General features: G+C 68.0%; 40 protein-coding genes and 1 other RNA gene. 27 read left to right on the top strand and 14 right to left on the bottom strand.

What is annotated here, in order from left to right:
- Positions 1 to 168: 168 nt before the first annotated feature.
- From ACFV15_RS34150 to ACFV15_RS34140, 3 genes are read right to left on the bottom strand one after another with little or no spacing between them, the layout of a single operon-like run.
- Positions 169 to 1,695, bottom strand: a complete 1,527-nt coding sequence (locus tag ACFV15_RS34150; protein WP_378355685.1) for a 3-hydroxyacyl-CoA dehydrogenase — start codon at positions 1,693 to 1,695, stop codon at positions 169 to 171.
- Positions 1,692 to 2,306, bottom strand: coding sequence for a dihydrofolate reductase family protein (locus ACFV15_RS34145; RefSeq protein WP_378355683.1), 615 nt, complete (start codon positions 2,304 to 2,306; stop codon positions 1,692 to 1,694). Before ACFV15_RS34145 ends, ACFV15_RS34150 begins: the two co-directional genes overlap by 4 nt.
- A gap of 60 nt (positions 2,307 to 2,366) precedes the next feature.
- Complete coding sequence (locus ACFV15_RS34140) at positions 2,367 to 3,506, bottom strand: epoxide hydrolase family protein (protein ID WP_378355681.1); 1,140 nt, start codon at positions 3,504 to 3,506, stop codon at positions 2,367 to 2,369.
- A 63-nt stretch (positions 3,507 to 3,569) separates the two neighbouring features.
- On the opposite strand from ACFV15_RS34140, the gene ACFV15_RS34135 reads away from it, so the two are divergent.
- Together ACFV15_RS34135 and ACFV15_RS34130 are read left to right on the top strand one after the other, a co-directional pair.
- A complete protein-coding gene (locus ACFV15_RS34135) occupies positions 3,570 to 4,526 on the top strand; it encodes a helix-turn-helix transcriptional regulator (RefSeq protein ID WP_378355679.1) in 957 nt (318 codons plus the stop codon).
- Between the two features lie 9 nt (positions 4,527 to 4,535).
- Positions 4,536 to 5,159 carry a TetR/AcrR family transcriptional regulator gene (locus ACFV15_RS34130; protein WP_378355677.1) on the top strand — a complete coding sequence of 208 codons (624 nt, stop codon included), beginning with the start codon at positions 4,536 to 4,538 and terminating at the stop codon, positions 5,157 to 5,159.
- Here the strand turns inward: ACFV15_RS34130 and ACFV15_RS34125 are convergent.
- Complete coding sequence (locus ACFV15_RS34125; protein WP_378355675.1) at positions 5,143 to 5,814, bottom strand: TetR/AcrR family transcriptional regulator; 672 nt, start codon at positions 5,812 to 5,814, stop codon at positions 5,143 to 5,145. The genes ACFV15_RS34130 and ACFV15_RS34125 overlap by 17 nt on opposite strands.
- A 129-nt stretch (positions 5,815 to 5,943) precedes the next feature.
- On the opposite strand from ACFV15_RS34125, the gene ACFV15_RS34120 reads away from it, so the two are divergent.
- Positions 5,944 to 6,387 (top strand): nitroreductase family deazaflavin-dependent oxidoreductase, encoded by a 444-nt coding sequence (locus ACFV15_RS34120; protein ID WP_378355673.1) that lies wholly within the window; start codon positions 5,944 to 5,946, stop codon positions 6,385 to 6,387.
- Here the strand turns inward: ACFV15_RS34120 and ACFV15_RS34115 are convergent.
- The 4 genes from ACFV15_RS34115 to ACFV15_RS34100 form a co-directional block, all read right to left on the bottom strand.
- Positions 6,374 to 6,568 carry a hypothetical protein gene (locus ACFV15_RS34115; RefSeq protein WP_378355672.1) on the bottom strand — a complete coding sequence of 65 codons (195 nt, stop codon included), beginning with the start codon at positions 6,566 to 6,568 and terminating at the stop codon, positions 6,374 to 6,376. The genes ACFV15_RS34120 and ACFV15_RS34115 overlap by 14 nt on opposite strands.
- Before the next feature lie 171 nt (positions 6,569 to 6,739).
- Positions 6,740 to 7,387 (bottom strand): response regulator, encoded by a 648-nt coding sequence (locus ACFV15_RS34110; protein ID WP_378355670.1) that lies wholly within the window; start codon positions 7,385 to 7,387, stop codon positions 6,740 to 6,742.
- Complete coding sequence (locus ACFV15_RS34105) at positions 7,384 to 8,559, bottom strand: histidine kinase (protein WP_378355669.1); 1,176 nt, start codon at positions 8,557 to 8,559, stop codon at positions 7,384 to 7,386. The genes ACFV15_RS34110 and ACFV15_RS34105 overlap by 4 nt, the downstream gene beginning before the upstream one ends.
- 82 nt (positions 8,560 to 8,641) lie before the next feature.
- Positions 8,642 to 9,205, bottom strand: coding sequence for a hypothetical protein (locus ACFV15_RS34100; RefSeq protein WP_378355668.1), 564 nt, complete (start codon positions 9,203 to 9,205; stop codon positions 8,642 to 8,644).
- A 163-nt stretch (positions 9,206 to 9,368) separates the two neighbouring features.
- Here ACFV15_RS34100 and ACFV15_RS34095 point away from each other — a divergent pair, with 163 nt between their 5' ends.
- Positions 9,369 to 10,103, top strand: a complete 735-nt coding sequence (locus ACFV15_RS34095; RefSeq protein ID WP_378355666.1) for a response regulator transcription factor — start codon at positions 9,369 to 9,371, stop codon at positions 10,101 to 10,103.
- Positions 10,081 to 11,568: a sensor histidine kinase gene (locus ACFV15_RS34090; protein WP_378355664.1), complete on the top strand. Its 1,488-nt coding sequence runs from the start codon at positions 10,081 to 10,083 to the stop codon at positions 11,566 to 11,568. Before ACFV15_RS34095 ends, ACFV15_RS34090 begins: the two co-directional genes overlap by 23 nt.
- Here the strand turns inward: ACFV15_RS34090 and ACFV15_RS34085 are convergent.
- Positions 11,543 to 12,448, bottom strand: a complete 906-nt coding sequence (locus ACFV15_RS34085) for a serine/threonine dehydratase (protein ID WP_378355662.1) — start codon at positions 12,446 to 12,448, stop codon at positions 11,543 to 11,545. The two genes, ACFV15_RS34090 and ACFV15_RS34085, sit on opposite strands and share 26 nt — an antisense overlap.
- A 43-nt stretch (positions 12,449 to 12,491) precedes the next feature.
- On the opposite strand from ACFV15_RS34085, the gene ffs reads away from it, so the two are divergent.
- The 3 genes from ffs (at position 12,492) to ACFV15_RS34070 (ending at position 16,236) form a co-directional block, all read left to right on the top strand.
- Positions 12,492 to 12,588: signal recognition particle sRNA small type (gene ffs / locus ACFV15_RS34080), an RNA gene on the top strand.
- 83 nt (positions 12,589 to 12,671) lie between these two features.
- A complete protein-coding gene (locus tag ACFV15_RS34075; protein ID WP_378355660.1) occupies positions 12,672 to 14,147 on the top strand; it encodes an ALF repeat-containing protein in 1,476 nt (491 codons plus the stop codon).
- 46 nt (positions 14,148 to 14,193) lie between these two features.
- Positions 14,194 to 16,236 carry a DNA polymerase III subunit gamma and tau gene (locus tag ACFV15_RS34070; RefSeq protein WP_378355658.1) on the top strand — a complete coding sequence of 681 codons (2,043 nt, stop codon included), beginning with the start codon at positions 14,194 to 14,196 and terminating at the stop codon, positions 16,234 to 16,236.
- Positions 16,237 to 16,374: 138 nt separating this feature from the next.
- Here ACFV15_RS34070 and ACFV15_RS34065 read toward each other — a convergent pair whose 3' ends face one another.
- The gene (locus tag ACFV15_RS34065) at positions 16,375 to 17,190 is read right to left on the bottom strand and encodes an N-acetylmuramoyl-L-alanine amidase (protein ID WP_378355656.1); all 816 of its coding nucleotides are present in this window, start codon (positions 17,188 to 17,190) and stop codon (positions 16,375 to 16,377) included.
- 97 nt (positions 17,191 to 17,287) lie between these two features.
- Between ACFV15_RS34065 and ACFV15_RS34060 the strand changes: the two genes are divergently transcribed.
- Both ACFV15_RS34060 and recR read left to right on the top strand, forming a co-directional pair.
- Entirely contained in the window at positions 17,288 to 17,641 is a 354-nt protein-coding gene (locus ACFV15_RS34060; RefSeq protein ID WP_378355654.1) for a YbaB/EbfC family nucleoid-associated protein, read from the top strand.
- Positions 17,642 to 17,645: 4 nt separating this feature from the next.
- On the top strand, positions 17,646 to 18,242 hold the full coding sequence (gene recR, locus ACFV15_RS34055; RefSeq protein WP_378355652.1) for a recombination mediator RecR: 597 nt from the start codon (positions 17,646 to 17,648) through the stop codon (positions 18,240 to 18,242).
- A gap of 102 nt (positions 18,243 to 18,344) precedes the next feature.
- On the opposite strand, the gene ACFV15_RS34050 is transcribed toward recR, so the two are convergent.
- The gene (locus ACFV15_RS34050) at positions 18,345 to 19,442 is read right to left on the bottom strand and encodes a UDP-N-acetylglucosamine 2-epimerase (RefSeq protein WP_378355650.1); all 1,098 of its coding nucleotides are present in this window, start codon (positions 19,440 to 19,442) and stop codon (positions 18,345 to 18,347) included.
- Between the two features lie 75 nt (positions 19,443 to 19,517).
- Between ACFV15_RS34050 and ACFV15_RS34045 the strand changes: the two genes are divergently transcribed.
- The 13 genes from ACFV15_RS34045 to ACFV15_RS33985 all read left to right on the top strand — a co-directional run bounded on the left by ACFV15_RS34045 (position 19,518) and on the right by ACFV15_RS33985 (position 33,487).
- Positions 19,518 to 20,534, top strand: coding sequence for a glycosyltransferase family 2 protein (locus ACFV15_RS34045; protein WP_378355648.1), 1,017 nt, complete (start codon positions 19,518 to 19,520; stop codon positions 20,532 to 20,534).
- Positions 20,531 to 21,793: a lipopolysaccharide biosynthesis protein gene (locus ACFV15_RS34040; protein WP_378355646.1), complete on the top strand. Its 1,263-nt coding sequence runs from the start codon at positions 20,531 to 20,533 to the stop codon at positions 21,791 to 21,793. Before ACFV15_RS34045 ends, ACFV15_RS34040 begins: the two co-directional genes overlap by 4 nt.
- 50 nt (positions 21,794 to 21,843) lie before the next feature.
- Entirely contained in the window at positions 21,844 to 23,805 is a 1,962-nt protein-coding gene (locus tag ACFV15_RS34035; RefSeq protein ID WP_378355644.1) for a DUF6541 family protein, read from the top strand.
- A 340-nt stretch (positions 23,806 to 24,145) separates the two neighbouring features.
- Positions 24,146 to 24,844: a DUF3800 domain-containing protein gene (locus ACFV15_RS34030; RefSeq protein ID WP_378355643.1), complete on the top strand. Its 699-nt coding sequence runs from the start codon at positions 24,146 to 24,148 to the stop codon at positions 24,842 to 24,844.
- 184 nt (positions 24,845 to 25,028) lie between these two features.
- On the top strand, positions 25,029 to 25,730 hold the full coding sequence (locus tag ACFV15_RS34025) for a glycosyltransferase family 2 protein (RefSeq protein ID WP_378355686.1): 702 nt from the start codon (positions 25,029 to 25,031) through the stop codon (positions 25,728 to 25,730).
- A gap of 8 nt (positions 25,731 to 25,738) precedes the next feature.
- Entirely contained in the window at positions 25,739 to 26,161 is a 423-nt protein-coding gene (locus tag ACFV15_RS34020; protein WP_378355641.1) for a DUF2304 domain-containing protein, read from the top strand.
- 158 nt (positions 26,162 to 26,319) lie between these two features.
- A complete protein-coding gene (locus tag ACFV15_RS34015; protein ID WP_378355639.1) occupies positions 26,320 to 26,730 on the top strand; it encodes a uridine kinase in 411 nt (136 codons plus the stop codon).
- Positions 26,731 to 26,896: 166 nt separating this feature from the next.
- Entirely contained in the window at positions 26,897 to 28,579 is a 1,683-nt protein-coding gene (locus tag ACFV15_RS34010) for an ABC transporter substrate-binding protein (RefSeq protein ID WP_378355637.1), read from the top strand.
- An 87-nt stretch (positions 28,580 to 28,666) separates the two neighbouring features.
- Complete coding sequence (locus ACFV15_RS34005) at positions 28,667 to 29,677, top strand: ABC transporter permease (RefSeq protein WP_378355635.1); 1,011 nt, start codon at positions 28,667 to 28,669, stop codon at positions 29,675 to 29,677.
- On the top strand, positions 29,674 to 30,609 hold the full coding sequence (locus ACFV15_RS34000) for an ABC transporter permease (protein WP_378355634.1): 936 nt from the start codon (positions 29,674 to 29,676) through the stop codon (positions 30,607 to 30,609). Before ACFV15_RS34005 ends, ACFV15_RS34000 begins: the two co-directional genes overlap by 4 nt.
- Before the next feature lie 6 nt (positions 30,610 to 30,615).
- On the top strand, positions 30,616 to 31,608 hold the full coding sequence (locus tag ACFV15_RS33995) for an ABC transporter ATP-binding protein (RefSeq protein WP_378355632.1): 993 nt from the start codon (positions 30,616 to 30,618) through the stop codon (positions 31,606 to 31,608).
- A complete protein-coding gene (locus ACFV15_RS33990) occupies positions 31,608 to 32,723 on the top strand; it encodes an ABC transporter ATP-binding protein (RefSeq protein ID WP_378355631.1) in 1,116 nt (371 codons plus the stop codon). Before ACFV15_RS33995 ends, ACFV15_RS33990 begins: the two co-directional genes overlap by 1 nt.
- Before the next feature lie 110 nt (positions 32,724 to 32,833).
- Positions 32,834 to 33,487, top strand: a complete 654-nt coding sequence (locus ACFV15_RS33985) for a DedA family protein (RefSeq protein ID WP_378355630.1) — start codon at positions 32,834 to 32,836, stop codon at positions 33,485 to 33,487.
- Here ACFV15_RS33985 and ACFV15_RS33980 read toward each other — a convergent pair.
- The gene (locus ACFV15_RS33980; RefSeq protein ID WP_378355628.1) at positions 33,427 to 34,347 is read right to left on the bottom strand and encodes an EamA family transporter; all 921 of its coding nucleotides are present in this window, start codon (positions 34,345 to 34,347) and stop codon (positions 33,427 to 33,429) included. The genes ACFV15_RS33985 and ACFV15_RS33980 overlap by 61 nt on opposite strands.
- 87 nt (positions 34,348 to 34,434) lie before the next feature.
- Between ACFV15_RS33980 and ACFV15_RS33975 the strand changes: the two genes are divergently transcribed.
- Positions 34,435 to 35,346, top strand: a complete 912-nt coding sequence (locus ACFV15_RS33975) for a LysR substrate-binding domain-containing protein (RefSeq protein ID WP_378355626.1) — start codon at positions 34,435 to 34,437, stop codon at positions 35,344 to 35,346.
- Between the two features lie 163 nt (positions 35,347 to 35,509).
- Here ACFV15_RS33975 and leuA read toward each other — a convergent pair whose 3' ends face one another.
- Positions 35,510 to 37,297, bottom strand: a complete 1,788-nt coding sequence (gene leuA / locus ACFV15_RS33970; RefSeq protein WP_378355625.1) for a 2-isopropylmalate synthase — start codon at positions 37,295 to 37,297, stop codon at positions 35,510 to 35,512.
- A 224-nt stretch (positions 37,298 to 37,521) separates the two neighbouring features.
- On the opposite strand from leuA, the gene ACFV15_RS33965 reads away from it, so the two are divergent.
- On the top strand, positions 37,522 to 37,869 hold the full coding sequence (locus ACFV15_RS33965; RefSeq protein ID WP_378355624.1) for a hypothetical protein: 348 nt from the start codon (positions 37,522 to 37,524) through the stop codon (positions 37,867 to 37,869).
- Here ACFV15_RS33965 and ACFV15_RS33960 read toward each other — a convergent pair.
- On the bottom strand, positions 37,866 to 38,453 hold the full coding sequence (locus ACFV15_RS33960; RefSeq protein WP_378355623.1) for a nitroreductase family protein: 588 nt from the start codon (positions 38,451 to 38,453) through the stop codon (positions 37,866 to 37,868). The genes ACFV15_RS33965 and ACFV15_RS33960 overlap by 4 nt on opposite strands.
- Positions 38,454 to 38,602: 149 nt before the next feature.
- Here ACFV15_RS33960 and ACFV15_RS33955 point away from each other — a divergent pair, with 149 nt between their 5' ends.
- Positions 38,603 to 39,868: an aspartate kinase gene (locus ACFV15_RS33955; protein ID WP_378355621.1), complete on the top strand. Its 1,266-nt coding sequence runs from the start codon at positions 38,603 to 38,605 to the stop codon at positions 39,866 to 39,868.
- On the top strand, positions 39,868 to 40,932 hold the full coding sequence (locus ACFV15_RS33950) for an aspartate-semialdehyde dehydrogenase (RefSeq protein ID WP_378355620.1): 1,065 nt from the start codon (positions 39,868 to 39,870) through the stop codon (positions 40,930 to 40,932). Before ACFV15_RS33955 ends, ACFV15_RS33950 begins: the two co-directional genes overlap by 1 nt.
- Positions 40,933 to 41,128: the final 196 nt, after the last annotated feature.

Genomic DNA, 41,128 nt, shown 5'->3' with positions numbered 1-41,128 from the left:
GCGCCTTTCGTCAGCTCTGAGCTGACGAACGCCACATTGGGGGTTCCAGGGCTGACGAACGCCACATTGGGGGTTCCAGGGCTGACGAACGCCACATTGGGGGTTCCAGGGCTGACGAACGCCACATTGGGGGTTCCACAGCTGACGAACGACGCATTGGGATTTTTTTCAGGGGAGGAGGTCGGCCGGGGTCGTGCCCAGCGAGGTCAGGGGGAGGCCGAGCAGGGCGCGTTCGGCGAGCCAGCGGCTGGGGCGGTAGCGGGGGTCGCCCGAGGCCTGGTGGAGCTCGTGCAGGATGCCGAGCAGTAGCGAGGCGCCGACGTCGGAACCCCAGGTCAGCGGGCCGCGGGGGTAGCCGAGGCCGAGGCGGACCGCGGTGTCGATGTCGTCGGGGGTGGCGAGGCGCTGGTCGGCGATCGAGCAGGCCGTGTTGACGATCGAGGCGAGCAGGCGCTGGGCGATCATCGCGGAGCCGTCGCGGACGATGGTCACCGGGAGGCCGGTCGACGCCAATGCCGCCCATGCCTCGCGGCCGACCGAAGCGTCGAGTCCGGGGTGGACGGTCAGGGTAAGCCGTCCGGTGAAGCCGCCCAAGGGATCCACGCCCAGTGTGCGCGAAGCGTCGGTGCCCGCGGCCAGCGCGGCGTCCAGAGTGGACTGACCGAATGGGGTCAGCAGCACGATCGCCTCGTCCGTCGGGAACTCGTAGTCCTCGACGAACACGCCGGCCGAGCGCAGCAGTGCGGACAGCTCCTCGCTGTCCGTCCACAACTTCGCGCCACCAGGCTTGGGCGCTTCCGGCTCGGGCGCGACCTGCTGCACGCCATCGGAATACACGTAAAAGCCTTCGCCGTTCTTGCGGCCGAAGAGTCCCGCCGCCACCCGAGGCCGGGTCAGCCACGAAGGCCGCAGTCGCGGTTCGCCGTGAAAGCCGCTCCAGATGCTTTCGAGGACGGCGTGTGAGACGTCGAGGCCGGTCAGGTCGAGCAGCTCGAACGGGCCGAGACGAAGGCCGAGCACGTCGCGGGCGATACGGTCCACATCGGACGGTGAGCACAAGCCTTCGCTGAGGATCTGCAACGCTTCCGTGCCAAGTCCGCGCCCGGCGTGATTGACAAGGAACCCTGGCGCGTCGGGGGCCAGCACCGGCTGGTGACCCCACGAGCGCACCAAAGCGGTCAGCGCCGAAGGAATCCAAGACTGTGTCCGAGCGCCAGGGATGACCTCGACCACGCGCATCAGGGGAACCGGGTTGAAGAAATGCAGACCGGCGAGCCGTGTCGGGTCACTCAGTGTCGCCGCGATCTCCGTCACCGACAGCGAGCTGGTGTTGGTCGCGAACACCGTCGTGGCCGGGCAAACGCGTTCGAGTTCCCCGAAAAGCGAGCCCTTGACCGCCAGGTCCTCGCGGACGGCCTCGATGACCAGATCGACGTCGTCCGCGGGAGCGAACGGCCCGTCCACCGGGCGCAGGCGTGACTTGGCCAGCGTGGCTTCGTCGGTGGTCAGCTTGCCCTTCGAGGCGAGTTTGTCGAACATCCCGCCGACGAATTCGACCGCCTTGGTCACTGCCTCTGGCTGTGCGTCCGCCAGTTCCACCGTGCAGCCGGCCGCCGCGGCCAGCTGCGCGATCCCGCGCCCCATCACCCCGGTGCCGATCACCCGGACCGTGCGGGCCTCCCACTGTTCGCTCATGGGGTGGAACGTACCCGGTACCTGAGATGGGTCACGTCGGCCGAGGCGATCACTCGGTCCGGCACCAGCCGCAGGTCTTCGAGGCCGTCGAACAGCCGGGTCCCCTTGCCCAGCGTGATCGGCGCGACGTGCAGCTGGATCTCGTCGACCAGCCCGGAACGCAACGCCTGCCGCACCATGTCCGCGCCGCCGTTGACCTGCACGTCCTTGCCGCCCGCCGCCGCCTTCGCCTGCTCGATCGCGTCTTCGACGGTCCCGGTGACGAAGTGGAACGTCGTGCCGCCCAGGCGCGGCCACGGGTCGCGCGGCGAGTGGGTGAGCACGAAGACCGGCGCGTGGAACGGCGCTTCAGCAGGCCAGTTCGCCTCTCCCTCGTCGAACATCCGGCGGCCCATCACGTTCGCGCCAGCCCGCCCCTTGATCTCGTTGACCACGTCGTTGTCCGGCCCGGTGTCGCCGCCGGGCAGACCCTGCGACGAACGCCAGGTCTCCAGGTTGAACACCCACTCGTGCAACCGGGTGCCGCCGTCGCCGAGCGGGTTGGCCGGGCCCGCGTCGGGGCCGCCGATGTAACCGTCGAGCGAGATGGACAGATCCACGAAAACCGTCATGACCGGCTCCTTCTTGTCAGGTACCCGGAAGTCGGAGCCGGTCATCGGTTCTCTACATCCTCAGCGAAATCGGCGGAAGAATTGCTGGAGATCCTGAATCAGCAGGTCGGGGGCATCCTGGGTGGCCCAGTGGCTGCCCCGCTCGAACTCGCTCCACGAGACGATGTTGCCGTGGTCGCGCTCGGCGAAGCGCCGCAGCGGCCGGAAGTCGTACGCGAAGCTCGCCAGTCCCATCGGCACGGTCGTCTGCCCCGCCGGGTCCCCGGCTTGCTTGTGCTCGTAGTAGAAGCGCGCTGACGAGGCCGCCGTGTTCGTCAGCCAGTAGATCGTCGCGTTGGTCAGCACGTGCTCGTCGGGTGTCGCGCTGAGCAGCTGAGCGCTCCACGCGAGCTGCCCGGCCGGCGAGTCGGCGAGCGCGTGCGCCAGGTTCTGCGGCTTGGTCGCCTGCAGCTGGGCGTACGCGGACATCTCCTCGTTGAACTTCTGCAGGAAGGCCAGCAGTCCCATGTCCTGCTCGCTCAAGCCCTCGAACTCGGCGGGGTCGCCGCTGGGGAACGAGAAGATCTGCGTGACGTGCACGCCGATCACGCGGTCCGGGTGCTGCCTGCCGACCTCGGGGCTCACGATCGACCCGGCGTCGTTGCCGTGCACGCCGAACCGCTCGTAACCCAGGCGGCCCATCAGCTCCGCCCACGCGTCCGCGACGCGGTACGGGCTCCAGCCCTTCTCCTTGGTCGGCCCGGAGAAGCCGAAGCCGGGGATCGACGGGATGACCAGGTGGAACGCCTCCGCCGGGTTTTCGGGGTTGGTCAGCGGCTCGATGAGGTCGAGGTACTCGAGGATCGAGTTCGGCCAGCCGTGCGTGAGCAGCAGCGGGGTGGCGTCCTCGTGCGGCGAGCGGACGTGCAGGAAGTGGATGTTCTGGCCGTCGATCTCGGTGGTGAACTGCGGGTACTCGTTGAGCTTCGCTTCCCACTTGCGCCAGTCGTAGGTGGTCCGCCACTGCTCGACCAGCCGCTGGACGTACCCGAGCGGCACGCCGCGCTCCCAGCCCGGCGGCACCGGACCGGTCTGCTCGGCTGCGGGGTCGGCGGGCAGTTCCTCGGTCCAGCGGGTGCGCTCGAGACGCAGGCGCAGGTCGTCGAGGTCGGCCTGCGGGATCTCGATGCGGAAGGGGCGGATTTCCGTGTTGTTTTCCATGACCAGGACTCTAAGCTGGCATTAGGAACACTTCGTTCCTAATGGAATGGCAGGCTTCGAAAAATGTTGGAGACCTCGGCGCGGCTGCTGCGACTGCTGTCCTTACTGCAGACCCCGCGTGACTGGACGGGCACGGAACTGGCTGAACGCCTCGAAGTGAGCACGCGGACGGTGCGCAATGACATCGAACGGCTGCGCGGCCTCGGCTATCCGGTCGATGCCACGCGCGGCTCGATCGGTGGCTATCGGCTCGGCGCCGGCGCCGAGCTGCCGCCGTTGCTGCTCGACGACGAGGAGGCCGTCGCCGTCGCGATCGGCCTGCGCACGGCGGCAGGCGGCACGATCACCGGCGTCGAGGAGACGTCACTGCGTGCGCTGGCCAAGCTCGAACAGGTGCTGCCGAACCGCTTGCGGCGCAGGGTGAACGCCCTGCAGAAGTTCACCGTCCCGGTGCCGCGTGACGAGCAAGGGCCTCGGGTCGACGCCAACCTGCTGAGCATGCTGGCCGCCGCGTGCCGAGACCATGAACGCCTGCGGTTCGAGTACCGCGCACATGACGGTTCCGCGACGCGGCGTCAGGTCGAGCCCTATCGGCTGGTCAACTGGGGACGCCGCTGGTACCTGGTGGCCTGGGACGTCGCCAAGGCGGATTGGCGGACCTTCCGGGTCGACCGGATCGACCCCAAACCGCCGTTCGGTCCCCGGTTCACGCCGCGCGAGCTGCCGGAGGACGTCACCGACCGCGTGCGGCGCGGGGTGTCCGCGGCGGCCTGGCGATACCGGGCGCGGGTCACCGTGCACGCGGCGGCCGAAGTGGTGACCGAGCGCATCAATCCGGCGGTCGGCACGGTCGAGGCGGTCGACGAGAACACTTGCGTCCTCGAAACCGGCGCCGACAGTCTCGACACGCTCGCCGTGCATCTCGGCATGCTCGGCGTCGGGTTCACCGTGTCCGAGCCGCCGGAGCTGGTCAGCCTGCTGCGCGAGCTGTCCGAGCGGTACCGCGACGCGACGCGTTAGGGTCACGCGGTGCCACCGAAGCGTCTTACCCGTGACGAGAGCCGGGCGCGGACCAGGGAGCGGCTGCTCGAAGCCGCCGCCGAGCTGTTCGCCGAGCGTGGGGTGAACGGCGCTTCGGTCGAGCAGATCGCCGAGCACGCCGGGTTCAGCCGCGGCGCGTTCTACGGGAACTTCGCGGACAAGCACGAGCTGGTCGTCGCGTTGCTGAAGCAGCGGACGCGGCACGAGATCGACGAAGTCGGCGCGCTGCGGGCGTCGTCGGCCGACGAGACGATGGACCGGCTGCGCGAGTGGAACGTCGAGCGGGCGCGGAATCTGGACGGATGGTTCGCACTGCGCACCGAGCTGGCGTTGTACGCGCTGCGCAATCCCGAGGCGCGCCCGATGGTCGGCGAAGGTGAGCGGCTCGCCCGCGAAGCCGTCGAAGACGGGGTACGCCATCAGTTCGCGGTGCTCGGCCTGGAACCGCCGGCCGATCCCGCGTTCATCGCGTTGATCGTCCACTCGCTGCAGGATGGGTTGCTGCTCCAGCGTTTCCTGGCTCCGGAGGGGACGAGCGACGGCGTTGTCGTCGACGCCGTGCAGCTGGTGATGCGGGCGCTGGCCGCGCTTTCGGCTACTTCAGGCCGATGAACTCGGCCATTTGTTCCGTGGTGTGCGCGAAAAAGGCGTCCGTCGGGTCGACGCTGCCGACGTACTGACCGAACAGCTCGAAGTTCAGCATCCCGAACAACTGCGTCCAGGCGATCAGCAGCCTGGTCACCGTGATCGGCTCGACCTCGCTTTCGAGACTCGCCATCAGCCGCTCGGCCTGCTCGCGCAACACCCCCGGCAACGGCACATGAACTTGCGGCGGCTCGATTTCCGCTTCCTTCACGATCCCGGCCAGCACGAGCGCGACCCTGGCCGCGGGCGCGATGGTGTCCTGCGGCGCTTGGTAGCCGGGGATGGGCGAGCCGTAGATCAGCGTGTACTCGTGCGGGTGCGCGAGTGCCCATTCGCGGACCGCGTGCCAGACGGCGGCCCAGCGTCCGCGCAGGTCGGCCTGCGGCTGGTCGGCGTCCTCGGCGGCCGCGCCGATGGCGTTGTACGCGTCGATGATGAGCTCGGTCAGCAGGTGATCCCGGCTGGGGAAGTAACGGTAGAGCGCCGAGGAGACCATCCCGAGTTCTCTCGCGACGGCGCGCAGTGACAGTCCTTGCGCGCCGACCTCGGCGAGCTGACGACGGGCCTCCATCTTGATGTCGCTGGTCATCAGTACTCGAGCGCGGTCACGGGCCGTTGGCATGCCCCGGATTCTGGCAGAACCGAGAGCGGTGCACAAATTAGAGAGCACTGCTCTTGACAGTGCGGCAGGCGCCGGTGTTCACTGTTCACAACAGAGAGCACTGCTCTCGCAAACTTGAAGGAGAAGACGATGACCGCTCGCTACATCGAGCCCAAGTCCGCGACGAACCTGTTCAACCAGGTCGTCGCCAAGCTGACCAAGCTGGGCTTCAGCGTCTGGGGCAGCAGGGTGCTCTCGGTCCGCGGCCGCAAGAGCGGCGAACTGCGCTCGGTCCCGGTCAACCTGCTGGAGCTCGACGGCGAGAAGTACCTGGTCGCGCCGCGTGGGGTGACCCAGTGGGTGCGGAACCTGCGTGCCGCCGGTGAGGGGCGGCTGCGGGTCGGCAAGCGCGTCGAGGAGTTCACCTTCGTCGAGCTGGAAGACGATGAGAAGCCCGCCATCCTGCGGCCGTACCTCAAGCGCTGGAAGTTCGAGGTCGGCGTGTTCTTCGACGGTGTCGACGCGAAGGCGAGCGACGAGAAGCTGCGCGAGATCGCGCCCGGCTACCCGATCTTCCGGATCACCGTCCGCTAGCGCGGCGCGCGGTGCCCGCGATGAGCAGGACCCCGCCGAGCAGCGCGACCAGCCCGATCAGGAACCACAGCTTCGACCCGGTCATGAAGCTGCCGCCGATCACCCCGACCCCTTGCAGCACCCAGACGGCGCCGATCAGCGCGAGCAGGACACCGAGCGCGAGCAGCACCCATCGCTTCATGGTCCTAACCTAGTCCGCGTCTGGTAAGTCTGCTCGCGGTCTTCGCGCCCAGGCGGCCCCTGGCGGCACGGGGGCTTCGCCCGAGTGCAACCCGGTACGAGGGCGAATCCCCCGCGCCGCCAGGAAACACCTGGATCACGAAGCCCATCGAGCAGCCTTACCAGACACGGCCTAGCCGACCAGTCCATGCTTATAGGCGTAAACGACCGCGTGCACCCGATCGCGCAGGCCGAGCTTCGCCAGCACCCTGGACACGTGCGTCTTCACCGTTTCCTCGCCGACATGCAGGCGCTCGGCGATCTCGGCGTTGCTGCACGCGTCGGCGATGAGCAGCAGCACCTCCTTCTCGCGCGAGGTCAGCTTGTCGATGCCGGGCGCGGTGGACGCGGGCTCGATGCTGGTCGCGAAGCTGGCGACCAGCCGCCGCGTCACCGAAGGATCGATCAGCGCGTCGCCTCTGGCCGCCACTCGCATGGCGGAGACCAGCTCTTCCGGCGGCAGGCTCTTCAGCAGGAAGCCGCTCGCGCCCGCCCGCAGCGCGCGGTAGACGTACTCGTCGGCGTCGTACGTGGTGAGCACGAGTACGCGGGTGTCGTTGCCAGGCGCGGAAAGGATGGCCTCGCAGGCCGCCATCCCGTCGAGCTTGGGCATGCGGACGTCGATCACCGCGACATCGGGGCGCAGGCGCGCGGTCTCGGTGACCGCGGCGTACCCGTCGCCGACCTCGCCGACGCATTCGAAGTCGGGCTGCGTTTCGAGCACGGCACGCATCCCGGAGCGGAACATCGCGTGGTCGTCGGCAAGCAGGACTCGGATCAAGACTGCTCCAGAGGGAAGATGACACGGACCTGCCAGCGGTTCTCGCCCGGCAGCGGACCGTAGGTGACCTGGCCGCCGAACAACGCGACCCGCTGGCGGATGCCGGCGAGCCCGCGATGCTGGAACTCGGTCGCGCCGCTGCGTGCCGCCGGCGTGGAATCGTTGGTGATACTCAGGATCACCTCGATCTGGCGGTACTCGATCGCGACGTCGACGGTGCCGCCGTCGCCATGGCGCAGCGCGTTCGTCAACGCCTCCTGGACGATGCGGTAGAGCGCGACGTCGAGCGAACTCGGCAGCTCACGAGGCTCGCCGATCGTGGTGAGCCTGGCCGGGAGGTTGGCCGCGCGGACACCGTCGAGCAGCTCGTCGAGGTTGTCGAGGCCCGGTTGCCGCTGACCGGACTCGGTCTCCTTGCGGTGCAACAGATCCAGCAGCCGACGCAGGTCGACCATGGCCGCGCGGCTGGACGATTCGACGGCCGAGAGCGAGCGCCGCACCGGGGAGTCGTCACCGGGCAGGCCGAGCCTGGCGGCGCCCGCGTGCACGCCGATCGCGCTGACATGGTGGGAGATGACGTCGTGCAGGTCGCGCGCGATGGCCGTGCGTTCCTCCGCGACGGCTCGCCGGACGGCCTCGGCCTCGTCCTGGCGGCGCTGCTCGGCCTTGCGTTCGAGTTCGGCGATGTAGGCGCGGCGCGCGGTCGTGTACCGGCCGACCAGCCAGGGCAGCACGCCGGAGGTCAGGATGCCGATGGAGACCATGCGCCATTCGTGTGACCATCGGCCGGTGCCTGCCAGCGAACCCACCAGCAGGCCACCGCACATCGCGGCGAGCGAGAACCATGCGGGCATGGTCGAAAGCCAAGCGCCCGCGCGATATCCGGCGATCAGGGTGCCCGCGTTGTTGCCGACCGTCTGACCCGAACACGAGCACAGCAGGATCGGCCCGAAGGCGACCAGCAGCGCGTGCCCGAGCGCGACCCAGCCGGACAGCCTGGCCGGGCCCGCGAGCGCGGCGTCGGCCACGATCGACCCGATCAGGATGACCCAGACCTGCCAGCCGCTGGTCAGCGCGGGGCCACGGATCAGGAACTGGCCGACGTCCGCGACCAGGCATACCGCGGCGACCAGCATCGATTGCCGCGCCAGCGCCCCGCTCTTGTCCCGCACGGGGCCCACTCTGCACTAATCCGGGGTGCTTGGTGCGGGCTTTATCCCGGGAGGGGCACCCGGGATAAAGCCCGCTCAGGGCTCAGTAGCCCTGGCGGCGCCCGCCGTTGCCGCCACGCGTCATCTGGCCTGGTGTGCCGATGGTGGTGGCGGTCGCGGTGGCGCCGTCGACCTTGGCCGTGACGGTGACCGTGTCACCGTTCTTCGGCTCGCTGGTCTTCTTGGTGGTGGCGTCGATCGTGTAGGTCTGCTTGTAGTTGTCCTTGCTGGTCAAGGTGATCGAAGTGGCGCTGAGTTCGGAGACGGTGCCGGTCTGCAGCCGCTCGGTGGTGTAGCCGCCGTTGGCGTCGGGGACCACGAAGTTGCCGCGCAGCGCGTCGCGGGGAATCCCGCCGCCGGTGCCGGGGCCACCAGGTCCGAAGATCATCCGCCCGCCGCCAGGCCCGCCCTGGCCTGCCGCGTTGTCGGCGTTCCCGCTGGTGCCGACCGCGATCGCGACCCCGCCGCCCGCGGCGATCACCACCGCGACGCCCACCGCGACCGCGGTCTTGCGGCCCGACCACTTCTTCTGCGCGGCCGGTGCGGGAGGCGGCGTGTCTCCCCAGCCCGCAGGCTCTGGCTGATCGGTCGGTTCGGTGCTCATCATGTCCTCCGCGTCGAGTGCCGAAACTTCTCGTCGCTGCCACGATCGCGACCGGGGCTGTGTTTGAGCTGTGCCTCCCGCAGGCGGTACCTGTGGAGTGAACCCTCACAGCGGACACACAGGAAGCACACAGCAACCGCCCACGCGCGCCCGTGAAGATGGCACCATGACCAGCATGAACGAGCCCAAGAACGACCTGCGCCGCGCGGATGGCTCGCCGGTGCGGGTGCTCGTGGTCGACGACGAGTCGACACTCGCGGAACTGGTGTCCATGGCGTTGCGGATGGAGGGCTGGGAGATCCGCAGCGCGGGCACCGGCACCGAAGCCGTCCGCGTCGCGCGGGAGTTCCGCCCCGACGCCGTCGTGCTCGACGTCATGCTGCCCGACTTCAGCGGCCTCGAGGTGCTGCGCCGCATGCGCGCCGAGTCCGCGAACCTGCCGGTGCTGTTCCTGACCGCGAAGGACGCCGTCGAAGACCGCATCGCCGGGCTCACCGCGGGCGGCGACGACTACGTGACCAAGCCGTTCAGCCTGGAAGAGGTGGCGCTGCGGATGCGTGCGCTGCTGCGCCGCGCGCACGGCGTGTCCGGCAGCCGCGGCTCGATGCTGGTGGTCGGCGACCTCACGCTCGACGAGGACAGCCGCGAGGTGCATCGCGGCGGCGAGCCGGTGCCGCTGACCGCGACCGAGTTCGAGCTGCTGCGTTACCTCATGCGCAACCCCAAGCGAGTGCTGAGCAAGGCACAGATCCTCGACCGCGTGTGGAGCTACGACTTCGGCGGCCAGGCGAATATCGTCGAGCTGTACATTTCCTACCTCCGCAAGAAGATCGACGCCGACAGGGAACCGATGATTCACACCATGCGTGGCGCCGGGTATGTCCTCAAGCCCGCGAGCTAAACGGCCGTGGTCGCTGCGGCGGCGGTTGATCGTCCAGCTGGCCGCACTGCTCGCTTTGGTATGCCTGGTGGTCGGCGTGGTGACGGAATTCGCGCTGCGCGATTTCCTGATCGGGCAACTGGATCAGCGGCTCTCCGCGGCCAGCGACCGGGGTTTCCGAGGCCCGGGACCGGACCGTCGCCCGCCTTCCCCCTGTGATCGTTTGCCGTCGGCGTTGTACGCCGTCGGACAGGGCGTCGATTCGCTGTTCGTCGAGGTTACGCAGAAATGCGGGATCAGGGCCGCGGTACTGCGCTCGCAGGCCGAGGGTTCGCCAGGCGAGCAGTTCCCGCACGACGCGCTGCCGATCGGCGAGGCCACGAAACTGCTGACGTTGCCGCTCGACACCCCGCGAACCATCGACGTCGGCAAGCTCGGCGGCTACCGGGTGGTCGCCAAACGCATGCCGGACGGTGGCCTGCTGGTGACCGGTCTGCCCACAAAGGACGTCTCGGATACGTTGTGGAGCCTCGGTTTCATCTTCGGCGGGGTCGCGCTGGGCGGGCTCGTGCTGGCCGGCGCCGTCGGCGCGGTGACCATCCGCCGGACGATGCAACCGCTCGACCGGCTCGCCGCGACCGCGTCCAGGGTCGCCGAACTGCCGCTCGATCGCGGTGAGGTCGCGCTGTCCGAACGGGTCGACGACGTCGACACCGATCCACGCACCGAGGTCGGCAAGGTCGGCTCCGCGCTGAATCGCATGCTCGGGCATATCGCGAACGCGTTGAAAGCACGGCAGGCCAGCGAAAGCCGGGTCAGGCAGTTCGTCGCGGACGCCAGCCACGAGCTGCGCACCCCGCTTGCCGCGATCCGCGGTTATGCCGAATTGACCAGGCGCAGCAAGGAAAATGTGCCGCCGGACATCGCCTTCGCGATGAGCAGGGTCGAGTCGGAGTCGGCACGGATGACCACGCTGGTCGAGGATCTGCTGCTGCTCGCGCGGCTCGACTCCGGACGGCCCGTTGTGCACGAGCCGGTCGACGTCTCCCGGCTGGTCGCCGACGCCGTCGCGGACGCGCATGTCGCAGGCCCCGAGCACAAATGGCTGCTGGAGGTGCCGGGCGAACCGATCAGCGTGCTCGGCGATTCCGGTCAGCTGCACCAGGTGCTGACCAATTTGCTGGCCAATGCCCGATCGCACACCCCGGCAGGCACGACCGTCACCACCTCACTGTCCACAAAGGATGGATGGGTGCTGCTGAGGGTCGCCGACGACGGACCCGGCATCCCGCCGGAGGTGCTGCCGGACGTGTTCGAACGCTTCGCGCGCGGCGACAACTCGCGCTCGCGCGCGGCGGGCAGCACCGGGCTGGGGCTGTCGATCGTCGCGGCCGTCGTCAGCGCGCACCACGGCGAGGTGAAGGTGTGGAGCCAGCCGGGCCGCACCGAGTTCCAGGTGACTATCCCGGCAGCCAATCCGCGTTAGCGCCGCAGATCACCAGGCAGGGCAGTTCGGCTTCGACCAGCCCGCCGAGCCAAGCCGCGAACGGCACCGCGGCTGCCGGTTCGACGGCCAGCCGGAACTCGTCCCACAGCCGATCGCGCGCGGCGAGGATCTCGTCATCGCCGACCAGCAGCGAACGTACGTCCTTGAGCAGCGAGAACGGCACGGCGCCGATCCGCGTGGCGCCGAGCGCGGACGCGGCGACCGAGTCGATCTCCACGTCCACCGGCTCGCCTGCCCGCAAAGCCGCGTCGAGCGCGCGGCAGTTCTCCGGCTCGACCGCGTACGTGGTCCGCTCGCCGATCGCGAGCGAGATCCCGGCGGCCAGCCCGCCACCGCCGACGGCGACCACCACGGCGTCGACGTCCGGCGCGTCTTCGACGATCTCCAGGCCGACAGTGCCCTGGCCGGCGACCACGGCCGGGTCGTCGTAGGCATGCAGGTAGCGCGCGCCGGGCCCGACGGCCGCGTGCGCGGCCTCGGCGGCTTCGGCGTAGGTCGCGCCGTGGCGGATCAGCTTCGCGCCGGTCGCCTCGATGCGCCTGGCCTTGGCGGCAGGCGCGCTTTCGGGCACGTAGACGGTCGCGGGCAGCCCGAGCAGCGCCGAGGCCGTCGCCACGCCGAGCCCATGATTGCCGCCGGACGCGGTCACCACGTGATCGGGACGGGGGCCGCCGACGAGCGCGTTGGTCGCGCCGCGCAGCTTGAACGAGCCGCCGCGCTGCAAATGCTCCAGCTTCAGCACGAGCGGCCTGCCGTCGACCGCCGCGCGCAGCACCGGCGTGCGACGGGCGTACGGGCGGATCGCCTCGGCGGCTTCGCGGACGTCGGCCGAGGTGGGAGTGCTGATCGTGGTGCTCATGCCTCCACCCTGCACCCTGCCGGGGAGCGATCGCTACACTGGGCCACGGACCCCGCGCGGCGTCCACCCTGTGAACCTCCCCAGGGCCGGAAGGCAGCAAGGATAAGCAGGCTCTGACGGGTGCGCGGGGTCCGCTTTCATGTGTGCTCTCGCTCACATTGCGGTAAGACTTCCAGCACCGCCGAAGATCTTTCCCCTGAGCAATTGAGCTAGGGGGATCTCTGTGAAGGTGAAATTCCTGGGCGCGGCCATGTCCGCAGCCCTGACCATCGGCTTGCTGGCGGCTCCCGCCGCGAGTGCCTCGGTGGTCGAAGGCCGCGCACAGGCCGTCGGACTGCTGAAGTCCGGTGGCCCGGTGCTTTCGGCGGCCGCGGAGAAGGCGCTGCTCGGGTCCGATGAGGACCTCCGTGTGTTCCTGGCCGACGGCCAGCGGACCGCCAAGGCCGAGGACGAACGCGTTCTCGCGGCGCAGGACGAAAAGAACCGCAAGCTGATCGTCCAGGCAGCGGGCCGTGGCGGACCCAGCGTCAAGGACGCCGCGAAGAAGGCGCTCGCCGGTACCGCCGCCGACCGGAAGAAATTCCTGGAGATCGACTACGCCGTCTGCCAGAACATCGACTATGACGTGCTGACCACCCGGCAGCTGTCGGCAGGCCCCGAGGTCCGTGCCGCCGCGCAACGCGCGCTCAATACCAACAGCACCGACGACGTTCGCGACTTCGTGTTCTTCGTCCGCCAGGCCGCAACGGAACGCGACAACGAGTCCGCCGAGGTTCAGCGGCTGACCGACGAGGCGTACGCCGCCGCGGACCAAGGCGACGCCGAAGGGGCGCGCTACGCCGCCGGCGAGGCCGCCGCCGTCGCGAAGAACGCCCGCGACGCCAACGCCCAGCGGCTCGAAGGTCTCCGATTCCAGTGGGGTGCCGAAGCCCGCGCGGCCTGGCAGGCCGAGATCGATCGTGCGAAGCGGGACAAGGCCGAAGCCGACAAGGCGGCCGCGCAGAAGACCGACGCGGCGAAGCTGATCGCCGACGCGGTCGCGGACGCCACGCTGGCGGTGCCCAATGGCCGTCGCGCCGCCGCCACGTTCTTGAAGCTCGGCGGACCGGCCGTCAAGGCAGCCGCTGAGGTCACGCTCTCCGGTGACGAGGCCGACGCGCGCGCGTTCGTCGCCACCGAGCTGGCCGTCGCCACCGAGAAGGACGACCGGGCTGCCGTCGCCGCCATCGCGAACGGTCCCGGGTCCGATCGCCTGCACCAGGCGGCGAAGGACGTGCTCGCCGGTCCGTACGCCGGTGTCGTCGAGTTCCTGCGCACCCGGAACTACCCCGGCCGCGAGACCGACGACCGGATCGCTGTCAACCAGATCATGTCGGCGGGCGGCCGGGTCGTGAAGGAACGCGCACAGAAGGCGCTCGACGGCACACCCGCCGACGTCCGCGCGTTCCTCGAGGTCGGCCAGTTCGCCGCCAAGATCGTCGACGACCGGATCAAGGTCGCGCAGTCGCTCTCCAGCGGCGCCGAGGTCGACGCAGCCGCGCAGGCGGTGCTCGACGGCTCGGATTCGGGACTCGCGCCGTTCCTCGCGTCCGGTCTCGGCAAGGCGAAGCTGCGTGACCAGGACACGGCCGCGCATGTCGCCCGTATCGACGAACTGGTGGCCGGAGCGGCCGCCGCCGCCGAGTCGGTGGAGCAGTAGCCCCCGCACGCCGCGAGCTGTCGGTGCTGCCCGGTAGTCTCGCGGCGTGGCTCTCGCGCTGTATCGAAAGTACCGTCCGGCGACCTTCGCCGAGGTTGTCGGCCAGGAGCATGTCACCGATCCGCTGCGCACGGCTCTGGCCGCCGGGCGGATCAACCACGCGTACCTCTTCTCGGGGCCTCGCGGCTGCGGGAAGACGTCCAGCGCGCGGATCATGGCGCGCTCACTCAACTGCAAGCAGGGGCCGACGCCGGACCCCTGCGGCGAATGCGACTCGTGCAAGGCGCTCGCACCCGAGGGGGCGGGCAGCGTCGACGTCACCGAACTCGACGCCGCCAGCCACGGTGGTGTCGACGACGCCCGCGAGCTGCGTGACCGCGCCTTCTACGCGCCCGCGGACGCGCGCTACCGCGTGTTCATCATCGACGAGGCGCACATGGTCACCACGCAGGGCTTCAACGCGCTGCTGAAGATCGTCGAAGAGCCGCCAGAGCACGTCATCTTCATCTTCGCGACCACCGAGCCGGACAAGGTGCTCCCGACCATCCGGTCGCGCACGCACCACTACCCGTTCCGGCTGATCCCGCCGAGCTCGATGCGCCAGCTGCTGGAGCGCAACATCGCCGCCGAGGGCGTGCACGTCGAGCCCGCGGTGTATCCGCTGGTCATCCGCGCGGGCGGCGGTTCAGCGCGTGACACCCAGTCCGTGCTCGACCAGCTGCTCGCCGGCGCCGGTCCGGACGGCATCGACTACGGCCGCGCGGTCGCGCTGCTCGGCGTCACCGACGTCGCCCTGATCGACGACATGGTCGACGGCCTGTCCGCCGACGACGCGGGCGCGGTGTTCGGCACCATCGAGAAACTCACCGAGGCCGGGCACGACCCGCGCCGGTTCGCCACGGACCTGCTCGACCGGCTGCGCGACCTCGTGCTGCTGCGCTCGGTGCCGGAGGCGCCGAGCCGTGGCCTGGTGTCCGCGCCGGAGGACGAGCTCAGCCGGATGGTCGCGCAGGCCGAGCGGATCGGGCTGGCCACGCTGTCCCGGTACGCCGAGATCGTCCACAATGGACTGCTGGAGATGCGGGGCGCGACGTCGCCCCGGCTCGTGCTGGAACTGTTGTGCGCCAGGATGTTGCTGCCCTCGGTCTCGGAGGACGAGGCCGCGCTGCTGCAGCGGATGGAACGTCTCGAGCGGCGTGCGACGCTGGGCGGACCGGCTCCGGCCGCGGCTCCCGCGCAAGCACAGGCGCCTCAGGCTGCCGCGCCTCAGGCCGTTGCTCCGGTGGCCGCGCCCCCGGCGGACGTGCCGGACCGGTTCAAGCGGCCGTCTCAGCGTCCTCCCGAAGCTCAGGCCGCTCCGGCCCAGCAGGCGGCGCCGGCTCCGCAGCGACCGGCTCCCGTCGCCAAGCCGGAGCCTGTCGCGGCTCCTGCTCCTGTTGCGGCCGTTCCCGTTGCGGCGCAACCGGAAGCGGCCCCTGCGTCCGGCGGCATGGACGCGTCCGGCATTCGCCAGATCTGGCCCCAGCTGCTCGCCTCGATCCGCAAGATCCCCGGCGGCCGCAGCACCGAAGCCATGCTCACCCAGGCGACCGTGCACACGGTCGAAGGCAACGCCGTCACGTTGACGCACAGCGCCGAACCCTTGGCACGCAGGCTTTCCGAGCAGCACAACGCGGAAAAGGTCGCCGCCGCGCTCCACGACGTCCTCGGCGGCACCTGGCAGGTCCGCTGCGTGCACGGCACCCCGTCCGCGGCACCGGCGGCGGCCCGCGCCCAGGCGCCCGCCCGCCAGGCCCCGCCCCAGCAGGAGCGGTCCTTCACCCGCCCGTCCGCAGGCCCCGCCGCCGCTCGCCAGGACTCCGCGCCAGCCGTCTCCCGCCCTGCGCCCCAGCAGCCGGAGCGTCCCAAGGTCGTCCAGACCGAGCCGGACATCCCACTGCCCCCCGAGCCGACGGACGACGAGGAGCTCTACGACGAGGACGCCAGCCCGGCGCCCCCGCCCCCACCCCCGTCTCCCGAAAACGACCCCGAGGAGATCGCGGGCAAGCTCCTCTCGGACCACCTGGGCGCCCGCCCCCTCGAGTCCTGACCCCTGGGAAAAAAATCCCAATGCGGCATTCGTCAGGTTTCGGCGTCCCAATGTGGCTTTCGTCAGCTCTGAGCTGACGAAAGCCACATTGGGGGTTCCAGAGCTGACGAACGACACATTGGGATTTTTTTAGCCGCGTCAGGCGAGGTAGGCCTCGATGGCGGCGGCGATGGCCGACGCGTAGCGCTGGCGGCCTTCGGCGCTGGCCATGGCGGCGGCCTCGTCGGCGTTGCGCATGTTGCCGCACTCGACCAGTGCGGCCGGGCGGGTCGAGAGGTTCAGGCCGGCGAGGTCGGCGCGCGGGGCGAGGCCCGCTTGGCCGAGGTAGGTCGACGTCGGGATGCCGGCCTCGCGGATGCCGTCGCGCAGTGCGCGTGCCAGGCGTGTCGACGGTTCGCCTTGCTGGGCGTTCAGCGGTGGCGATGAGTAGGCGACGTGAAAGCCATGTGCCCCAGCGGAATTCGAGCCGTCGGCGTGGATGGAGATGACCGCGTCGGCGTTGGCGGAGTTGCCGGCCGCCGCTCGTTTGTCGACGCAGGGACCGACGCCGGAGTCGTCCTGCCGCGTCATGATGACCTTGATCCCCTTGGCCGTCAGCGCCGCCGAGACCCGCTTCGCCACGTCGAACGTGAACGCGTGCTCCGGGTAGCCCGCGTTGGTCGACGTGCCCGTCGTGTTGCACGGTTTCGTCTGGCCGCGCCCGGCAGGCACCTGCTTGTTGATCTCCGCCGCGTGCGAGCCGTTGCCTCCGTTGTGCCCTGGGTCGAGCACGATCACCTTGCCCGTCTTGGGCGGCGGCGTGGAGGACGAGGCGCTGGAAGACGGCGGCGTCGTCACCGGATCAGGTGAAACCGACGTGGATTCTGACGTTTCGGGCGCGGCGGGCGGGATGGGCTGGATCGGCGACGGCGGATCCGGCTGGCAGGCCATGAGCAGCATCAACCCGGCCAACATCGGAAACACCACACGCCGTCGCACGGCGCCCACGGTGCCACATCACAGACAGCTAGGCTGGAAGACACGTGCTTTCCAGGAGAGGAACAGTCGGATCATGGTGCAACCAGGTGGCGGCTTCGATATGGGCCAGATCCTCCAGCAGGCCCAGCAGATGCAGCAGAAGCTGGTCGAAGCCCAGGAGGAACTGGCCAACACCGAGGTGACCGGCTCGGCGGGCGGCGGGCTCGTCACCGCGACGGTCACCGGCGACGGTGACCTCAAGGCGCTCACGATCGACCCCAAGGTGGTCGACCCCGAGGACATCGAGACGCTGACCGACCTCGTCGTCGCGGCCGTCCGTGACGCCAGCGGCGGCGCGCGCAAGCTCACCGAGCAGAAGCTGGGTCCGCTGGCAGGCGGCCTCGGTGGCGGTGGCATGCCGGACCTCGGCGCACTGGGCCTGGGCTGACGCGTTGTACGAGGGTGTAGTCCAGGACCTGATCGACGAGCTCGGCAGGCTGCCGGGCATCGGTCCGAAGAGCGCGCAGCGCATCGCCTTCCACCTGCTCTCCGCGGACCCCGCCGACATCGGCAGGCTGCAGGAGGTGCTCGGCAAGGTCAAGGAGGGCGTGCAGTTCTGCGAGATCTGCGGCAACGTCTCCGAGCAGGAGACCTGCCGTATCTGCCGTGACGCGCGGCGCGACCTGACGGTCATCTGCGTGGTCGAGGAACCGAAGGACGTGCTCGCGGTCGAGCGCACCCGCGAGTTCCGCGGCCGCTATCACGTGCTGGGCGGCGCGCTGGACCCGTTGTCCGGCATCGGCCCCGAGCAGCTGCGGATGCGTGAACTGCTGCAACGCATCGGCGCCGCCGATGTCACCGAGGTGATCATCGCGACCGACCCGAACACCGAGGGCGAGGCCACCGCCACGTACCTCGTGCGCATGCTGCGCGACTTCCCCGGCCTGAGCGTCACCCGGCTCGCTTCAGGCCTGCCGATGGGCGGTGACTTGGAGTTCGCCGACGAGCTGACCCTCGGCCGGGCATTGTCAGGCCGCCGCGTTCTCTAGCGTCGCCCCAATGCGTCGTTCGGTCCGTGAAAAAACCCCAATGCGTCTTTCGGTCCCCACCAGGGACCGAAAGACGCATTGGGGTTTTGACGGCTTAACGGGTCAGCAGTAGCCCATGGAGGCGAGCGAGTCGACGATGATCTTGCTCGGGTGGAACTTGTCCATCCAGGACTCGCCGCGGCGGTTCTGGTAGGTGTCCAGGAAGTGCTGCAGCTTGTCGCCGCGCATCTCGGTCAGGACCACGGTCTCGCCGAGGTGCTGCGGGGTCTCGGTGCGCTCGCGGTGCACCGCGCACGGCAGGCCCAGGTAGTAGCACTCGGCCGAGAGGCCACCGGAGTCGGTGACCACGTACTCGGCGCGCGCCACCAGCGGCAGGAACTTGAGGTAGCGCAGCTTCGGCCTGGCGATGAACTTGTCGTCGAAGATGTTGCCGAGACCGAGCGAGCGGATCTTCTCGCGCTCCGGCGCGCCCGCCATGTAGACGATCGGCATCTCGCGGCTCTGCTCGCGCAGGATCTCCAGCGCTTCCTTGTACTTCTCGGGGCGCGAGACCAGCTCGAAGCGGTGCAGCGTGGCCAGGCCGAACTTCTCCGGCAGGCCATCGGACTCGAACGGCTGGTTGATCGCCAGCCGCATCGCGTCGATCGCGGTGTTGGCCTCGGTGTCGACCACGACGCCGCGCGCGTTGCGCAGGTTGTTGACCTCACGCGCGCTCGGCGCGAAGTGCATGTCGACGATCTTGGCTGCGATCTTGCGGTTCAGCTCCTCGGGCAGCGGCGAGAGGATGCTGCCCGACCGGGCGCCTGCCTCGACGTGCCCGACGCGGGACTTGAGGATGCGCTTGCCGATCAGCGAGCCGTACGGCGTGGTGAAGGTGTCGCCGTGCACCAGCACGAGCGGCGGGCGGCCGTCCTCGGTCAGCGCCGCGCGCAGTTCCTCGCGGCGGCTCCACGCGGTGCGGAGCACCTGCGTGGCCCAGCCGGGTACCTGCTTGGGCGACTCGAGGTTGTGCGCCTTGTCGCGCGGGACCAGCCAGACGTCCGGCTCCGGCATGTTCAGGTCGGCGAGCACGTCCGAGACCTCGTCCACGTGCTGAGCCGTGAACCAGATCTTCGGGCGCATGCCGCGTTCGAGGATCCCGTGGTAGACCGGCGCGATTTTGATCAATTCCGCCGTGGTGCCGAGAATGAAGGAAATCACGAGGCGTCTTTTCTGCTCGGAGTCTGCGGTGGGTGAAGGATACCCAGGTGGGAGAGCACGGTAGCCTCGGCCCTGATGAGTGCGAATACGCTCGAACCCAGTCTTAGCGTCGTGATCCCGGTCTTCAACGAGGAGAACTGGATCGGACGCTGCGTCGACGCCCTGGTCGCGTCGGCCGCGCACGCGAACTGGCCGGCCGAGGTCATCGTCGTCGACGACGGCAGCACCGACGGCACCGGCCAGCGTCTCGCCGAGCTCGCGGACTCCCGCGGCATCACCGTGATCAGCCAGCCGAACCGTGGCCGCTTCGAGGCACGCAGGGCAGGCCTGGCGAAGGCCGGTGGCCAGCAGGTTCTCCTGCTCGACAGCCGCGTCATCGTGGATCTGACCTCGCTCGAGTTCCTGCGCTCGCAGCTCGTCGAGCACGCGGACCGCACGGTCTGGAACGGCCACATCAACGTCGACTCCGAGGACAACCCGTACGCCGGGTTCATGGCGGGCCTCGTGAAGATCCCGTGGCGCCGTTACTGCGCGAATCCGCGCCTGATGTCGTTCGACATCGAAGAATTCGACGTCTTCCCGAAGGGCACCGGATTCTTTTCCGCGCCCCGCCAGATGCTCGAAGACGCGTCCAACGCATTCGAATCGCTTTATGAAGACGTCCGCCTCGCCAGCGACGACACCGGCGTGCTCCGCTGGATCGCCGAGCGCACCCGGATCTTCCTGGCGCCGGAGTTCTCCGCGACCTATCACGGCCGCGAGTCGCTCGAGAAGTTCGTGAAGCAGTCGTACTTCCGCGGCACCACCTTCGTCGACTCGTACATCGCGACCCCCGGACCGGCCCGCAACGGCCTGTTCGCCGCGCTGGCGGTCGGCGTGGTCGGCCTCGGCATCGCCGCCAAGCGGCCGAAAACCGCGATGACACTCGCGAGCGTCGGTTCCGCCGCGGCCGGAGCGGCGGTCACGCGGTTCGGTGCGACGAAAGCCGAGGGCGCCGCGGTCGCGAAGCTGACGCCGCTGTTCGCCGCCGGATTCGGCGCGGGCGTGATCCGCGGCCTGATCCTCGCGCTGCGCGCCCGGCTCAAGCGATGAGTGCCGTGTCGGACGACCTGGCCAAGGACACGGGCAAATCCGCGGGGAAGATCGGCATTTCCCTGCTGATCGCCATCGGTCTCGGCTTTGTCCTCACGCTCTTCGCCCCGCGCATCCTCGGCCCCGAGGCCAGCAAGGTCTTCCTCTCCTTCTGGGGAATCCTGATGGGGCTGGGCAGCGCGCTTTCGCCACTGGAGCAGGAGCTGTCGCGGCAGTCGGCGGTCGCCGCGCTCGATGGTGGCCGGACCGGCAGGTCCGCGCTGCGGGCGATCGCCGTCGGTGGCCTGATCGTCGCGGTCATCTCCGCACTCACCTTGATCCCGACAGTCACCGACCGGTTGTACGGCGGTGACCCGCTGCTCGCGGTGCTCGTCCTGCTCGGCGGGATCTCGTTCGCCTGCCAGTTCGGCACCCGAGGGCTGTTCATCGGCCAAAACCAGGTGCGCCAGTACTCCGGCATGATGGTGGCCGAGGCGCTGGTGCGCGTTGTCATCTTCGGCGCGCTCGTGGTCGCGAGCGTCGCGCATCTGGTGCCGGTAGCGATCGCGGCGACCGCCGGTTCCTTCGCTTGGCTGCTGTTCGCCAAACCGGCGACCAAGCTGATCGATCCGCACCTCGATGGCGAATCCTGGCGTCCGATCACCAGCCGGATGCTGCTGCTCATGCTCGGCGCCGGGCTCACCGCCAGTGTCATCACGGGCTACCCGGCGATGGTCAGCCTGCTTGCGCCGGTCGGTGACGCCGCCCAGCTCGGCACGTTGTTCGTCGCGCTCACCGTGGCCAGGATCCCGTTGCTGATGATGTCCCCGGTTCAGGCGTTGGCCGTGCCGACCGTCGTCCGGCTTTCCAGCACCGACGATGGGCTGCACAAGCTCCGCCGGTACCTGGTGCTGGGCGCACTCGGCACGATCGTGCTGGCCGCGGTGGGTGCGCTGGTCGGGCTGCTGATCGGCCCGTGGTTGGTGCGGTTCATTTATGGCAAGGACTACGTGGCCGAGGGCTGGTGGGTGGCCGGACTGGTCTGGTCGTCCGTGCTGCTCGCCGCGATGCAGCTGATGACCGCGGTGCTGGTCGCCCAGACCAAGGCCAACAAGGTGCTCATCACCTGGGCCGTGGTGGCCGTCTCCACCGCGTTGACCTTGGTGCTGCTGCCCGGCGACACCATCTTGCGCGCGGTGGTCGGGCTGATCGTCGGGCCGACGCTGGGGCTGGCCGTCGTCACCGCGTTCGTAGTGCGCAAACCTGCCCCGGTAGGGTGACGCGGGGTTTCTCCACCAAATTGCCGGTTTGAGTTTGGACTGCGAATTCGATGAACGTTCTTCTCGTTTTGCTCGCATTCTGGCTGCCCGGTCTCGCCGTCGGCGCCGCTATCGGCCTGCGCGGCTGGACCTTGGCCGCGAGCGGGCCCGCGCTGACGTTCGGGGTCGTCGCGGTCGGCGTCCCGATTTTGGGCAAGCTGGGCATCACCTGGAACCTGCTCAACGTGTCGTTGTGGGCGCTACTGCTGGCCATCGTCGGTTTCGGCGCTTCGCTGCTTCTCAAGCGCTTCACGAAGCCCAAGGACATCGAAGACGCGCCGGAGAATCTGCCCCGTACGCTGCGTGACCACCTGATCATCGGTGCGGGCGTGGTCGTCGGCCTCGGTGTCGGCGCGGTGACGTTCGTCAAGGGCACGCACTCGCTCGACCGGGTGCAGCAGGGCTGGGACGCACCGTTCCACGGCGACCTGGTGCGCTGGATCGCCGAGCACGGCGACGCGCGCCCGTCGACGGTCGGCACGATCGCGAACCTGCCGAACCAGACCGACTACTTCTACCCCGACACCTACCACGCGCTGCTCGCGCTGATCTTCGGCAAGGCCGGGCTCGGCATGCCGCAGACGCTGAACCTCGCCGTGCTCGCGGTCATCCTCGCGGTGCCGCTGGGTGTCGCCGCGCTGGGTACCGCCTGGCGGATGCCCGCGATCGCCGTCGGTGCCGCCGCGGCCGTGACCACCTGGTTCACCGCCTTCCCTTACGACTCGCTGTGGCGCGGCCCGCTGTGGCCGTACGTCGCCGGTGTCGCGATGCTCCCGGCGCTGCTGGCGATCACCCGCCACCTGATCGTGCCGCGCGGGCTCGCCGGTCCGGTCGGTATCGCGCTCGTGCTGGCCGGTCTCGCCGGGCTGCACACGAGCCTCGCGTTCGTCGCGGCCGTGTATCTGCTGATCATTCTCGTCGCCGTGGTTTTCCGATTCGAGCCGATCAATTGGCGCGTTTCCCGCGCTTCATTGATCGTGACTGTCGCGCTAGGTGTCGTGTTCGCATTCCCGCTCGTTCTTCCGGCGCTGTACAACGCGGCAGGCGTGACGAGCGCGTTCTGGTCGTCCGAAGCGACGGTTTCGGGCGCGATCGGTGAAACGATCCTGTTCTCGCCGATGGCCGACTTCCCGTTGTGGTGGATCGGCATCCCGGCGCTGATCGGCATCTTCGTGATGGTCAAGCGTCGCCGCAACCTGTGGATGGTCGCCTCGTACGTGGTGTTCGGCGGCCTCTTCGCGGCGACGGTCTCGCTGGAAACCCCGCTGATCCACACCCTCACCGGCGTCTTCTACAACGACCACTGGCGCCTCGCCGCGCTCGTGCCGCTCGCCGGTTCCATCGCGTTCGGCGAGGCCATCAACGCGGGCGCCGAGAAGCTGTCCGGCAAGCTGGTCGGCTGGCGCCCCTCGCTGAAGCCCGCGATGGTCACCTTGGCCGCAGCGGCCGTGCTCGGCCTGCTGCTGGCCGGCCTGAGCAAGGGCGGCTACATCGGCCGCAACAGCCAGCGCCTCGGCATGAACTACGGCGACGGCCCCACGGTCAGCCGCGGTGAGGAAGCCGCGTACAAGTGGCTCTCCGAACACGTCAAGCCGGGCGAGCGCGTGATGAACGACCGCTCCGACGGCTCAGTCTGGATGTACGCGCTGTACGGCGTCTGGCCGGTCGAGTGGACGTTCTACGGCACCGAGGCGCAGACCAAGTCAGGGCTGCTCACCATCCGCCTGAACGACCTCGACCACGACCCGCGCATCCGTCCCGCGCTGACCGACCTCAAGGTCCGCTACGTCATCAAGGGCAAGGGCCTGGTGACCCCGGAATCGCGGGCCGCGACCGGCCTGCAGAACCTCGAGCAGAACGAGGCCTTCAAGGTCGTCTTCCAGAACGACGACGCCACGGTCTACGAGATCGAAGGCCAGGAGAACGTGGTCACCTCGGGCGCTTCGACCGGGTCTTCCGCCGCAGGCAATTGATGGTGGTCGTGCGCGTTGCGGACGGTAGAACCCCAATGCCGGGTAGTTAAGGGTCGGGCAGGGTGGTCAAGCCCGCCGCTCGGCGGGTGCCGCAGGGGTGGTTGAACGTTGCGAACGGGGCGTTCGCAACGCTGAGCGACACATACGCCCCGTTCATTCCGTCCACCCCACCCCACAAAGCAGGCAAATGCGACTGCCCAGCGTTGGGTTAGAACCGCCCGCAACGCCCGTGACCCAATTCCAGGGCTCCTCTGTTGCTGGCAAGTGACAATTAAATAAGTCAGTTATCGAACATGGGGGCGAATTCACTGAGTGAATTTCAGTGCGCATAATTCGGTGGATGTTCAGCAGGTCGCCGGATGCGGCTCGCTTCTTCTATGTGGACGACTCTGGGGCTGAGAGCACCGGTTTCGTGGTGTACAGCTGGATCGAATGCTCTTTTGGGAGCTGGGATCAGGTTCGGCGGCACTGGCTCGAATTTCGCAGGTCGCTGTATATGCAGTATCACGTCCCTGCTTCGTCCGAGCTTCACGCCACGCAGTTCATCTCCGGGCGAGGGAACCCCCTGCAGAATCCTGGACTCCATCTGTCCAGGGCGGACCGTCGTGCGGTCACCGAAGAGGCTTTGGCGACAATCGGTTCTTGTCCACTGCTTCGAGTCGGAACGGTTTATCGGCGGACGCCTGCCCGACGCAAGGCCTACGCGGTCGAGCGTGATCTCGTCTACGCGAAGTTCATTGACCATCTCAATGCGCGGCTTCGGCTGGACGGGGAGTATGCCGTCGTCGTGATGGACGGCAATGGGACAGCGGCCGGATACGACGACGCGCATCTTGGTCTCGAGGGGGACTTCCGGCGCGTTCTGGAGGCGCCGTGGTTCAAGCCCGCGCACACATCGCAGTTCGTGCAGATGGCCGATATCGCGGCGTGGACGGCCTATCAAGGATTGCTGCGCTATCCGGGCAAGGAGTTCGCTTGGCCGTGGTACGAAAAGTACCTGCTGCGCTGTGATGCCAACGGTGGGCCGATCGCGTTATGACCCCCGAAAGGAGCTAGACCCGCTTATCCACAGGCGTGGGCGGGTCCGCAGGGAAGATCATAGCACAGGCCTAGGCAACTTCGTCAAGTCCCAAGGTGGAGTCCGGCGGGGCGCACGCTCAGTGAGCCGTTAGAGTTATTGCGTGCAATCGACGGCTGTCGCCACCCAGCGTGTGCTCATCGTGATGCCCGCTCTCAACGAGTCGGGCAGCGTCGCCGACGTCATCGCGCAGGTGAACGCGTCGATGCCGGGCATCGACATTCTCGTCGTCGACGACGGTTCCGTCGACCAGACCGCGCAGCTAGCCAGGGAAGCAGGCGCGCGCGTCGCACGCCTCTCGGTGAATCTCGGCGTCGGTGGTGCGCTGCGGACCGGGTTCCGGTACGCGGTGGCGCGTGGTTATGACGTCGTCGTGCAGGTGGACGCCGATGGCCAGCACGATCCCGAAGAGCTGAAAGCCCTGCTCAGCGGCCTTGAAGAGGCCGATATCGTGATCGGTTCCCGGTTCGCCGGGAAGGGCTCCTACAAGGCCAGCGGGCCGCGTAAGTACGCCATGGTCGCGCTCTCGCTCGTGTTCTCGCGGCTGGCGAAGACCAAGCTCACCGATGTCACCTCCGGGTTCAAGGCGATGGGGCCGAGGGCGATCAGGATGTTCGCCGAGTACTACCCGGCCGAATACCTCGGTGACACCGTCGAGTCGCTGGTGATGGCGATCCGGGGGAAGCTCAAGATCGCGGAAGTGCCGGTCGTCATGGGTGAACGTGTCGCGGGCACCCCCAGTCATTCGCCCGTCAAATCGGCCGTCTACCTCGGCCGGGCCGGGCTCGCGCTGCTGCTGGCGCTCATTCGCCGCAGGCCGGCGACCGACTCGTCGGATTCGGCGTAGGAGAAACCATGAACGGCTGGCAGATCCTCAGCATCATCGTCGCTGTCTTCGTGCTGGCGTGCGTCATCGAGATGATGCGCCGCCGCAAGCTGCGCGAGAAGTACGCGGGCGTGTGGCTCGTGGTCGCGGTGGGCGTCGTGGTGCTCGCGGTCATCCCGCAGGCCGCCGAATTCCTCGCCAAGCTGACCGGCGTGCAGACGCCGTCGAACTTCGTCTTCCTGCTGTCCGGTGTCGTACTCGCACTGGTCTCGCTGCACCTTTCCGTCGAGGTCGGGCACCTGGAAGAAGAGGTGCGCACCTCCATCGAGGAGATCGCGCTGCTGCGCTGTGAGCTCGAAGACACCCGGCGTGCGCTCGAAGCCCGTATCGAGGCTTTCGAAAAGGCCCCGGACAACGTGAACGGCCTGCCCGAGGTGAGCAGGGTCCGCTGAGCACGGCCCGCGCTATCGCCGAGGCCGTTCTCGCCGCGCCGCCTCGGCTTGGCGCCGTACGCGTACTCGCGATCGACGGGCCTTCCGGCTCGGGTAAATCGACTTTCGCGGATGCCGTCGCCCGTGAAATACGGGAGCTGAACCACACGGTCGCGCTCGTGCGTACCGATGAATTCGCCACTTGGGATGATCCGGTGTCCTGGTGGCCCCGCCTTGTCGAAGGCGTGCTGGATCCACTCTCAGAAGGCCGTGAGGGCCGCTATCACCCTATGGACTGGTCTTCCGGCGCACCTGAGCCCGGCGCCGAGATAACGCTTCCTGTGCCCGCCGTTCTGCTGCTCGAAGGTGTTTCCGCAGCACGGCTTTCGGTGAGGCCGAGATTGTCTTGCGTGTGCTGGGTCGAACTCGGCGACGAGGCGAGCAGGCTGGCCCGCGCGGTCGCGAGGGACGGGGAGGCGAACAGACGATCACTCACCGAGTGGCAGGCATTCGAACGTGGCTGGTTTGGCAAGGCGGGCGCCGCGGGCCAAGGAAGACAAACGACGGACAAATATCACGTTGCGTCATGATTTACCGACACTTTGCGGTCATTTCGGCCTCCACGTAGCGCGATCGTAACCTCACGTGCTTAAGTGCTGGGCGACTTCCGGCTAGTGTCACCGCACACACCGAAATCGCGTCCGTTCCTGACCGACCGGACGGTGAAATAATCCAACCTGTCACAAGGGGTGCCAGATGCTGCAAATGCGGGTGGCCCGAGTGCGCCGCATAGCCCTGATCGGGCTTGCCGGAGCGCTCGCGCTTTCCATGTCCGCTTGCGCTGAGTCGAAGCGTGACGATGCCGCCGGTGGCGGCGGCAAGACCGGCGGCACGCTGGTCTTCGGCACGGCCGCCGTGCCGAAGCTGTTCGACCCGCTCTTCAACGACGAGGGCGAGACCGACCGGATCACCAGGCAGATGTACGACACCCTGGTCGCGTTCAAGGAAGGCACCTCGGAGCCCACCCCCGGCCTGGCCGAGAAGTGGACCCCGAGCCCTGACGGCAAGAGCTGGACCTTCGACCTGCGCAAGGGCGTCAAGTTCCACGACGGCACCCCGTTCAACGCCACGGCCGTCTGCTTCAACTTCGACCGCTGGTTCAACATGACCGGCGCCGCCGCGCAGAGCCAGATGATCTACTACGGCGACGTCTTCGAAGGCTTCAAGAAGAACGAAGGCGACGCCAGCGGCGAGCCCGTCTACAAGAACTGTGAGGTGAAGGACGAGAACACCGCCGTCCTGAACCTCAACAAGTACAAGGGCGCCTTCCCCGCCGCCTTCGGCCTCGGCTCCTTCGCGATGTCCAGCCCGGAAGCGCTGAAGAAGTACGACGCCGACAAGGTCACCCAGAGCGGTGAGGCGTTCGCGTACAGCAGCTACGCGAACGAGCACCCGACCGGTACCGGCGCGTTCAAGTTCGAGTCGTACGACAAGACCGCCAAGACCGTCACCCTCGTCCGCAACGACGACTACTGGGGCGAGAAGGCGAAGCTCGACAAGATCGTCTTCAAGACCATCTCGGACGAGAACGCCCGTAAGCAGGAACTGCGCGCCAAGACGATCGACGGTTACGACCTCGTCTCGCCGCAGGACTACCAGGCGCTGAAGACCGACGGCTTCACCGTCACCCCGCGCCCGCCGTTCAACCTGCTGTACCTGGGTATCAACCAGAAGAACAACCCGGCGCTGAAGGACCTCAAGGTCCGCCAGGCACTCGCCTACGCGTTGGACCGTGAGGCGCTCGTCAAGACCAAGATGCCGGAAGGCGCCACGGTCGCGAAGGAGTTCCAGCCGGAGACGCTGGCCGGTTACGCCAAGGACGTCCAGGAGTACCCGCACGACGTCAACAAGGCGAAGCAGCTGCTCGCCGAGGCCGGTCAGTCCAACCTGACGCTGAACTTCTACTGGCCGACCGAGGTCACCCGCCCGTACATGCCGAACCCGCAGGAGATCGCGTCGGCGCTGGCCGACAACCTCAAGCAGGCCGGTATCACGGTCAACCTGGTCCCGCGCCCGTGGAACGGTGGCTACAAGGACGACGTGCAGAAGCTCGGCAAGCACGACCTGCACATCATCGGCTGGAACGCGGACTACGCCGACGCCGGTAACTTCCTCGGCACCTTCTTCGGCCGCGCGAAGCCGGAGTTCGGTTTCGACAACCCGGAGCTGTTCTCGCAGCTGTCCAAGGCCGACGGCACGGTCGACCCGGCCGCGCACACCGCCGCCTACGAGCAGGCCAACCGCGACATCATGTCGAAGTACCTGCCCGCGGTGCCGATCCTGAGCTCGCCGCCCGCGTACGTCACGGCGTCGACCATCAAGGGCATGGTGCCCAGCCCGCTCAACAACGAGCACTTCAACACCGTGAGCAAGGGATAACCCTGGCTTGATAGCCGACAGGGGGTAGGCGTTTCCCGACGCCTGCCCCCTGCCCGCCATCCAGGGCTAAGTCAGTTAAGGAATTCCATGCTCCGATTCATCGCGCGTCGGTTGCTACAAGCGATACCGACGCTTTTCATCTTGTCCATCCTCGTTTTCGCCTGGCTCCGCTCGCTTCCCGGCGGGCCGGCAGGCGCGATGCTCGGCGACAAGGCGACCCCACAGAAGATCGCCGACCTCGAGCACATCATGGGCCTGGACCGGCCCATCTACGAGCAGTACTTCAAGTTCCTCGGCCGGGTGCTGACCGGTGATTTCGGGATCTCCTCGAAGAGCGGCGATCCCGTGATGGCGGAGATCGGCCGGGCGTTCCCGGCGACGATCGAACTCTCGCTCGCCGCGTTGTTCTTCGCGGTCGCGCTCGGTATCCCGCTGGGTTACCTCGCGGCGAAGTTCCACGGCCGCCTGCTCGACAACACGACGATCATCGGCACGCTGCTCGGTGTCGCGGTTCCCGTGTTCTTCCTCGGGATCATGCTGAAGTACTTCTTCGCGTCGGGTCCGTTCCTGCACATCCTGCCGCCGTCAGGGCGGCAGGACACGCTGATCAACGCGACCCACGTGACCGGCTTCGCGGTACTCGACGGCCTGCTCACCGGTGAACTGGACGCGTCGGTCGACGCGATCCGCCACCTGATCCTGCCCGCCATCGCGCTGGGCACGATCCCGCTCGCGGTGATCGTCCGTATCACCCGCGCCTCGGTGCTCGACGTCCTGAACGAGGACTTCGTGCGCACGGCGAACGCCAAGGGCCTCGCGCCGCGCACCGTCCGCGGCAGGCACGTGCTGCGCAACGCGCTGCTGCCGGTGTCGACCACGATCGGCCTGCAGACCGGTCTGCTGCTGGCAGGCGCCGTGCTGACCGAGAAGGTGTTCGTGTGGGGCGGGATCGGCTCGAAGATGGCGGAGTCCATCAACGTGCGCGACTATCCGATCCTGCTCGGCCTGGTCATGCTCGCCGCGGTCGTCTTCGTGGTGATCAACATTCTGGTGGACGTCTCGTACGGCATCATCGATCCAAGGGTGCGGGTGCGATGACCACGTTCATGAAGCGGAAGCGCGACAAGATCGACGCACTCGCGGAGAACACCCGAGGCAAGGGTGTGCTGGCCGACGCGGTCGGCCGCATGCGCCGCAGCCCGGTGGCGATCATCGGCGCGGTGATCGTGGTGCTGTTCATCGTCCTCGCGGCCATCGCGCCGTGGATCGCGCCGAAGGACCCGTTCTTCCGTGATCCGGTGCTCACCGATCACCTGCGCCTCGGCGCGGGCATCATCCCCGGCGCCCAGCCGGGGTACCTGCTGGGCAGCGACGAGAACGGCCGCGACTTCTTCAGCCGGTTGCTGGTCGGTTCACAGCAGTCGCTGATCGTCGGTGTCATGGCGACCCTGATCGGGCTCGCGCTCGGCATGCTGGTCGGCGGCGTCGCCGGTGCCATCGGCGGATGGGTGGACACGGCGCTGATGCGCTTCACCGACATCCTGCTCTCGGTGCCCGGCCTGCTGCTGGCGATCTCGATCGCGGCGCTGGCGAAGAACCCCAGCCAGTTCACGGTCATCCTGGCGGTCTCGATCGTCAACGTGCCGATCTTCGCGCGGTTGCTGCGCGGGTCGATGCTGGCCCAGCGGCACAGCGAGTACATTCTCGCGGCCACCTCGCTCGGCGTGAAACGGTCGACGATCGTGTTCCGGCACATGCTGCCGAACTCGCTCGCGCCGGTGATCGTCCAGGCGACGCTGACGCTGGCGACCTCGATCCTCGACGCGGCCGCGCTGTCCTTCCTCGGCCTCGGCGACCCGAACCTCGACCGCGCCGAATGGGGCGCGATGCTGAGCCGGGCCCAGGACTTCCTGGAGATCAAGCCGGACCTGGCGTTCTATCCCGCCATCGCGATCATCGTGGTGGCACTCGGCTTCACCCTGCTCGGCGAGTCCATGCGGGAAGCCCTCGACCCGAAGAACAGGCGGTGATTTCCCGTGGCATTGCTTGAAGTTCGCGACCTGAATGTCGTGTTCCAGCGCAAGGGCGAGCGGCCGTTCACCGCGGTGAACGGCGTGAGTTTCGACGTCGACCCCGGCCAGACGGTCGGGCTGGTCGGTGAGTCCGGCTGTGGCAAGTCGGTCACCTCGCTGGCGATCATGGGCCTGCTCGCCAAGCGCGGCAACAAGGTCACCGGCTCGGTGAAGTTCGAAGGCACCGACCTGCTTTCCTTGTCCGACAAGGACATGGGCGAGCGGCGTGGGCGTGACATCGCGATGGTGTTCCAGGATCCGCAGTCCTCGCTGAACCCGGTCATCCCGATCGGGCTGCAGATCACCGAGGTGCTCGAACGCCACCGCGCCATGTCGCGATCGCAGGCCAAGGGCGAGGCGATCGTGCTGCTGGACAAGGTCGGCATCCCCGACCCGGCGCGGCGGCTTTCCGAGTACCCGCACCAGCTTTCCGGTGGTATGCGCCAGCGTGCGCTGATCGCCATCGCGCTGGCGTGCAAGCCGCGCCTGCTCATCGCGGACGAGCCGACCACGGCGCTCGACGTGACGATCCAGGCGCAGATCCTGGCGCTGCTGCGCGAACTCGTGCAGGACACCGGGACCGCGCTGATCATGATCACGCACGACCTCGGCGTGGTCGCCGGGCTGTGCGACGAGGTCAACGTGCTCTACGGCGGCCGGATCGTCGAGCGGGCGGAGCGGCACGCGTTGTTCGCCGAGCCGCGTCACCCGTACACGCACGGGCTGCTCGCCTCGATCCCGCGTCTCGACGCGGGCCGTGGCGAGAAACTGGTGCCCATCAAGGGATCCGTCGCCGACAACATCCCGTGGGACAACGGCTGCGCGTTCGCGCCGCGCTGCCCGAACGCGCTCGAGGCGTGCCGCAAGGTGACGCCGGAGCTGACTTCGGACGGCAACGGGATGCTGCGCTGCCACAACCCCGTGCTGCCGGCGCTGACGGCCGGGGAGGGAGTCTGATGACCGAGACAGTGGTCGAAACCGACGTGCTGCTGCAGGTCGACGACCTCAAGGTGCACTTCCCGATCAAGCGCGGGATCATCTTCGACAAGACCATCGGGTACGTCTACGCGGTGGACGGCGTCTCGCTCGCCATCCGGCGCGGGGAGACCTACGGCCTGGTCGGCGAGTCGGGCTGTGGCAAGACCACGCTCGGCAGGGCGATCCTGCGGCTGGTCGAGCCGACCGGCGGCGTCGTCGATTTCGACGGCACCGACGTTTCGAGCCTCAAGGGCGAGGAACTGCGCAAGAGCCGCCGCCGGATGCAGATGATCTTCCAGGACCCACTGTCCAGTTTGGACCCGCGCCAGTCGGTCGAGTCCATCCTGACCGAGGGCATGCGCGCGCACGGGCTCGACAAGGACAAGGAGTCCACGCACGAGCGGCTGCGTGAGCTGCTCGCCGCGGTCGGCCTGCCGGAGAGCGCGCTGCGGAAGTACCCGCACGAGTTCTCCGGCGGTCAGCGTCAGCGCATCGGCATCGCGCGTGCGCTGGCGGTCGAGCCCGACCTGATCGTCGCCGACGAGCCGGTGTCCGCTTTGGACGTCTCGGTGCAGGCGCAGGTGGTCAACCTGCTGGAGGATCTGCAGGAGAAGCTCGGGCTGACCTACGTGGTCATCGCGCACGACCTCGCGGTCGTCCGGCACATCTCCGACCGCATCGGCGTGATGTATCTCGGGTCGCTGGTGGAGGAAGCCACCGCGGACGCGCTGTACGAAGAGCCGCTGCACCCGTACACGCGGGCGCTGCTCTCGGCGATCCCGGTGCCGGACCCCAAGGTCGAGGACGCGCGTGAGCAGATCCTGCTCGCCGGCGACCTGCCTTCGCCTGCCAACCCGCCGAGCGGCTGCCGGTTCCACACCCGGTGCCCGTGGAAGCAGGAGACGCGCTGCTCGACCGACCGCCCGGAGCTGCGTGAGCTCGCGCCGGGTCACCGGGTCGCGTGTCACTTCGCGGAGGACATCCGCGACGGGCTGATCGGGCGGCACGAGGTCAAGGCCGAGCTGGTGGACGAGGTGACGATCAACCCCGACGTCGATCTCTCAGGACCTGCTTCGGTGTCCGAGGTCATTTAAGACGAGTACTCGAGGACTAGGCGGGCCTCATCCTGCGGGGTGAGGCCCGCTTACTTCGGCCACCGGTACCCTGCCTGAGGGGACCGAAACAGACGTGAGGGGACACGCCCGTGCATATCGACCAGTGGCTGAACACGATTCCGGCGTTGTCCGTGTATCTGATCGTCGGCGGCGTCATCATGATCGAGAGCCTCGGCATCCCCTTGCCGGGTGAGATCGTGCTGGTCAGCTCGGCTTTGCTGGCTTCGCAGACCGATCACATCAGCCCGCTGTGGGTCGGCGTGTTCGCCAGTGTCGGCGCGATCGTCGGCGACAGTATCGGCTACACCATCGGCCGCAAGGGCGGCCATCGCCTGTTCGCGTGGGCGGGGCGGAAGTTCCCCAAGCACTTCGGGCCGAAGCACATCGAGAAGGCCAAGGGCATCTTCGAGAAGCGCGGTGTCTGGGCTGTCTTCTTTGGACGTTTCATCGCTTTCCTCCGCATTCTCGCCGGTCCGCTCGCGGGCTCGCTGCACATGCCGTACCGCAAGTTCCTCGTGGCCAACGCGCTCGGCGGCGTCGTCTGGGCCGGTGGCACCACGGCGGCGGTCTACTACCTGGGCATCGTCGCGGAGAAGTGGCTGTCCCGGTTCTCCTACTTCGGGCTGGGCGCGGCGGTCATCGCGGGCATCGTCATCTCGATCATCGTGAAGAAGCGCATGACTCACGTCGAAGAGGACGAGGAAGCCGAGACCAAGGAACCGGCGCCCGTCACCGAGCGCTGAGCCCGCTTCTTCAGCGAACCCAGCAGCACGCCACAGATCACGACGACCCCGGCCGCGATTTCCAGCGGTGCGGGGCGTTCGTGCAATACGACGAACGACATCGAGATACCCACCACCGGCACCAGCAGGCTGAACGGCGCGACCACGCCTGCCGGGTTGCGGGTCATCAGCGTCGACCAGATGCCGGAGCCCGCGATGGTGCCGAGCAGCACCACGTAGGCCAGCCCGAGCAGGCCGACGACCCCGGTCGACGTGCCGAGGGTGGTCAGTGACTTCCACTGGCCGTCCTCGAACGAGAACGACAGCGCCAGCATCGGCAGCGGCGGCACGACCGACATCCAGAGCGTGAAGTGCAGTGCGTTCGACGGCTTGGCCGCGCGCGTGCTCAGGTTGCCGAAAGCCCAGCTCAGCGCGCCGAGCAGGGTGAGAATGACCGGCAGCAGCGCCGCGTGCTCGAACTGCTGCCAGGCGATCACGGCCATGCCGAACACGGCCAGCGAGATCCCGGTCCACTGCCGCCTGCTGACCTTCTCCCGCAGGAAGATCGCGCCGAGCACGACGGTGAACGGCGCCGACGCCTGCAGCACCAGCGACGCCAGCCCGGTCGGCATGCCGATGTCCATGCCGACGAACAGGAACAGGAACTGCAGCGTCCCGAACCCGAGTCCGTAGCCGAGCAGGTGGCGGATCTTCACCTTCGGCCACGGCACGAAGATGATCGTCGGGATCGCGATCACCAGGAAGCGCAGCGCGGCCGCGAACAGCGGCGGGAACTGGCCGAGCATGGCGTGGATGGCGAGGAAGTTACAGCCCCACAAGAAGGCGACGAGCATGGCGAGCAGGCGATCTCTGGTGGGCATGCCTCCACTCTGACCGGTGAAACTGTGAAGGACCAGCGATAATATCTGCAAGGACCTTGAAGCTGCGCTTCACATACCATCGCTCTTATGGATATCGGCCGGTTGAGGACGCTGCGCGAGTTCGCCGATCGCGGCAGTGTGACGGAAGCCGCACGCGCACTGCACTGCACGCCGTCCGCGGTCTCCCAGCAATTGCGGGCGTTGCAGACCGAAGTCGGCTTGCCGCTGACCGAACCGGCAGGCCGCGGCTTGCGCCTGACCGACGCGGGGCGCGCACTGGTCGCCCGCGCGGACGACGTGCTCGCCGCACTCGACCGCGCCGAGTCCGAATTGGACACTTACCGCAGCGCGCCACGCGGCCGGGTACGCCTGGCGATCTTCCAGTCGGCGGGTTTGCTGCTACTGCCCGGTTTGCTGCACCGGATCGCCGCGTTCGACGGCCTCGAGGTCGACGTCCGCGACATCGACATGGTCCCGCCGGAGATCCCGAGCCTGGTCGCCGACTACGACATCGTGGTCGCCCACCGCGACGAGCACGCCCAGCCGTTCGCCACCGACCGCCTCGATTCGGTGCACCTGCTCCGCGAGCCACTCGACGTCGCGCTCCCCGCCGGTCACCGGCTGGCAGGCAAGGACAGGGTGGAGCTCGCCGAGCTGGCGGGCGAGCGCTGGATCAGCGTGAATTTCGGCTTCCCCGTCGATGACGTGCTGAAGTCGCTGACCGTGCGTACCGGGGTTCAGCCACAGGTCGTCCAGCGCATCAACGATTTCCGCATCACCGAGGCACTGGTCGCGGCGGGACACGGGATCGCGCTGCTGCCTCGGTACACAATGGACATCAGCGGAGACAGCGGCCTGTTGCGCCGCCCGCTCGCCGGCGTGCGCGCGGCCCGTCACGTCGAAGCGGTGTCACGTAAGGGCGCTTCGGCACGGCCCGCGGTGGAGGCGGTTTTGGCGGCCCTGCTCGCCGAGGTCGCCGCGGTTACAAGGGACTCGTGAGCACGTGAAACCCGAGTCGGTCGGGCCGTCGTCGGTGGCCCGACCGCAAAGCTCACGACCCCAGTCATAAGGCGCGCTTCTAGTTGGGACGCTCCGGACGTCCTCATGAAAATGCTCGTGAGTGGTATTGCCGGTTAGAACCGGCAATACCACTCACGACCTCTTAGCGGTGCGACCGGTTGACCGCCGAGACGACCGCGCGCAGCGAGGCCGTGACGATCGACGGGTCGACGCCGACTCCCCAGAACACCCGGTCCTGGATGGCGCACTCGATGTACGAGGCCGCCCGCGAGTCGTCGCCGGGCGAGAGGGTGTGCTCGCTGTAGTCCAGCAGGCGCAGGTCGAACCCGACGGTCGACAGCGCGTCGAAGAACGACGCGATCGGGCCGTTGCCGGTACCGGTGATCTCGTGCTCGTCGCCCTCGACGCGGACGGTGGCGGTGATGTCGTACTCGCCGTCGCCGTTGTCGCGCACGTGCTGGCGGACCAGCTCCAGCGGGGTCTTCGGCTCCAGGTACTCGGCGTGGAAGGCGTTCCACATGGTGGCCGGGTCGACCTCGCCGCCGAGCGCGTCGGTGTGGCGCTGGATGACCTTCGAGAACTCGATCTGCAGCCTGCGCGGCAGGTCGAGCTGGTGCTCGGCCTTCATGATGTAGGCGACGCCGCCCTTGCCGGACTGCGAGTTGACCCTGATCACGGCCTCGTAGTTGCGGCCTACGTCCTTCGGGTCGATCGGCAGGTACGGGACCTCCCACGGGTACTCGTCGACGGGCACGCCCGCCTTGTCCGCGGCCGCCTTCAGCGCGTCCAGTCCCTTGTTGATCGCGTCCTGGTGCGAGCCGGAGAACGCGGTGAACACCAGGTCACCGCCCCACGGGGAGCGCTCGGCGACCGGCAGCTGGTTGCAGTACTCGACCGTGCGCTTGATCTCGTCCATGTCCGAGAAGTCGATCTGCGGGTCGATGCCCTGGCTGTACAGGTTCATGCCCAGCGCGACCAGGTCGACGTTGCCGGTGCGCTCGCCGTTGCCGAACAGGCAGCCCTCGATCCGGTCCGCGCCCGCCTGGTAGCCCAGCTCGGCGGCGGCGATGCCGGTGCCGCGGTCGTTGTGCGGGTGCAGCGAGAGGATCACCGAGTCGCGGCGCTCCAGCTGGCCGTTCATCCATTCGATGGAATCGGCGTAGACGTTCGGGGTGGCCATCTCGACCGTCGCGGGCAGGTTCAGGATCACCGGGCGCGTCGGCGTCGGCTGCCAGATCTCGGTGACCGCGTTGCACACCTCGGCCGCGTACGACAGCTCGGTGCCGGTGTAGGACTCCGGCGAGTACTGGAAGCGGAAGTCCGTGTCGGAGTACTTGCCCGCGTACTCGACCACCAGGTCGGCGGCCTGCGTCGCGATCTTCTTGATGCCCTCGCGCTCCTCGCGGAAGACCACGCGGCGCTGCAGGATCGAGGTCGAGTTGTAAATGTGGACGATCGCCTGCGGCGCGCCCTCCAGCGACTGGAAGGTCCGCTCGATCAGCTCGGGGCGGCACTGGGTCAGCACCTGGATCCGCACGTCCTCGGGGATCGCGCCCTCTTCGATGATCTCGCGCACGAAGTCGAAGTCGGTCTGCGAGGCGGCGGGGAAGCCGACCTCGATCTCCTTGTAGCCCATGCGTACGAGCAGCTCGAAGAACTTGCGCTTGCGGGCAGGCGACATCGGGTCGATCAGTGCCTGGTTGCCGTCACGCAGGTCGACGGCACACCACAGCGGCGCGCGGTCGATGCGTTTGGCCGGCCAGGTGCGCTCGGGCAGGTCGATGTCCTCGACCAGCTCGAACCACGGGCGGTAGCGGTGCACCGGCATCGAGGTGCCGCGCTGGGAGTTCCAGCCGGGCTGGTCGGCGGGCGCGGGACGCGAAGGCTTACGAATGCGCGAAGACGAGATGCGGGGTTCGGACGTGGTCATGCTGTGAAGATCTCCTGCCGGGGTATGGATGAACGACCGGCGACACCACAAAGCCCCGCGACGGGGAGCCGGTCAGATCAGGCCCCATCGCGGCAGCGAAGCAGGAGAGCGCGTGCCACAGCGCCCACTCTAACCACGAGCGACGCCCGAAGGGAAGCCGAGTCGTTACACTCGCGCCCTACCGGCCGGTAGCGTCCACGCGGTCACCATGCGAAACTCCGGGCATGGCTGAGCACGCGGAGAGTGAATCCCGGGCCGGAGTGGACTGGCGGCGTGGCCGCGAGCGCGCGGCGGGCGTACTCGCCGGTCTGGTCCGCTGGGCGGGCCTGATCTTCGCGCTCTTCCTCGCCGTCCACGTGGTGTTCGTGATCGGCGAGGCCAATCCGGACAACGGCATCGTGTCGTTCATCCGCGGCGGCGCCGACGCCTTCTCGCTCGGCTTCCGTGATCTCTTCCTGCCCGACGACCTCAAGCTGCGCGTGCTCGTCGACTACGGGCTCGCCGCCATCTTCTGGCTCGTGGTTTCGTCGATCGTGGCGAAAGTCATTCGCCGGGTCGGCGGCACTGCTTAGAAGATCGGGTTTCCCGGCGACGAAAACGCGAAATCCGACAGCGGAATACGGACGCGTGGCGCAATTTCCCGTTCGATAAGGCGTTCCGCGTCAAGAATTTCCGGTGGGGCTTGTTTTCCGGCCGCGATCGCGACTCGGGGCACGAGGCCGTCCGGCAGGTCGAAGTCCCGGATGACGGCGTACGGGTCGAAGCCGCCCATCTGATGCGCGACCAGTCCCTCACGCACCGCTTGCAGCACGAGGTTCTGGCTCGCGAGGCCGAGCCCGTACTCCGCGTGCGGGATGTCGCCCTTCTCGTTCTGCGTCACGACCAGGCCGATCATCAGCACACCGGCCCGATGGGCCCAGATCTTGTTGCCGTCGGCCAGCGTTCCGTAAATCTTCTTGAACGTCTCGTCGCCGCGGCGGCCGACCAGGTAGCGGGCGGGCTGGGTGTTGCCGGACGAGGGCGCCCAGCGTGCCGCTTCCAGCATGGCGCGCAGCTGCTCGTCGGAAACGTCAGCCGTCTCGTCGAAGGCGCGGGGGCTCCAGCGCCTGGCGATTTCCTCGGTGACCGGAACGCTTGTGTCTGCGGGCTTTTCCATACCCCAGATAGTCGCAAGAAGTGGCCGGCGACACATATCAGGGTGGTGGTAAACGCCCGGACCGGTAGGCTCCCATGCAAATGAGGGACCCGGGGGGCTTCTCGACGCCCTGAGGAGCCCGGCCCCGGCCCCGGCTAGGAGGTTCGGGCGTGGCGCTCGTGGTCCAGAAGTACGGTGGTTCGTCGCTGGAAAGTGCCGACCGGATCAAACGGGTTGCCGAACGTATCGTCGCCACCAAGAAGGCAGGCAACGACGTCGTGGTCGTCTGCTCGGCCATGGGTGACACGACCGACGAGCTGCTCGATCTCGCGCAGCAGGTCAACCCGGCCCCGCCGGAGCGTGAGATGGACATGCTGCTCACCGCGGGTGAGCGCATCTCGAACGCGCTCGTGGCGATGGCGATCTCGGCGTACGGCGCACAGGCGTGGTCGTTCACCGGCTCACAGGCCGGCGTGGTGACGACCTCCGCGCACGGCAACGCGCGCATCATCGACGTGACGCCGAGCCGGGTCACCCAGGCGCTGGAGCAGGGCTACATCGCGCTGGTCGCCGGGTTCCAGGGTGTTTCACAGGACACCAAGGACATCACCACGCTCGGCAGAGGCGGCTCGGACACCACCGCCGTCGCGCTGGCGGCGGCGCTCAACGCCGACGCGTGCGAGATCTATTCCGATGTGGACGGTGTGTACACCGCCGATCCTCGGGTGGTACCCAACGCGCGCAAACTCGAAACCGTTGCCTACGAGGAAATGCTCGAGCTGGCAGCCAGCGGTTCGAAGATCCTGCACCTGCGTTCCGTCGAGTACGGCCGCCGCTACGGCGTGCCGATCGTGGTCCGTTCGTCTTACAGCGACAAGCCGGGCACGACCGTGTTCGGCTCGATTGAGGAGATCCCCGTGGAACAAGCGCTGATCACCGGCGTCGCGCACGACAGGTCCGAAGCGAAGATCACCGTGACCGGTGTGCCGGACCACGCGGGCGCCGCCGCGCGCATCTTCCGCTCGATCGCGAACGCCGAGATCGATATCGACATGGTGCTGCAGAACGTGTCCAGCACCGTGTCCGGCCGCACGGACATCACGTTCACGCTGTCGAAGGCGAACGGCCCCAAGGCCGTCAAGGAGCTCGAGTCGATGAAGGCCGAGATCGGCTTCGAGTCGGTGCTCTACGACGACCACGTCGGCAAGGTCTCGCTGGTCGGCGCGGGCATGCGCTCGCACCCCGGTGTGACGGCGACGTTCTGTGAGGCGCTGGCGCAGTCCGGCGTGAACATCGAGATCATCAACACCTCGGAGATCCGCATCTCGGTGCTGATCAGGGAAGCGCAGCTCGACGACGCGGTGCGCGCCATCCACGAGGCTTTCCAACTGGGCGGCGATGAAGAAGCCGTCGTATACGCAGGGAGTGGACGGTAATGGCACCAGTTCTGGCGCTCGTCGGCGCGACCGGAGCCGTGGGCACGGTCATGATCGACATCATCAACGGCAAGGAAACCGTGCCGTGGGGCGAAATCCGCCTCATCGCGTCGGCTCGGTCCGCCGGTAAGAAGATCACCGTGCGCGGCGAAGAGCTGACGGTCATCGCGCTCTCGCCGGAGGCCTTCGACGGCGTCGACATCGCGATGTTCGACGTGCCCGACGAGATCTCCGCCGAGTGGGCCCCGATCGCCGCGTCCCGCGGCGCCGTCGCCGTCGACAACTCGGGCGCGTTCCGCATGGACGACGAGGTGCCGCTGGTGGTGCCCGAGGTCAACGCCGACAAGGTGACCGCCCGGCCCAAGGGCATCATCGCCAACCCGAACTGCACCACGCTGTCCATGATGGCCGCACTCGGCGCGCTCCACCGCGAGTTCGAGCTCAAGGAACTCGTCGTCGCCTCGTACCAAGCGGTTTCGGGCGCCGGCAAGGAAGGCGTCGACAGGCTGTACGCCGAACTCGAAGCCGTCGCGGGCAAGCCGGTCGGCGTGCGCGCGGGCGACGTCCGCGAGACGCTCGAGGCGGCCGGGCTGCCGATCGCCGACTCGCCGTTCCCGGCGGCGCTGGCGTTCAACGTGGTCCCGTCGGCCGGTTCGTACAAGGGCGACGGCTGGTACTCCGAGGAACTCAAGGTACGCAACGAATCCCGCAAGATCCTGGGCATCCCGGATCTGAAGGTTTCGGCCACCTGCGTCCGCGTTCCCGTGGTCACCACGCACTCGCTGGCCGTGCACGCGACGTTCGCGCGCGAGGTCACCGTCGAGGCCGCGCACAAGGTCTTCGAGGCCCAGCCGACGGTCGTGCTGGTCGACGACCCGGAGAACAACGTCTTCCCGACGCCCGCGGACGTCGTCGGCGGCGACCCGACCTACGTCGGCCGCGTGCGCCAGGCGCTGGACTTCCCGAACACGCTGGACTTCTTCGTGTGCGGCGACAACCTGCGCAAGGGCGCGGCGCTGAACACCTACGAGATCGCGGAGCAGCTCGCTCCCGAGTTCTCCTAGCCGAAGGACTCGTGAGTGTTGCCGACGGTTCTTTTGGGCGGAAGGGCAAAGGTGTCATGTCGTGGTGGGCGACCTTGGCCTGCTTCCGCCCTGGCCACGACAGAGTGACTGTGGAGGGTTTGCGGTGACGGTTGCGGGCGAGTGGTAACTCTGCTCCGTTGGATGCAGCGGAGTTACCACTCGCGGACCCCCTCGT

This window comes from Amycolatopsis sp. NPDC059657 (assembly GCF_042734395.1).
Taxonomy (GTDB): domain Bacteria; phylum Actinomycetota; class Actinomycetes; order Mycobacteriales; family Pseudonocardiaceae; genus Amycolatopsis.
This window is presented reverse-complemented; position numbering and strand designations above follow the sequence as displayed.

What these genes read in the sequence shown, in the direction of transcription:
- ACFV15_RS34150 (WP_378355685.1), bottom strand. Translation starts at nt 1,695, where the DNA reads ATGAGCGAACAGTGGGAGGCCCGCACGGTCCGGGTGATCGGCACCGGG.
- ACFV15_RS34145 (WP_378355683.1), bottom strand. Translation starts at nt 2,306, where the DNA reads ATGACGGTTTTCGTGGATCTGTCCATCTCGCTCGACGGTTACATCGGC.
- ACFV15_RS34140 (WP_378355681.1), bottom strand. Translation starts at nt 3,506, where the DNA reads ATGGAAAACAACACGGAAATCCGCCCCTTCCGCATCGAGATCCCGCAG.
- ACFV15_RS34135 (WP_378355679.1), top strand. Translation starts at nt 3,570, where the DNA reads ATGTTGGAGACCTCGGCGCGGCTGCTGCGACTGCTGTCCTTACTGCAG.
- ACFV15_RS34125 (WP_378355675.1), bottom strand. Translation starts at nt 5,814, where the DNA reads ATGCCAACGGCCCGTGACCGCGCTCGAGTACTGATGACCAGCGACATC.
- ACFV15_RS34120 (WP_378355673.1), top strand. Translation starts at nt 5,944, where the DNA reads ATGACCGCTCGCTACATCGAGCCCAAGTCCGCGACGAACCTGTTCAAC.
- ACFV15_RS34115 (WP_378355672.1), bottom strand. Translation starts at nt 6,568, where the DNA reads ATGAAGCGATGGGTGCTGCTCGCGCTCGGTGTCCTGCTCGCGCTGATC.
- ACFV15_RS34100 (WP_378355668.1), bottom strand. Translation starts at nt 9,205, where the DNA reads ATGATGAGCACCGAACCGACCGATCAGCCAGAGCCTGCGGGCTGGGGA.
- ACFV15_RS34095 (WP_378355666.1), top strand. Translation starts at nt 9,369, where the DNA reads ATGACCAGCATGAACGAGCCCAAGAACGACCTGCGCCGCGCGGATGGC.
- ACFV15_RS34090 (WP_378355664.1), top strand. Translation starts at nt 10,081, where the DNA reads ATGTCCTCAAGCCCGCGAGCTAAACGGCCGTGGTCGCTGCGGCGGCGG.
- ACFV15_RS34085 (WP_378355662.1), bottom strand. Translation starts at nt 12,448, where the DNA reads ATGAGCACCACGATCAGCACTCCCACCTCGGCCGACGTCCGCGAAGCC.
- ACFV15_RS34065 (WP_378355656.1), bottom strand. Translation starts at nt 17,190, where the DNA reads ATGTTGGCCGGGTTGATGCTGCTCATGGCCTGCCAGCCGGATCCGCCG.
- ACFV15_RS34060 (WP_378355654.1), top strand. Translation starts at nt 17,288, where the DNA reads ATGGTGCAACCAGGTGGCGGCTTCGATATGGGCCAGATCCTCCAGCAG.
- ACFV15_RS34045 (WP_378355648.1), top strand. Translation starts at nt 19,518, where the DNA reads ATGAGTGCGAATACGCTCGAACCCAGTCTTAGCGTCGTGATCCCGGTC.
- ACFV15_RS34040 (WP_378355646.1), top strand. Translation starts at nt 20,531, where the DNA reads ATGAGTGCCGTGTCGGACGACCTGGCCAAGGACACGGGCAAATCCGCG.
- ACFV15_RS34035 (WP_378355644.1), top strand. Translation starts at nt 21,844, where the DNA reads ATGAACGTTCTTCTCGTTTTGCTCGCATTCTGGCTGCCCGGTCTCGCC.
- ACFV15_RS34030 (WP_378355643.1), top strand. Translation starts at nt 24,146, where the DNA reads ATGTTCAGCAGGTCGCCGGATGCGGCTCGCTTCTTCTATGTGGACGAC.
- ACFV15_RS34025 (WP_378355686.1), top strand. Translation starts at nt 25,029, where the DNA reads ATGCCCGCTCTCAACGAGTCGGGCAGCGTCGCCGACGTCATCGCGCAG.
- ACFV15_RS34020 (WP_378355641.1), top strand. Translation starts at nt 25,739, where the DNA reads ATGAACGGCTGGCAGATCCTCAGCATCATCGTCGCTGTCTTCGTGCTG.
- ACFV15_RS34010 (WP_378355637.1), top strand. Translation starts at nt 26,897, where the DNA reads ATGCTGCAAATGCGGGTGGCCCGAGTGCGCCGCATAGCCCTGATCGGG.
- ACFV15_RS34005 (WP_378355635.1), top strand. Translation starts at nt 28,667, where the DNA reads ATGCTCCGATTCATCGCGCGTCGGTTGCTACAAGCGATACCGACGCTT.
- ACFV15_RS34000 (WP_378355634.1), top strand. Translation starts at nt 29,674, where the DNA reads ATGACCACGTTCATGAAGCGGAAGCGCGACAAGATCGACGCACTCGCG.
- ACFV15_RS33990 (WP_378355631.1), top strand. Translation starts at nt 31,608, where the DNA reads ATGACCGAGACAGTGGTCGAAACCGACGTGCTGCTGCAGGTCGACGAC.
- ACFV15_RS33980 (WP_378355628.1), bottom strand. Translation starts at nt 34,347, where the DNA reads ATGCCCACCAGAGATCGCCTGCTCGCCATGCTCGTCGCCTTCTTGTGG.
- ACFV15_RS33975 (WP_378355626.1), top strand. Translation starts at nt 34,435, where the DNA reads ATGGATATCGGCCGGTTGAGGACGCTGCGCGAGTTCGCCGATCGCGGC.
- leuA (WP_378355625.1), bottom strand. Translation starts at nt 37,297, where the DNA reads ATGACCACGTCCGAACCCCGCATCTCGTCTTCGCGCATTCGTAAGCCT.
- ACFV15_RS33965 (WP_378355624.1), top strand. Translation starts at nt 37,522, where the DNA reads ATGGCTGAGCACGCGGAGAGTGAATCCCGGGCCGGAGTGGACTGGCGG.
- ACFV15_RS33960 (WP_378355623.1), bottom strand. Translation starts at nt 38,453, where the DNA reads ATGGAAAAGCCCGCAGACACAAGCGTTCCGGTCACCGAGGAAATCGCC.
- ACFV15_RS33950 (WP_378355620.1), top strand. Translation starts at nt 39,868, where the DNA reads ATGGCACCAGTTCTGGCGCTCGTCGGCGCGACCGGAGCCGTGGGCACG.